The 52,853-nt window shown below is 69.3% G+C and carries 65 protein-coding genes and 1 tRNA gene (1 of these 66 only partly in view); 42 read left to right on the forward strand and 24 right to left on the reverse strand.

What is annotated here, in order from left to right; translation table 11 throughout:
• The 4 genes from L1280_RS11295 to L1280_RS11310 all read right to left on the reverse strand — a co-directional run.
• Window positions 1-1,404 carry the 5' portion of an ABC transporter ATP-binding protein gene (locus tag L1280_RS11295; RefSeq protein WP_253582397.1) on the reverse strand. Its footprint begins 390 nt before the window's first position, so 1,404 of the gene's 1,794 nt are visible here — the first part of the coding sequence; its start codon is at window positions 1,402-1,404; its stop codon lies off the left edge, out of view.
• A 68-nt stretch (window positions 1,405-1,472) separates the two neighbouring features.
• Window positions 1,473-2,396 (reverse strand): phosphotransferase, encoded by a 924-nt coding sequence (locus L1280_RS11300; protein ID WP_253582398.1) that lies wholly within the window; start codon window positions 2,394-2,396, stop codon window positions 1,473-1,475.
• A 63-nt stretch (window positions 2,397-2,459) separates the two neighbouring features.
• Window positions 2,460-2,930, reverse strand: a complete 471-nt coding sequence (locus L1280_RS11305) for a peroxiredoxin (RefSeq protein WP_253582399.1) — start codon at window positions 2,928-2,930, stop codon at window positions 2,460-2,462.
• A 61-nt stretch (window positions 2,931-2,991) separates the two neighbouring features.
• Window positions 2,992-4,155, reverse strand: coding sequence for a hypothetical protein (locus L1280_RS11310; RefSeq protein WP_253582400.1), 1,164 nt, complete (start codon window positions 4,153-4,155; stop codon window positions 2,992-2,994).
• Window positions 4,156-4,330: 175 nt separating this feature from the next.
• Here L1280_RS11310 and L1280_RS11315 point away from each other — a divergent pair, with 175 nt between their 5' ends.
• Window positions 4,331-5,425 carry an acyl-ACP desaturase gene (locus L1280_RS11315; protein ID WP_253582401.1) on the forward strand — a complete coding sequence of 365 codons (1,095 nt, stop codon included), beginning with the start codon at window positions 4,331-4,333 and terminating at the stop codon, window positions 5,423-5,425.
• Window positions 5,426-5,451: 26 nt separating this feature from the next.
• Window positions 5,452-6,612: a chromate efflux transporter gene (gene chrA / locus L1280_RS11320; RefSeq protein ID WP_253582402.1), complete on the forward strand. Its 1,161-nt coding sequence runs from the start codon at window positions 5,452-5,454 to the stop codon at window positions 6,610-6,612.
• Here chrA and L1280_RS11325 read toward each other — a convergent pair.
• Together L1280_RS11325 and L1280_RS11330 are read right to left on the reverse strand one after the other, a co-directional pair.
• A complete protein-coding gene (locus L1280_RS11325; protein ID WP_253582403.1) occupies window positions 6,609-6,908 on the reverse strand; it encodes a YkgJ family cysteine cluster protein in 300 nt (99 codons plus the stop codon). The genes chrA and L1280_RS11325 overlap by 4 nt on opposite strands.
• A 72-nt stretch (window positions 6,909-6,980) precedes the next feature.
• Window positions 6,981-8,093: a histidinol-phosphate transaminase gene (locus tag L1280_RS11330; protein WP_253582404.1), complete on the reverse strand. Its 1,113-nt coding sequence runs from the start codon at window positions 8,091-8,093 to the stop codon at window positions 6,981-6,983.
• A 70-nt stretch (window positions 8,094-8,163) separates the two neighbouring features.
• Between L1280_RS11330 and L1280_RS11335 the strand changes: the two genes are divergently transcribed.
• The 3 genes from L1280_RS11335 to L1280_RS11345 are packed head-to-tail and all read left to right on the forward strand — an operon-like array spanning window position 8,164 to window position 9,622.
• Complete coding sequence (locus L1280_RS11335; protein ID WP_253582405.1) at window positions 8,164-8,799, forward strand: TetR/AcrR family transcriptional regulator; 636 nt, start codon at window positions 8,164-8,166, stop codon at window positions 8,797-8,799.
• Complete coding sequence (locus L1280_RS11340; RefSeq protein ID WP_253582406.1) at window positions 8,796-9,107, forward strand: hypothetical protein; 312 nt, start codon at window positions 8,796-8,798, stop codon at window positions 9,105-9,107. Before L1280_RS11335 ends, L1280_RS11340 begins: the two co-directional genes overlap by 4 nt.
• 44 nt (window positions 9,108-9,151) lie before the next feature.
• Window positions 9,152-9,622 carry a hypothetical protein gene (locus tag L1280_RS11345; RefSeq protein ID WP_253582407.1) on the forward strand — a complete coding sequence of 157 codons (471 nt, stop codon included), beginning with the start codon at window positions 9,152-9,154 and terminating at the stop codon, window positions 9,620-9,622.
• Between the two features lie 61 nt (window positions 9,623-9,683).
• Here L1280_RS11345 and L1280_RS11350 read toward each other — a convergent pair whose 3' ends face one another.
• Complete coding sequence (locus L1280_RS11350) at window positions 9,684-10,361, reverse strand: SRPBCC family protein (protein ID WP_253582408.1); 678 nt, start codon at window positions 10,359-10,361, stop codon at window positions 9,684-9,686.
• A gap of 94 nt (window positions 10,362-10,455) precedes the next feature.
• Window positions 10,456-10,782, reverse strand: a complete 327-nt coding sequence (locus L1280_RS11355; RefSeq protein ID WP_253582409.1) for a hypothetical protein — start codon at window positions 10,780-10,782, stop codon at window positions 10,456-10,458.
• A gap of 121 nt (window positions 10,783-10,903) precedes the next feature.
• Here L1280_RS11355 and L1280_RS11360 point away from each other — a divergent pair, with 121 nt between their 5' ends.
• Window positions 10,904-11,800 (forward strand): DMT family transporter, encoded by an 897-nt coding sequence (locus tag L1280_RS11360; RefSeq protein ID WP_253582410.1) that lies wholly within the window; start codon window positions 10,904-10,906, stop codon window positions 11,798-11,800.
• On the forward strand, window positions 11,797-13,308 hold the full coding sequence (locus L1280_RS11365; RefSeq protein ID WP_253582411.1) for an ABC transporter permease subunit: 1,512 nt from the start codon (window positions 11,797-11,799) through the stop codon (window positions 13,306-13,308). The genes L1280_RS11360 and L1280_RS11365 overlap by 4 nt, the downstream gene beginning before the upstream one ends.
• A 3-nt stretch (window positions 13,309-13,311) precedes the next feature.
• Here L1280_RS11365 and L1280_RS11370 read toward each other — a convergent pair whose 3' ends face one another.
• On the reverse strand, window positions 13,312-13,836 hold the full coding sequence (locus tag L1280_RS11370) for a hypothetical protein (RefSeq protein WP_253582412.1): 525 nt from the start codon (window positions 13,834-13,836) through the stop codon (window positions 13,312-13,314).
• A 49-nt stretch (window positions 13,837-13,885) separates the two neighbouring features.
• Between L1280_RS11370 and L1280_RS11375 the strand changes: the two genes are divergently transcribed.
• The 3 genes from L1280_RS11375 to L1280_RS11385 all read left to right on the forward strand — a co-directional run bounded on the left by L1280_RS11375 (window position 13,886) and on the right by L1280_RS11385 (window position 16,071).
• On the forward strand, window positions 13,886-14,293 hold the full coding sequence (locus L1280_RS11375) for an NUDIX domain-containing protein (RefSeq protein ID WP_253582413.1): 408 nt from the start codon (window positions 13,886-13,888) through the stop codon (window positions 14,291-14,293).
• On the forward strand, window positions 14,290-15,021 hold the full coding sequence (gene tmpR / locus L1280_RS11380; RefSeq protein ID WP_253582414.1) for a bifunctional dihydropteridine reductase/dihydrofolate reductase TmpR: 732 nt from the start codon (window positions 14,290-14,292) through the stop codon (window positions 15,019-15,021). The genes L1280_RS11375 and tmpR overlap by 4 nt, the downstream gene beginning before the upstream one ends.
• 78 nt (window positions 15,022-15,099) lie before the next feature.
• Window positions 15,100-16,071 carry an alpha/beta fold hydrolase gene (locus L1280_RS11385; protein ID WP_253582415.1) on the forward strand — a complete coding sequence of 324 codons (972 nt, stop codon included), beginning with the start codon at window positions 15,100-15,102 and terminating at the stop codon, window positions 16,069-16,071.
• 57 nt (window positions 16,072-16,128) lie between these two features.
• Here L1280_RS11385 and L1280_RS11390 read toward each other — a convergent pair whose 3' ends face one another.
• The 5 genes from L1280_RS11390 to L1280_RS11410 all read right to left on the reverse strand — a co-directional run bounded on the left by L1280_RS11390 (window position 16,129) and on the right by L1280_RS11410 (window position 19,855).
• Entirely contained in the window at window positions 16,129-17,106 is a 978-nt protein-coding gene (locus L1280_RS11390) for an asparaginase domain-containing protein (protein WP_253582416.1), read from the reverse strand.
• Window positions 17,103-17,300 (reverse strand): hypothetical protein, encoded by a 198-nt coding sequence (locus tag L1280_RS11395; protein WP_253582417.1) that lies wholly within the window; start codon window positions 17,298-17,300, stop codon window positions 17,103-17,105. The genes L1280_RS11390 and L1280_RS11395 overlap by 4 nt, the downstream gene beginning before the upstream one ends.
• Before the next feature lie 10 nt (window positions 17,301-17,310).
• The gene (gene hemC / locus L1280_RS11400) at window positions 17,311-18,240 is read right to left on the reverse strand and encodes a hydroxymethylbilane synthase (RefSeq protein ID WP_253582418.1); all 930 of its coding nucleotides are present in this window, start codon (window positions 18,238-18,240) and stop codon (window positions 17,311-17,313) included.
• An 83-nt stretch (window positions 18,241-18,323) separates the two neighbouring features.
• Entirely contained in the window at window positions 18,324-18,851 is a 528-nt protein-coding gene (locus L1280_RS11405; RefSeq protein WP_253582419.1) for a DinB family protein, read from the reverse strand.
• Entirely contained in the window at window positions 18,848-19,855 is a 1,008-nt protein-coding gene (locus L1280_RS11410) for a tRNA-dihydrouridine synthase (RefSeq protein ID WP_253582420.1), read from the reverse strand. Before L1280_RS11410 ends, L1280_RS11405 begins: the two co-directional genes overlap by 4 nt.
• Before the next feature lie 163 nt (window positions 19,856-20,018).
• Between L1280_RS11410 and L1280_RS11415 the strand changes: the two genes are divergently transcribed.
• Window positions 20,019-20,525 carry a GNAT family N-acetyltransferase gene (locus L1280_RS11415; protein WP_253582421.1) on the forward strand — a complete coding sequence of 169 codons (507 nt, stop codon included), beginning with the start codon at window positions 20,019-20,021 and terminating at the stop codon, window positions 20,523-20,525.
• 199 nt (window positions 20,526-20,724) lie between these two features.
• Here the strand turns inward: L1280_RS11415 and L1280_RS11420 are convergent.
• The 3 genes from L1280_RS11420 to L1280_RS11430 form a co-directional block, all read right to left on the reverse strand.
• Window positions 20,725-20,800, reverse strand: a tRNA-Lys gene (locus tag L1280_RS11420).
• A gap of 15 nt (window positions 20,801-20,815) precedes the next feature.
• A complete protein-coding gene (locus tag L1280_RS11425; RefSeq protein ID WP_253582422.1) occupies window positions 20,816-22,000 on the reverse strand; it encodes a glutamate ligase domain-containing protein in 1,185 nt (394 codons plus the stop codon).
• 19 nt (window positions 22,001-22,019) lie between these two features.
• Window positions 22,020-22,724: a creatininase family protein gene (locus L1280_RS11430; protein WP_253582423.1), complete on the reverse strand. Its 705-nt coding sequence runs from the start codon at window positions 22,722-22,724 to the stop codon at window positions 22,020-22,022.
• Window positions 22,725-22,865: 141 nt separating this feature from the next.
• On the opposite strand from L1280_RS11430, the gene purE reads away from it, so the two are divergent.
• The 4 genes from purE to L1280_RS11450 are packed head-to-tail and all read left to right on the forward strand — an operon-like array spanning window position 22,866 to window position 25,657.
• Complete coding sequence (purE, locus tag L1280_RS11435) at window positions 22,866-23,417, forward strand: 5-(carboxyamino)imidazole ribonucleotide mutase (protein WP_253582424.1); 552 nt, start codon at window positions 22,866-22,868, stop codon at window positions 23,415-23,417.
• Window positions 23,414-24,526, forward strand: coding sequence for a 5-(carboxyamino)imidazole ribonucleotide synthase (gene purK, locus L1280_RS11440; protein ID WP_371922911.1), 1,113 nt, complete (start codon window positions 23,414-23,416; stop codon window positions 24,524-24,526). The genes purE and purK overlap by 4 nt, the downstream gene beginning before the upstream one ends.
• 58 nt (window positions 24,527-24,584) lie before the next feature.
• Window positions 24,585-25,091, forward strand: coding sequence for a hypothetical protein (locus tag L1280_RS11445; RefSeq protein WP_253582425.1), 507 nt, complete (start codon window positions 24,585-24,587; stop codon window positions 25,089-25,091).
• On the forward strand, window positions 25,088-25,657 hold the full coding sequence (locus L1280_RS11450) for a GNAT family N-acetyltransferase (RefSeq protein ID WP_253582603.1): 570 nt from the start codon (window positions 25,088-25,090) through the stop codon (window positions 25,655-25,657). The genes L1280_RS11445 and L1280_RS11450 overlap by 4 nt, the downstream gene beginning before the upstream one ends.
• A 6-nt stretch (window positions 25,658-25,663) precedes the next feature.
• Here the strand turns inward: L1280_RS11450 and argB are convergent, their stop codons facing one another.
• Window positions 25,664-26,413, reverse strand: coding sequence for an acetylglutamate kinase (gene argB / locus L1280_RS11455; RefSeq protein WP_253582426.1), 750 nt, complete (start codon window positions 26,411-26,413; stop codon window positions 25,664-25,666).
• A 45-nt stretch (window positions 26,414-26,458) separates the two neighbouring features.
• Here argB and L1280_RS11460 point away from each other — a divergent pair, with 45 nt between their 5' ends.
• From L1280_RS11460 to prmC, 10 genes are all read left to right on the forward strand, one after another.
• Window positions 26,459-27,061, forward strand: coding sequence for an NUDIX hydrolase (locus L1280_RS11460; protein ID WP_253582427.1), 603 nt, complete (start codon window positions 26,459-26,461; stop codon window positions 27,059-27,061).
• The gene (locus L1280_RS11465) at window positions 27,058-27,663 is read left to right on the forward strand and encodes a YigZ family protein (RefSeq protein ID WP_253582428.1); all 606 of its coding nucleotides are present in this window, start codon (window positions 27,058-27,060) and stop codon (window positions 27,661-27,663) included. Before L1280_RS11460 ends, L1280_RS11465 begins: the two co-directional genes overlap by 4 nt.
• A 30-nt stretch (window positions 27,664-27,693) precedes the next feature.
• On the forward strand, window positions 27,694-28,182 hold the full coding sequence (gene ispF / locus L1280_RS11470) for a 2-C-methyl-D-erythritol 2,4-cyclodiphosphate synthase (protein ID WP_253582429.1): 489 nt from the start codon (window positions 27,694-27,696) through the stop codon (window positions 28,180-28,182).
• Window positions 28,175-28,636 carry a tRNA (cytidine(34)-2'-O)-methyltransferase gene (locus tag L1280_RS11475; RefSeq protein ID WP_253582430.1) on the forward strand — a complete coding sequence of 154 codons (462 nt, stop codon included), beginning with the start codon at window positions 28,175-28,177 and terminating at the stop codon, window positions 28,634-28,636. Before ispF ends, L1280_RS11475 begins: the two co-directional genes overlap by 8 nt.
• A gap of 102 nt (window positions 28,637-28,738) precedes the next feature.
• On the forward strand, window positions 28,739-28,960 hold the full coding sequence (locus tag L1280_RS11480) for a hypothetical protein (protein ID WP_253582431.1): 222 nt from the start codon (window positions 28,739-28,741) through the stop codon (window positions 28,958-28,960).
• Complete coding sequence (locus tag L1280_RS11485) at window positions 28,957-29,571, forward strand: DUF2087 domain-containing protein (protein ID WP_253582432.1); 615 nt, start codon at window positions 28,957-28,959, stop codon at window positions 29,569-29,571. The genes L1280_RS11480 and L1280_RS11485 overlap by 4 nt, the downstream gene beginning before the upstream one ends.
• Before the next feature lie 5 nt (window positions 29,572-29,576).
• Complete coding sequence (locus tag L1280_RS11490; protein ID WP_253582433.1) at window positions 29,577-30,812, forward strand: aminopeptidase; 1,236 nt, start codon at window positions 29,577-29,579, stop codon at window positions 30,810-30,812.
• A gap of 30 nt (window positions 30,813-30,842) precedes the next feature.
• Entirely contained in the window at window positions 30,843-31,439 is a 597-nt protein-coding gene (locus L1280_RS11495) for a peptidylprolyl isomerase (RefSeq protein ID WP_253582434.1), read from the forward strand.
• A 202-nt stretch (window positions 31,440-31,641) separates the two neighbouring features.
• Entirely contained in the window at window positions 31,642-32,232 is a 591-nt protein-coding gene (locus L1280_RS11500) for a protein jag (protein ID WP_253582435.1), read from the forward strand.
• A gap of 17 nt (window positions 32,233-32,249) precedes the next feature.
• Window positions 32,250-33,125 carry a peptide chain release factor N(5)-glutamine methyltransferase gene (gene prmC, locus L1280_RS11505; RefSeq protein ID WP_253582436.1) on the forward strand — a complete coding sequence of 292 codons (876 nt, stop codon included), beginning with the start codon at window positions 32,250-32,252 and terminating at the stop codon, window positions 33,123-33,125.
• Here the strand turns inward: prmC and ribH are convergent.
• Window positions 33,091-33,564, reverse strand: a complete 474-nt coding sequence (gene ribH, locus L1280_RS11510; protein WP_253582437.1) for a 6,7-dimethyl-8-ribityllumazine synthase — start codon at window positions 33,562-33,564, stop codon at window positions 33,091-33,093. The two genes, prmC and ribH, sit on opposite strands and share 35 nt — an antisense overlap.
• Before the next feature lie 265 nt (window positions 33,565-33,829).
• On the opposite strand from ribH, the gene purC reads away from it, so the two are divergent.
• From purC to purL, 6 genes are read left to right on the forward strand one after another with little or no spacing between them, the layout of a single operon-like run.
• Entirely contained in the window at window positions 33,830-34,540 is a 711-nt protein-coding gene (purC, locus tag L1280_RS11515) for a phosphoribosylaminoimidazolesuccinocarboxamide synthase (RefSeq protein WP_253582438.1), read from the forward strand.
• Between the two features lie 28 nt (window positions 34,541-34,568).
• The gene (purS, locus tag L1280_RS11520) at window positions 34,569-34,820 is read left to right on the forward strand and encodes a phosphoribosylformylglycinamidine synthase subunit PurS (RefSeq protein WP_253582439.1); all 252 of its coding nucleotides are present in this window, start codon (window positions 34,569-34,571) and stop codon (window positions 34,818-34,820) included.
• A complete protein-coding gene (locus L1280_RS11525) occupies window positions 34,817-35,188 on the forward strand; it encodes a cupin domain-containing protein (protein WP_253582440.1) in 372 nt (123 codons plus the stop codon). Before purS ends, L1280_RS11525 begins: the two co-directional genes overlap by 4 nt.
• Complete coding sequence (purQ, locus tag L1280_RS11530; protein ID WP_253582441.1) at window positions 35,185-35,853, forward strand: phosphoribosylformylglycinamidine synthase subunit PurQ; 669 nt, start codon at window positions 35,185-35,187, stop codon at window positions 35,851-35,853. Before L1280_RS11525 ends, purQ begins: the two co-directional genes overlap by 4 nt.
• A complete protein-coding gene (locus tag L1280_RS11535; RefSeq protein WP_253582442.1) occupies window positions 35,850-36,566 on the forward strand; it encodes an MOSC domain-containing protein in 717 nt (238 codons plus the stop codon). Before purQ ends, L1280_RS11535 begins: the two co-directional genes overlap by 4 nt.
• Before the next feature lie 9 nt (window positions 36,567-36,575).
• Entirely contained in the window at window positions 36,576-38,816 is a 2,241-nt protein-coding gene (gene purL, locus L1280_RS11540; protein WP_253582443.1) for a phosphoribosylformylglycinamidine synthase subunit PurL, read from the forward strand.
• Between the two features lie 146 nt (window positions 38,817-38,962).
• On the opposite strand, the gene L1280_RS11545 is transcribed toward purL, so the two are convergent.
• Window positions 38,963-39,319, reverse strand: a complete 357-nt coding sequence (locus tag L1280_RS11545; protein WP_253582444.1) for an endonuclease domain-containing protein — start codon at window positions 39,317-39,319, stop codon at window positions 38,963-38,965.
• Window positions 39,320-39,422: 103 nt separating this feature from the next.
• On the opposite strand from L1280_RS11545, the gene purF reads away from it, so the two are divergent.
• On the forward strand, window positions 39,423-40,856 hold the full coding sequence (purF, locus tag L1280_RS11550; protein ID WP_253582445.1) for an amidophosphoribosyltransferase: 1,434 nt from the start codon (window positions 39,423-39,425) through the stop codon (window positions 40,854-40,856).
• A 752-nt stretch (window positions 40,857-41,608) separates the two neighbouring features.
• Here purF and L1280_RS11555 read toward each other — a convergent pair.
• On the reverse strand, window positions 41,609-42,313 hold the full coding sequence (locus L1280_RS11555) for a hypothetical protein (protein WP_253582446.1): 705 nt from the start codon (window positions 42,311-42,313) through the stop codon (window positions 41,609-41,611).
• 85 nt (window positions 42,314-42,398) lie between these two features.
• On the opposite strand from L1280_RS11555, the gene L1280_RS11560 reads away from it, so the two are divergent.
• Complete coding sequence (locus L1280_RS11560; protein WP_253582447.1) at window positions 42,399-42,896, forward strand: hypothetical protein; 498 nt, start codon at window positions 42,399-42,401, stop codon at window positions 42,894-42,896.
• Window positions 42,897-42,936: 40 nt separating this feature from the next.
• The gene (locus L1280_RS11565) at window positions 42,937-43,137 is read left to right on the forward strand and encodes a YwbE family protein (RefSeq protein WP_253582448.1); all 201 of its coding nucleotides are present in this window, start codon (window positions 42,937-42,939) and stop codon (window positions 43,135-43,137) included.
• A gap of 50 nt (window positions 43,138-43,187) precedes the next feature.
• Here L1280_RS11565 and L1280_RS11570 read toward each other — a convergent pair whose 3' ends face one another.
• Window positions 43,188-43,970, reverse strand: coding sequence for an SDR family NAD(P)-dependent oxidoreductase (locus L1280_RS11570; protein WP_253582449.1), 783 nt, complete (start codon window positions 43,968-43,970; stop codon window positions 43,188-43,190).
• A gap of 225 nt (window positions 43,971-44,195) precedes the next feature.
• Here L1280_RS11570 and L1280_RS11575 point away from each other — a divergent pair, with 225 nt between their 5' ends.
• On the forward strand, window positions 44,196-45,113 hold the full coding sequence (locus L1280_RS11575) for a manganese catalase family protein (RefSeq protein WP_253582450.1): 918 nt from the start codon (window positions 44,196-44,198) through the stop codon (window positions 45,111-45,113).
• Window positions 45,114-45,343: 230 nt separating this feature from the next.
• Here the strand turns inward: L1280_RS11575 and L1280_RS11580 are convergent, their stop codons facing one another.
• Entirely contained in the window at window positions 45,344-46,279 is a 936-nt protein-coding gene (locus tag L1280_RS11580; protein WP_253582451.1) for an SMP-30/gluconolactonase/LRE family protein, read from the reverse strand.
• A gap of 114 nt (window positions 46,280-46,393) precedes the next feature.
• Between L1280_RS11580 and L1280_RS11585 the strand changes: the two genes are divergently transcribed.
• The 6 genes from L1280_RS11585 to L1280_RS11610 all read left to right on the forward strand — a co-directional run bounded on the left by L1280_RS11585 (window position 46,394) and on the right by L1280_RS11610 (window position 50,696).
• Window positions 46,394-47,227: a BTAD domain-containing putative transcriptional regulator gene (locus tag L1280_RS11585; RefSeq protein ID WP_253582452.1), complete on the forward strand. Its 834-nt coding sequence runs from the start codon at window positions 46,394-46,396 to the stop codon at window positions 47,225-47,227.
• A 118-nt stretch (window positions 47,228-47,345) separates the two neighbouring features.
• Complete coding sequence (locus L1280_RS11590; protein WP_253582453.1) at window positions 47,346-47,780, forward strand: CBS domain-containing protein; 435 nt, start codon at window positions 47,346-47,348, stop codon at window positions 47,778-47,780.
• Window positions 47,777-47,953: a hypothetical protein gene (locus L1280_RS11595; RefSeq protein ID WP_253582454.1), complete on the forward strand. Its 177-nt coding sequence runs from the start codon at window positions 47,777-47,779 to the stop codon at window positions 47,951-47,953. Before L1280_RS11590 ends, L1280_RS11595 begins: the two co-directional genes overlap by 4 nt.
• Before the next feature lies 1 nt (window position 47,954).
• On the forward strand, window positions 47,955-48,530 hold the full coding sequence (locus tag L1280_RS11600; RefSeq protein WP_253582455.1) for a cytochrome c oxidase subunit II: 576 nt from the start codon (window positions 47,955-47,957) through the stop codon (window positions 48,528-48,530).
• A gap of 4 nt (window positions 48,531-48,534) precedes the next feature.
• Complete coding sequence (locus L1280_RS11605; protein WP_253582456.1) at window positions 48,535-50,277, forward strand: cbb3-type cytochrome c oxidase subunit I; 1,743 nt, start codon at window positions 48,535-48,537, stop codon at window positions 50,275-50,277.
• Window positions 50,277-50,696 (forward strand): cytochrome c, encoded by a 420-nt coding sequence (locus L1280_RS11610; RefSeq protein WP_253582457.1) that lies wholly within the window; start codon window positions 50,277-50,279, stop codon window positions 50,694-50,696. Before L1280_RS11605 ends, L1280_RS11610 begins: the two co-directional genes overlap by 1 nt.
• A gap of 183 nt (window positions 50,697-50,879) precedes the next feature.
• Here the strand turns inward: L1280_RS11610 and L1280_RS11615 are convergent, their stop codons facing one another.
• Window positions 50,880-51,695, reverse strand: coding sequence for a DUF3800 domain-containing protein (locus tag L1280_RS11615; RefSeq protein ID WP_253582458.1), 816 nt, complete (start codon window positions 51,693-51,695; stop codon window positions 50,880-50,882).
• A gap of 111 nt (window positions 51,696-51,806) precedes the next feature.
• On the opposite strand from L1280_RS11615, the gene mutY reads away from it, so the two are divergent.
• Window positions 51,807-52,844 carry an A/G-specific adenine glycosylase gene (gene mutY / locus L1280_RS11620; RefSeq protein ID WP_253582459.1) on the forward strand — a complete coding sequence of 346 codons (1,038 nt, stop codon included), beginning with the start codon at window positions 51,807-51,809 and terminating at the stop codon, window positions 52,842-52,844.
• Window positions 52,845-52,853: the final 9 nt, after the last annotated feature.

Genomic DNA, 52,853 nt, shown 5'->3' on the forward strand with positions numbered 1-52,853 from the left:
CAGGCCGACCTCGTGCAGCGCGGCTTCCACCGCCTCGTCGGGCAGGGCGGGGTCAAAGAAGGTCAGGTTGTCGCGCACGCTGGCCTGGAACAGTTGCACGTCCTGGGTGACAACGGCGATGCGCGAGCGCAGGCTAGACAGCCGCACGTCGCGGGTGCCCACCCCGCCCAACCGTACCTGTCCCTCGCTGGGGTCGTAGAGGCGCGAGACCAGCCGGGTCAGCGTGGTCTTGCCGCTGCCGGTGCGGCCCAGCAGTCCCAGCGTCTGCCCGGCGGGGAGGTGGAAGGACACGTCTTGCAAGACGGCGGGAGCCGTAGGGTCCTCCGGGTCGTAGCGGAACGTCACGTCCTCGAAGCGCAGGTCCAGCGGGCCGTCCGGCAACTCGCGGTCCCCCTCCGGCAGCCCCGAGCGCAGCGCGAGCAGTTCGGAGATGCGGCCCAGGCTGGCCCCGGCCTTCTGGAGGTCCTGAAGCTGCTGGGTGAGCTGGTCGATGGGTTCTTCCACCATGCTCATGTACTGGTACATCAGGAAGGCGGTGCCCAGCGTGATCGCGCCCGCCGCGTAGAGGCCGATAGCGGACGCGAGGATGCCCACGTACCCCACCGCGAACAGCACCATGCTCAGCCACCACACCACGCTGCGGCGCTGCCACGAGTAGGTGGCCCGCCGGAAGAAGTCGCCCTGCACCCGCAGGAAGCCGCGCAGGTGGTGTCCGCCCGCCCCCAGCGAGCGCACGTCCTCCAGCCCGGCGAGGCGTTCTTCCACGAACCCGAAGAGCCGGGCGCTGCCCTCGCGCTCCAGCCGGGTGGGTTCCACACCCAGCTTGCGGACCCGGTTCATGGCGACGAGGGTGACCAGCACGAAGGCGGTCACGCCCAGCCCCACCCGCCAGTCGGTCAGGTAGAACATCACGACCGCGCCCGTCAGCAGCAGCGCCGCCCCAAACACCCGCACCGCGAACTGCGAGAAGAAGTTGCTCAGGGCGGTCACGTCCCCGTCGATGCGCTCGATCATCTCGCCGGGGGTGCGTTCCTTGTGCTCGCGCATGTCCAGCGAGAGCATGTGCCGCAGCAGGTCCACCCGCAGCCGGTTGGTGGCGGTCCAGCCCACCCGCGCCCCCAGGTAGGTGGCCCCGGCGTTGAGCAGTTGCACCCCCACCGCCAGCGCGAGGTAAAAGCCCGCGAGCTGCACCAGCCGCCCCACGTCGGCCCCCGCCCCCAGCCGCACCGTGTCCACGAAGCGGGCGAGCAGTTGCGGCAGCGTGAGGCTCAGGCCCGTCGCGGAGAGCAGCAGTGCCGCGAGGCCCGCCACCTGCCATTTCAGCGGCCCCAGGTAGCCCCGCAGCACGGCGAGCGACCCGCCGCGTAAGGGGGAGGAAGGAGGAGAGGGGGGCACGTCCGGCATTCCCCCAGGCTAGTGCGGGCCGGGGGCCAGGGGCATCCGCCGTGTGGCGCAGTGGGAGGCTGGCCGTGTCAGGAGACGCCAAACAGGGCCGCGCCCACCTCGTCCCAGTCGTCGGCCTCCAGGAAACCCAGATCACCGAGAATGCCGGTCCACTCGCCGGGATAGTACAGCAGCGCCCGCGCCGTGGCCTCGCGCACATCCTCCGGCGTGAGGTTCAGCGCCGCGCTCCACGCCCGCCGCGCGGCAGGCCAGCGGCGAAACTGGTTGACGGCGGGAGAAATCAGGTCATGGGCAGGGGGACCTGTCCGCGCGTCGCTCCAGTCGATCAGGGCCGTCAGGGTGACGTGTCCGCCCCGCTCATCCGCCAGCAGGTTCAGGAAGTTGAGGTCGCCGTGCAGGAATGCGGGGGGACGCGCGAATCCGGGACCATTTCGCACCACGTCTTGCAAGAGGGCTTCGGCACGGCGGGCGAGGGCGGGCGGGGCCTGCAACTCGCGAGGCAGCTCCAGGCCCTGATCCAGCAGGAGCCCGGCCCAGTCAAAGTGCAGGTCGGTGGGGGACGCGAGGCCCTGCACAGCCCGCAGCAGTTCGGCCTGCCGCGCGGCCAGCCGCACCTGCTCAGGCTCGCCCAGCGCGGCCCAGACCTTCCGCAGGGGTTGGCCGGGGAGGCGGGCGGTTACCAGATAGTTCCACTCCCCCAGCGTGCCGCCTGCCACCAAGTCGGGGGTCTTCAGCGGGAGGAGGCCCCCCACGGCCCGTAGAGCCGCCGCCTCCCGCCGCGCGTCCCCAGCCCAGAAGGGCGGCACCAACTTGACGACCACGTCCCCGAGGCCGAACACCGCATTCTTGCCCAGCCGGAAGCGGGTGAAGTTGCCCGCCGGGAGCCCGTGACGCTCACGGATCTCCTCCAGCGCCGCCCGCCAGGGGTCCAGGGGCTGCGCGTGGAGAGCCACAAAGGCGTCATAGGTGAGCGGTTCGGGCAGGAGCAGCACCCCGTCAGGCTAGGACCGCAGGTTTTCCGCCGCATCCGCCGGGTGGCGCAGCGGGCAGGCGGCTCAGCCCAGTTCGCGGATGCGGGCGAGCACCACTTCCGGCCGCACCGTGTAGTCCCCGGTCGACGCCTCCACATGCTCGAAGCGCACCACGCCCTCCTTGTCAATCAGGAACACGGCCCGCCCCGTGACCCCACGCTCGTCGATCGCCACGCCGTACTGCCGGGCCACACCCAGGTTGAGGTCGGCCAGCAGCGGCACCTCGATGCCGTACTCGGCGGCCCAGGCCTTGTGGGTATACACGCTGTCGCGGTTGACGCCCAGCACGACCGCCCCCGCTTCCGCGAAGTCGTCCTGCCGCCCGGAATACTCGGGCAGTTGCATGGAGCACACCGGGCTGAAGTCGAGGGGATAGAAGACCAGCACGACATGCTGATGTCCCCGGTAGGAGCTGAGGGTCACGGAGTCGCCGGAGGTGGAGGGCAGCGTGAAGTCGGGTGCGGGCTGACCGACGAGGCTCTGGCGGGAGGTCATGCCCAAAGTGTAGGCGGGTGGGGTGGGCTGGGTTTGTTGCGCCGACCCCGCAAAGCCCCCCTCACAACCCCAACCGCTCCAGTTGCACCCGGTAGACCCCGCCCACAGCCTCCCGCCAAGCGAGCACCGCCGCGCCCACAGCGTTCACCGCCAGCGAGGGCGAGCGGGCGTCCCGCCGGGGGTCGCGGTTCAGCGGCCCGCGCACCTGCCAGTCCCGCCCAGTCCAGTGCGCGGCGAAGACCTGTCCCACCCCGCCCCCTTCCTCCACCCAGGCGACGAGGGGCCGCCCCGCCCGGTCCAGCGCCAACGCCGGGGCTGAGGCCGCGCGGGTGCCCAGCCGCCCGCCCAGGGCCTGCCAGCCCTGCCCGGTCCAGCGCGAGACATACAGGGCGTCCTCGCCGCCTGCGTCCTCCAGCCAGGCGACGACCGGGCGCTCCTGCACGTCCAGGGCCAACCGGGTGGAGGCCACGTAGGTGCGCGGGCGGCGGTTGAGGCTGGCTCCGAGGGCCTCCCAACGGGTGCCGGTCCAGCGTTTGACGAACACGTCGCTTGCCAGCACGTCGCCCTGAAGCCAGGCCACCGTCGCCCGCCCCGCGCGGTCCAGGGCCAGGGCCGGGGTACGGGCGAAGACCAGGCCATTGTTGAAGGGTTCGCTGCGGGTCCAGGTTCGCGCCGCCGGGTCCCAGGCTCGCACGGTCAGGCGGCTGCCATAGGGGGTCCGCAGCGTCTCGCCCCAGGCCAGCACGGGTTCGCCCTCCCACGCGGCGACCGCCCGCGTCCGGGCCGCATAGGGCAGGTCGTCGCCCAGGTAGCGGGTGCGCCAGTCGGTCCACCCCTCCTCCCGGTAGGCCCGGAAGACCACCACGTCGTTGTCGCCGTAGTTCTCGTTCCAGACCAGCACCGGGGTCCCAGCCCGGTCCAGCGCGAGGTTGAGGCTGGACACCGGGCGCGGCTGATCGTAGTTCAGGACGCCGCCCAGTGCCTCCCAGGTGGCTCCCTGCTCCCGCCAGACCCGCAGGTGCCGCCCGGTGAAGGTGCCCCGCCCGCTGCTGAAGCGCCCGGCGTCGGTCATCACCGCGAGGACCAGCCGCCCGTCGGGAGCCGCCGCCAGCGCGAGCTCGCGCACCGGACCGGATGCGGCCAGGGCGGGGGGTGGGGCCAGGGTGGGCACCGGGGCGGAGGCACCGCCCAGGAGCGTGGCGAGGACGGTCAGGGTCAGGACCATTGCTGCCTCCATTCCGCGCCGGGCGGGAGCCGCATGGGGACAAGGCTCAAGTTAAACCGCGTCCCAGTTCACGGCTCCGTCAGGTGGGGGACCGTAGCCTATCAGGGTAACGTCCCCCTCCCCTACCCCTCCGGCGGACTGCCGCACGCACGCCGCCTCACAAGGAGTTTTCCCGATGGCCGACATCCTGCCCCCCAACATGCTCAACGAGCGCCCCCGCACCCCGGCCGGGCTGCTCAGCAACGCCGAGAAGGACCGCCTGATCGAGCGCGGCTTCCTGGGCCTCTACCGCTGGTACACCGCCCGCAGCCAGGAGACGCGCAACTGGAACCCCGACCGCTCCTTCGAGTGGCTCAAGCTGCGTCAGGACCTGCCGCCGGAGATCGTCAAGGTCATCCAGGGCTTTTTCGCCGTCGAGCAGTACGCGCCCGACTTCACCTCCAGCCTCGTGAACCTCGTGCGACGCTCGCATGGGCGCAGCCACTTCCAACTGCGCTGGGGCAGCGAGGAGGAAAAGCACGCCGACGCCTGGGAGAACGCCGTGCTGTTCAGCGGCCAGCGGTCGCCTCAGTGGATCGAGGAATACAAGGAGCGCCTGCGGTCGCAGACCTGGGAACTCCCCTTCCCCGACGCCATCCACAACCTCGTGTACACCGTGTTTCAGGAGCGGGCCACCCAGCTCAACTACCTGAACATGATGAAAATCGCTCAGGGCAAGAGCGAGAAGCCGCAGTACGCGGGCTTTTCCGATCCCGTGCTCGCCAAGGTCGCGCAGACCATCGCGGTGGACGAGGCGGCGCACTACAACTTCTTCCTCGAAGGCGTGCGGATGTACCTCTACTACTACCCCGAGCGCACGCTGGACGCGATCAAGAACGTGATTGGGGGATTCTCCATGCCCGCCTCGGCTCTCGTGCCCGACTGGCAGGACTTCGCGGAAACGGTCTACCGCGCCGGGATCTACGGCCCGCGTGACTTCCAGCGCGACGTGATGCAGGTGGCCTTCCGCAACCTCGGCATCGAGAGCCGCAAGGCGCTGGAAGAGGGCATCAAGAAGACCCGCGAGGTCCCCGACTTCGAGGGCGGCAACCATAAGACCACCGCCATCTTCGACACCTTCGACTACGGGGCCGTCGAGGGCGACGTGCGCCGCCTGCACGTCAAGATTCAGGATTACGAGAAGGAGATCGGCTTCGACCGCTTCGACCCCACCGAGTTCGTGGAGAACCCGGAAGTGCCCAGGAAGGAAGGGCAAGCGGCCGACGACTGAGCCCCCCGCCCTAAGCTGACCTCCAGATGCGAACGCTGGAGGTCTTTCTCGTCTTTCTGCGGCTGGGGCTGACCAGTTTCGGGGGGCCAGTCGCGCACCTGGGCTACTTCCGGGGCGAGTTCGTGGAGCGGCGGGGGTGGCTGGGCGAGCGGGCCTACGCCGATCTCGTGGCGCTCGCGCAGTTTCTGCCGGGTCCGGCGAGCAGTCAGGTCGGGATGGCGCTGGGGCTGCTGCGGGCGGGCGGATGGGGCCTGCTGGCTGCGTGGGTGGGCTTCACCCTGCCGAGTGCGCTGCTGATGGTGGCCTTTGCACTGGGCGTGGCCCGCTTCGGGGGTGGGGCGGAGGCCGGGTGGCTGACCGGGCTGAAGGTCGCGGCGGTGGCGGTCGTCGCGCAGGCGGTCGCGGGGATGTGGGGGACTCTGGTGGGGAATGACCGGGTGCGGGCGGCACTCGCGCTGGGGGTCGCGGCCCTGCTGGTGGTATGGCCTGCGGCCGGAATGCAGGTCGCGGCCCTGGTGGTCTGTGCGCTGGTGGGCTGGCGGTTCCTGCCCGGCGCGGCGGCAGAAGCGGCGTTGCCCCCGGTGCCCGTCTCGCGGCGGGTGGGGGCGGGGCTGTTCACGCTGTGCGGGGGCCTGTTGTTGGCTGTGCCCCTGATGGCCGCGCTTGGGCCTGGGTGGGCGCTCTTCGCCACGACCTTCCAGGCCGGGGCGCTGGTGTTCGGGGGCGGGCACGTGGTCCTGCCGCTGCTGGAGGCGGGGTTCGTGCCGGGATACGTCACGCCGTCCACCTTCCTCGCCGGGTACGGGGCGGCGAACGCGGTGCCGGGGCCGCTCTTTACCTTCGCCACCTACCTGGGCGCGGCGCAGTCGGCCCTGCCCGCGTGGGCGGGGGCGCTGATCTCTACTTGCGGCATCTTCCTGGCCGGGGGCCTGCTGATGGCCGGGGCGCTGCCCTTCTGGGCGGCCCTCTCTGCCCGGCCCGCCGCCCGCTCCGCGCTGGCGGGGCTGAATGCGGGGGTCGTGGGCCTGCTGCTCGCCGCCCTGTATCACCCTGTCTTCACGGCGGGCATCCGGGAGCCGCGTCACCTCGCGCTGGCGCTGCTCGCCTACGCCGCCCTCACCGCCGGGCGCTGGCCCGCGTGGGCGGTGGTGGGGGCGTGCCCGGCCTTGGGAGCGGTGCTGTTCTAGAGCCGGGCTTCGTCCTCCAACCCGTAAATCTCCAGGAATCGCCGCATTCGCGCCTCCAGCGTGGGCAGCGGCGCGACCTCTCCACACACCCAGTCGGGCTGGTAGCTCCGGCACACGGCGGGCCGAGCGGCATACACCGCGCACAGGCAATCCGACCGCAGGTGAACGCACGGCACCCCCAGCGGCTTGCGCAGGGCGTGGATATCCGGGGCCGAGCAGCACGCCCCACAAGCCGTGCACTCGCGGACGAGCGGCGAGCGCGGCGCGAAATCGGGGGGTGAGGTGAAAGCATCCATACGGGAAGGGCGGTCCCGCCGAGGCTAGCGCGTGCGCCCCGGCCCCAGCGTGACCGCCCTCGCGGACGGGCCTTACTTGTCCGAGTGAACGTAGGCCCGCGCCGCCGCGAGCAGGGCGTCGTTCTCTTGGGGCGTGCCCACCGCCACCCGCAGGCAGCCTGCCAGTCCCGGCAGCGAGTCCTGACGGCGCACCACGATGCCATGAGAAAGGAGGTGGCGGTAGGCGGCCTCCGCGTCGGGCGTCCGCAGCAGGTAGAAGTTGGCGTCGCTGGGGAGGGGCTCCCAGACCGGGTGCCCGCGCAGGCCCGCAAAGACCCGCTCACGCTCGCGGCGGACCTCGGCGGCGCGTTCGGCCACGTAGCCGGGATTCTCCAGGGCGACTTCCAGCGCGGCCTCGGCCAGCACGCCGACGTTGAAGGCGGGCACGAGCTTGCGCAGTTCGGTCGCCAGCGCCGGGCTGGTCAGCGCGTACCCCAGCCGAATGCCCGCCAGCCCCCAGCCCTTGCTGAAGGTCCGCAGGCTGAGGCGGTTGCTGCCTTCCCGAACGAGGGCGCGGTGGTCGGTGCCACTGTACTCGCCGTACGCCTCGTCCAGCACCACGATCCAGTCCTTCCCCGCCGCCTCCACGACCTCGCGCACGGCCTCGGCGCGGTCCACGTGACCGGTCGGGGCGTGCGGCTGGGTGATGTACAGCACGCCGGGAGGCTGGGTCCGCAGCGCCTCCATCAGCCCGGCCACCGGCAGCGAGAAGTCGGGGTTCAGCGGCACCTGCACCAGCCGGGCGCCCAGCATCTGCGCCTCCAGGGTGTAGACGGCGAAGGTGGGGCTGACCGTCAGCACCGTCTGCCCGATGCCCGCGAGTTCGGTGAGCAGCTTGATCAGCACGTTGCTGCCGGGGGTCAAGACCACGCCCGCCTCGTCCCACCCGGTCAGCGCGGCGAGACGGGCGCGAATCCCCTCCGCCCCGAGGTCCGGATAGCGGTTCCAGGGGCGGGCGAGCATCCGGGCGGTGGCCTCGGCCTTCAGCTCGGCCGGGAAGTCGTAGGCGCTCTCGTTCTGGTCGAGCTTGATGGGCACGTCGAGTGGGGTAAAGGGGTAGGCGGGCACCGTCCGCACGGCGGGGCGCACCCCCGCCGGGGCCGCCTGCTCGGCTGCCTGACTGGGAAGGGAGGGAGTGGAGGTCATGCCGTCCGTTCTAGCACCCTGCCTCCCCGAAAGGCCGTGCTACCCTGCCCGCACGCCGCCGCGTCCCCCCATGACGGACCCCTCTGCCCCCTCCCCCGCCGCCTCCGGCCCGACCTCCAAGTCGCGCCGCGAGCAGATTCACGAGGTTGCCAGCCGCCTGTTTTCCGAGCGGGGCTACCACGGGGCCAGCATGCGCGACCTCGCCGCCGAGCTGGGGATGCAGGGGGGCAGCCTCTACGCGCACATCAGCGGCAAAGAAGCTCTGCTGATCGAGATCGTGGAGCAGGCCGCCCGGCAGTTTGAGGCGGCCCTGCTGGACCTGGGGACCGACCCCCGCCCCGCCGACGAGCGGCTGCGGGAAGCGATGGCCCGGCACCTCACGGTGGTCGCGGGCAACCTGGAAAGCGCGACCGTCTTCTTCCATGAGTGGAAACACCTCTCGCCGGACGCCTACGCGCGGGTCACGGCGTGGCGCGACACCACCGAGGCCTTTTACCGGGGGCTGGTGGCTCAGGGCATGCGCGAGGGGGTCTTCCGCGCGGACCTCGACGTGAAGATGACCGCCAACCTGATTCTCTCGGCGGTGAACTGGGCCTACACGTGGTACCGCCCCGGTGGGCGGCTGAGCCCGCGCGAGGTGGCCGACCGCTACGCTGGGCTGCTGCTGGACGGTCTGCGCCCACCCCCGAAGGAGGCCACCCCATGAGCCACCCCACCGTCACCGTCCGCATCCGCGACGCGCTGCGGTACGCGCAGGGCCGCGCGGAGAAATTGGGCCGCACCCAGCAGCTTGAACTGGGCGAGAACCTGTTTATCCGCATCGGCCCCGGCGGGCGCAAATTCCTGCTGTTCTGCCTGGAGGGGGAACCCGACCAGAGCACCGCCCGCGCTGTCGCGGAGGCGCTGGGATTGCGCGAGCCCCAGTACGGCTGGCACCAGGGCGCGACCCTGCGCTCGCTGACGGTGGTGGAGGCGGGGGCGCCGGACCGGACAGAGCCTTCAGCGGAGCTTTAGGTGCGTCTGAGCCTCCGCGCTGCCCTGGGGCTTACGCTCCGGCCATGCAACCCATGAACAAGGCGGCCCTGGCCCTCGTCCTTCCCCTCGCGCTGGCCTCCTGCGGCGTGTTGGGCGTGCCGCGCGGCGACGTGACGGGCGAGATTCGCGGCACCCAGCCCCAGACTGGCAATGTCCGCATCGCGCTCGTCGGTCTGACGGGCACGGGCTACGAGAACAACGCGGTCGACCAGCTCGACATCGGCACCTTCAACCCCCAGAAGCGGGTGTATTCCATCTCGCTGCCCGACACGGCCAAGGCGGGCGTGTACGAGGTCTTGGCCTACGTGGACCTCAACAACAACAAGAAGTTCGACGCGAACGAGCCCCGCACCCAGCGGGCCACGCGCGGCCTGATCTACGCGACCTCGGACGCCTCGCTCTTCGGCTTCACGGTCAAGAAGGGCTGGAACCGCTTTGACGGCACCACCGTCTCGCAGACCCGGCCCTTTGGCAACTACGACCTGAACTGGTAAGTGCACCGCAAGGAGAAGGGCGGCCCCCACACCGGGAAGCCGCCCTTCTTTATCCCGAAGCTCAGTTGACCGGGTTCGCGCCCTCGAAGGTCTGCTTGAAGTTCTGGAGGTCGTCGGCGATCTGCTGGCTGGGCTCCTCGCCGAACAGCTTGGCGACGGCTGCGCCCAGCGCTCCGGCAGGCGGACGGTAGGACAGCGCCACGTGGATGCGGGTCCCGCCATTGGGCAGGTTCTCAAACTGCACGCTGCCCGCGTTGTCCACGGTCGCGCCGGGGAGGCTGTGCCAGCCGATGCGCTCGCCGGGCTTGTCGTTGACGATCTCGGCTTCCCACTCGACATGGGTGCCCAGCGGCGCCTTGGCGACCCAGCGGCTGCGGCGCTCGTCAAGGACGGTGACGCTTTCCAGGTGGCTCATGATGCGGGGCAGGTTCTCGAGCTGGCGCCAGTAGGCGTAGACCTGATCGGCGGGGCGGTCGATCACCACGCTGTGCTCCACGAAGATGGGCTTGGCCGCACTCGCGTTTCCGCTGAGGCCCGCCGCGTTCATCACGGGGTCGTTGCCCGTCGCGCCGCGGTAGGCGAGGTAGCCGCCCGCACCCGCCATCAGCAGGCCCATCAGGCCCTTTTTCCGCAGGCCCAGAATCATCAGGGCCGCGCCCGCCGCGCTGCTGATCAGGCGGCCCTGGTCCATGCTCTTGCTGCCTTCCTTGCTGCCGCTGTTGTCCATGTTCGCACTCATCGTTCTTCCTCCGTGCGGGCAGTCTAGGCCCGGCCCCCTTGAGCCTGGGTTAATCCATGCCCAACTCACATTTAAGGTGTCGCCTGGAAGCGGATCAACGTTCGTCGTTGCGGTCGTCCCCGCTCTGCCCGATCACGTCGGCGCCGTCCGCGTCCTCGTCGCGGGGGGTCAGGCCGGGCTGGAGCATCCCGCTGTTGTCGTTCTGGCGGGTGGGGTCGGGGGTGGCGGCCAGGCCGCCCGAGAGGCTGCCCTGCGCGTACTGGTCGGCCACGTCCTCGGCGGCCTCGCGGTCGGCGCCGGTCTGGGGACCGCCAGCCACACTGGGGTCGAGGTTGGTGTTCGTGTCGGGCGCACTGTCCGCGCCCATATAAGACGCGCCGTGGGTGCCGGTATCCGTCTTGCCATTGTTGCGGTCGTCCATGCAGGGACCTCCTGGGGTCAGACTTCTTCCGCCCATGCTCCCGGCTGGGCGTCGGGGGGCGGATGTGCCCGCCTTGACGGGCCGCTCACGCTCGGGCCGGGGCCGCGCTAGGCTGGCCGTCATGACGACGCGGGTGCCCCGGATGGGCCGTCTCGACCCCCTCTCTGTGGGTGCCCTGCTGGTCACCATCGTGTTCTGGGCCTCAGCCTTCGCAGGCATCCGGGCCGGGCTGAAAGCCTTCTCGCCGGGGCACCTCACCCTCTACCGCTTTCTGGTGGCGGCGGCCGCGCTGATCATGTACGCCCTCGCCGCGCGGCTTCCGCTGCCGTCGCGGGCGGACCTGGGGCCACTCTTCGGCCTCAGCCTGCTGGGCATCACCCTCTACCACGTCTGCCTGAACTACGGCGAGGTCAGCGTGCCCGCCGGGACCGCCAGCCTGATCATCGCGGCGGGGCCGGTCATCACGGCGCTGCTGGCGACGCGCTTTTCGGGCGAGCGCCTGAACGCGCTGGGCTGGCTGGGCACCCTGATCAGCCTGGGCGGCGTAGCCCTGCTGGTGCTGGGGCAGGGCGAGGAGGTGGGCTTCGCGCGGGGGGCGGGGTTGATTCTGGCGGCGGCCCTCTTCACCAGCCTGTATTTCGTGTTTCAGAAACCGCTGCTGGCGCGGATGGGACCGCTGCCCTTCACCGTCTGGAGCCTGATCGCGGGGACGCTGCCGCTGCTGGTCTTTCTGCCAGGCTTCGGCGGGGAACTCGCGCGGGCACCGCTGGAGGCGCACCTGGCCGTGATCTACATCGGCCTCTTTCCGGCGGCACTGGCGTACCTGACGTGGACCTTCGCGCTGTCGCGGGTGGGGGCGAGCGCGGCGACCTCCTTCCTGTACGTCTCGCCCGTGTTCGCCGTGCTGATCGCGTGGCTGTGGCTGGGGGAGGTCCCGACCCTGCTGACGCTGCTGGGGGGCGCGGTGGCGATTGCGGGCGTGGTGCTGGTGAACACGCGCGGGAGGCCCGGAGCATGAGCCGCCCGGAGCAGATCGGCGCGGTGGAGATTGGGACGGGCGACGGCCAGACCGCCATCCGCTTGACGAACGTGACGGTGCGGCTGGGCGGCCAGACCGTCTTGGAGGACGTGACGCTGGAGGTGCCCCACGGCGAGTTTCTGGCGGTGATCGGGCCGTCGGGGAGCGGCAAGAGCACGCTGCTGCGGGTGCTGGCGGGGCTGCTGCGGGCCGGGTCGGGCCGGGTGGAGGTCGCCACGCCGCCCGCGCTGATGTTTCAGGATGACCGCCTGCTGCCCTGGCGCACGGCGCTGCGCAACGTGGCCCTGCCCCACGACCTCGGGGCGGGCGGGGGGCTGGAGGCGGGGGAAGCACTGAAGCTCGTCGGGCTGGAGGGGTACGCGGGCTATTACCCGGCGCAGCTCTCGGGCGGGATGCGGGCGCGGGTGGCGCTGGCGCGGGCGCTGGCGCAGAGCAGCGACGTGCTGCTGCTGGACGAACCCTTCGCCGCGCTGGACGCCCTGGTGCGCGAGCGTTTCAACGCCGAGCTGCGCCACCTCCACGACAAGACCGGGCGGACCACGGTGCTGGTGACCCACTCCATTCGCGAGGCGGTGTGGCTGGCCGACCGGGTGGTCGTGTTGCGGGACGGCCGGGTGGTGGACGAACTCGACACGCGGGGCGAGGGCCGGGTGACCGCCTACACCGACGGCCTGGAGGCGCGGCTGCGCAACCTGCTGGGCACGGGTGACTCCACCCGGCTGCGGACGGACCCCCCGGTGCGGCTGAACCTCGGGGCGCTGGCTCCGGTCGCGGCCATCGTGGTCGGGCTGGCCGTATGGGAGCTGGCGGCGCGGGCGCTGGGCCAGCCGCTGCTGCTGCCCTCGCCGGGACAGGTGTGGGCGGAACTGGCGGCCACGCCGGGGGAATTCCTGTCGTTTGCGGGCGCGACCGCCGGAGTCACGCTGCTGGGGGCCTTGCTGGGGTCACTGGCCGGGGCCTTGATCGGTTATCCGCTGGGCAAGTCGCGCACGCTCGAACGGCTGCTCAGCCCCTTCGTGGTCGCGGCGCAGAGCACGCCCATCGCGGTGCTGGCCCCGCTGCTGATCACGTGGTTCGGGTTCGGGCGCTTTCCGGCGGTGCTCGTGAGTGCGCTCAGTGCCCTGTACCCGGTGATGGTCGCCACCATCGTGGGCGTGCGCGAGGTCAGGCGCACCGACCACGAGCTGTTCTCCACCCTGCGGGCGTCGGGCTGGCAGCGGCTGACGCGGCTGGAGTTGCCCTCGGCCCTGCCCGTCATGCTGGGGGGGCTGCGGCTGGCGCTCTCGCTGGCGCTGATCGGTGCGGTGGTGTGGGAGTTCGTGAGCAACCAACCGGGGCTGGGCTTCGCGGTCAACCAGGCCCGCGCCTACTACGACACGCCCCGGCAGTTCGCGGCCATCGCCCTACTGGTGGCGCTGGGGGTGGCCCTGTACCTCGCGGTCGCGGCGCTGGAACGCCGGGTGCTGCGGCACCGGCGGGCCAAATAAGGGTCAGGGGCCGGGGGGAGGACGCTCGTCGGGATTGTCCACACCGATCTGACGCTCCCCCGTTGGGAGGACCCAGACCCGCTCCAGCCCCTGCCACAGCGCCGCGAGGACGGCCAGGGCTGCGGCCACACCGAGCGACCACAGCAGCAGTTCAGTCAACATTTCCAACGCTTGAGGCCGCAACAACGCGGCCCCCAGCATCAAACCCAGCACGGGCAGGACGAGGCCCAACCCGGTGACGCCCCAGCGGGCGGGGGGGCGCAGGACACGGACGGCGGGCACCTCTGCAAGCCGAGGCAGGAGGGCCAGCGCACCGACCAGCAGGTAGCCTATGGGGGCATCTGTGTTCCCCTGTCCGGGCCACCGGTTCCACAGGGCAGTCACCGCCACCCCGGCCAGAAGGTACACCCCCGTCAGCCCGAGCAGCAGCCTGCCCAGCGGGAGGTCGGACTGGCGGGCCAACCAGCCGGACAGCAGGATGGCGAGCACCACCAGTCCAGCCACCATGAGCCACGCCAGCGCCGTCATGGCCTCACTCTAGCCCCGACCCCCGCCGCCACACCGTACCCTGCTCCCCATGGACAGACCCGTCGTGTGCGTGGGGGCGCTGGTGTGGGGACCGGGAGAGCGCGTGCTGCTGGTGGAAACGACCAAATGGCGCGGCCTGTGGGGCGTGCCCGGCGGCAAGGTGGACTGGGGCGAGACGCTGGAGGCGGCGGTGATCCGCGAGTTCCGGGAGGAGACGGGCCTGGACCTCACCGACCTGCGCTACGCCCAGACCCAGGAGGCCGTCCTCAGCCCCGAGTTCCACAAGCCCGCCCACATGCTGCTGGTGGACTTCTTCGCCCGCACGGCGTCGCTGACGGTCACCCCCAACGAGGAGATCGTGGACTGGTCATGGGCCACGCTGGAGGAAGCCCTGACCCTGCCGCTGAACACCTACACCCGGACGCTGGTGGAGTTGGCCCGCCGGGAAGCGCGATGAGTGAGGCCGCAAAAAAGGGGACGGCCCTCGTTACCGGGGCCGCGCGGGGCATCGGGCGGGCGCTGGCGGTCGCGCTGGCCGGAGAAGGGTACGCGGTCGCCGTCCACTACCGGGGCAGCCAGGCGGACGCCGGGGAGACGGCCCGGCTGTGCGAGGAAAAAGGGGTGCCCGCGACCACCCTCCAGGCCGACCTCACCGACCCGGCGCAGGCGCGGGCGCTGGTGGCGGCGGCGCACGGGGCCTTCGCGGGCCGGGGCCTCGCCGTGCTCGTGAACAACGTGGGCAACTATGTCCACAAGCCGCTGCTGGAAACCACCGACGCCGAGTGGGCCGACATGCTGGGCAGCAACCTGACGGCCACGTTTGCCACCTGCCAGGCGGCCGCACCGCTGATGCGCGAATCGGGCTTCGGGCGCATCGTGAACCTGGGGTATGCGGGCGCCCGGCACCTCGTCGCGCGGCCGGGCATCGTGCCCTACGCGGTGGCCAAGGCGGGGGTGCTGCACCTCTCGCACGCGCTGGGCAAGGTGCTGGCGGGCACAGGCGTCAGCGTGAATGTCGTCTCGCCGGGGGTGATCGAAACCTCGGTCAGCCAGCCCCTGCGCGAGATTCCCGCCGGGCGGGTGGGCACGGTGGAGGAACTGGTGGACGCCGCGCTGTACTTCGTGCGGGCCAGCGATTACGTGACCGGGCAGGAGCTGGAGGTGGCGGGGGGCTGGAACCTGTGAGGGCGTGGAGGTCCCTGGATCAGCCCCACTTGGCCGGGGGCTAACCTCCCTCCCAGAGACGGCCTTTTAAGGTGGTGCATGAAGAAGACGCTCCTCACCGCCGCTGCCGCCCTGCCCGCCGCCTGGCTGGGGTGGACCCTCTTCAGCCGCCTGCGGGTGCCCCATGATCTCCCGCTCCCGCCCGCCGTGGAGGCCGAGCGGCGCACCCTGGAGGGCCGGGCCGGGCGGCTCAACATGTATGTGGCGGGGTCGGGGGCACCCCTGCTGCTGATCCACGGGGTGAACGCGGCGGCGAGCGCCTACGAGGTGCGGCCCCTCTTCGAGCATTACCGCGCCACACGCCGGGTGTACGCGCTGGACCTGCCCGGCTTCGGCTTCTCCGAGCGCTCGGACCGCGAGTACACCCCGCGCCTGATGACAGACGCCATTCACGCCGCGCTGGACGAGATCGCCCGCGAGAGCGGCGAGCCGGTGGACGCCCTGGCCCTCTCGCTGGGCGGCGAGTTCCTGGCCCGCGCCGCCGCCGAGCGCCCGGACCGTTTCCGTTCGGTGGCGCTCGTCACGCCGACGGGCTTCGGCAAGACCGAGCAGTTCTACGGGCCGCTGGGCAGCACGCGGGGTCGTCCCGGCCTCAAGCGGGCCTACGAGCACCCGCTGCTGGGGCAGGCTTTCTACGACGCGCTGGCGAGTGCCCCCAGCCTCCGCTTCTTCCTGAAACAGACCTTCGGCTCCTACGCGGCGGTCGACGAGGGCCTGCTGCGCTACGACTACCCCACCTCGCACGTGCCCGGCGCCCGGCACGCGCCCTTCTCCTTTATCAGCGGCCTGCTGTTCAGCGCGGATATCGACCGGGTGTACGAAGTGCTCTCCATGCCCGTGTGGTTGGCCTACGGCACGAACGACCGCTTCACCGACTTCGGCGACCTGACCAATGTGGAGCGCCGGAGCAACTGGAGCTTCAGCCGTTTCGACACGGGCGCCCTGGTCTACTTCGAACAGCCGGAGCGCTTTTTCGCCGCCTACGACACGTTTCTGGCGGGGCGGGGGTAAAGACAACCAACCTCCTCTGCGTGGAGGGAGTCTCTCTGAACGTCGGGGTGAGGGGCTCTAAAACGCCCCCTCCCTAAACACCTCCCGAATCTCCTCCAGCCCCTGCCCCAGACTCAGCAGCAGCAGGAGCAGCAACCGGGCCTTGTGCGCGTTCAGGAAGCTGGCGGGAATGGCCCCGGCCGCCACCAGGGTCGCGCCGCCGCCGGGGTAGCCGTAGACGGGCAGGATCGGCCCCGCGTGGGTGCGGGTGGCGATCACGACGGGCTGCCCAGCCCCAGCACTCGCGGCGACGAGGGGCAGCAGTTCGGCGGGCAGGTTGCCGGTGCCCAGCGCCGCGATCACCAGCCCGTCGGCGCGGGCGGCGGCCCCTTCGTAGCCTTCGCCCTGCCAGCCCGCGTAGGCATAGAGGATTTCCACGCGGGCGTCCACCCGCGCGGGCGCGTACACCGGCCGCGCTTCCGGCCGGGCGAAGAAGCGCAGGTGGGCCGTCTCCCCCGTCCGGTCGATGCGCCCGATGGGGCCAGGGTAGCCCCCGAAAGCGTCCACCGCGCTGGTGTGGACCTTCGTGACCGTCCGGGCATCGAAGAGATCGCCGCCGAAGACCACCAGCGGCCCGCGCCCGCGCGACTCCGGATGCAGGGCGACGTGGGCCGCGTCCAGCAGGTTGCCGGGACCGTCCCAGGACACTTCCTCGGCGTGACGCATCGAACCCGTCAGCAGGACCGGCACATCGGTCGCCAGGGCGAGGTGCAGGAAGAAGGCCGTTTCCTCCAGCGTGTCGGTGCCGTGGGTGACCACGATGCCGTCCGCGTCCGGGGCCAGCCGCTCGATCAGCCGGGCCAGCTCCAGCATGTGCGCCGGCGTGACGTGCGGGCTGGGAAGGCGGAAGGGCTGATGGGCCGTGACCGTCACCCCCGGCAGCCCCGGCACCGCGGGCGCCTCCTGCGGGGTCAGGCCCGGCCCGCCCGGATCGGGGCGGCTGGCGATGGTGCCGCCGGTGTGGATGACCGCGAGGCGGCGCCCCGCCAAGCTCACTTGCGGCCCCGCACCCGGTCGGAGACGAGAACCCACCCGGCGGCGACCACGAAGATCACCAGCGTGAGGGGCAGCTCGGCGCGGGCCGCCGCTTCGAAGTCCAGGCCCGCGCGGGTGCGTTGCCACACGCCGATACCGAACCAGACCGCCGCCGCGAGCAGGGCGACGGTCAGGACGCGGGGCCACACCTTCAAGGGCCGGGCCTCAGGGCCGGGCGGCGTCGATCAGGGCCGCCGCCCCCTGCGCGAGCATGTCGGCGGCGAGTTCGGCGCCCAGGTCGGCGCACTCGGCGGGGTCGCCGGAGCTGGTCGCGCGGATCACCTTCGAGCCGTCCACCGCGCCCACCCAGCCTTCCAGGGTCAGCACGCCGCCCTTGACGGTCGCGTGGGCGCCCACCGGGGCCATGCAGCCTGCCCCCAGCCCGGCCAGGAACTCGCGCTCGGCGGTCACCCGGTCGTCGGTGAGGTGGTCGTGAATCGCGTAGGCCACCTCGATGGTGAGGTCGTCGTCGGCGCGGGTTTCCAGCGCCAGGGCGCCCTGCCCCGGCGCGGGCAGCAGCAGGTCGGGTTCCACGAACTCGTCGATACGGTGGCGCATCTCGGTGCGGATCAGGCCCGCCGCCGCGAGGATGATCGCGTCGTAGTCGGGGGTCCCCAGCGCCGCGAGGCGGGTGTCGATGTTCCCGCGCAGGTCAATCACTTGAAGGTCGGGGCGGTAGGCCCGCAAGAAGGCCTTGCGGCGGATGCTGCTGGTGCCCACGCGGGCGCCTTCGGGCAGGTCCGCGAGGCGCTTCATGCCCTCCTTGCCGATCAAGACGTCGCGGGCGTCCACCCGCTTGGGAATGGAGGACACCTCCAGACCCTCCGGCTGTTCGGTGGGCAGGTCCTTGAGGGAATGCACCGCGATGTCGATGCGGCTGCCCAGCAGGGCCTCCTCGATCTCCTTGACCCAGAAGCCCCGGTTGCCCTTCTGGGCCATCGCTTCCAGGCTGCCGCGGTTGCGGTCCCCCTGGGTGCTGATGGTCTGGATGCGGAAGTCCGTCTCCGGCCACTCCTCCTTCAAGCGGGCCACCACCCACCGCGTCTGCGCGAGCGCGAGCGTGCTGCCGCGCGTGCCTACCGTCACCGTCCGCATAACCTGGGCAGTATAAGGGCAAGCCCCCCTCCCGGCCGGGACAGGGGTCGCAGTTGGGCTGGGAAGTCCGCCCTGCGCCGGGGTCAGCTCTGGGCCAGGGCAGGCTGGGGCCGCATAAACCGCAGGAAATCCAGCCACGGCGGGGTGTGGCCCAGCATCCGGACCAGCAGGGCGATCTGCGCGGTGTGCCGGACCTCGTGGGTCATGACGTGCCACAGCAGCCCGTCCAGACTGACCGTCTCGCTCTGGGGGTCGTCCTGAATCAGCTTGACGCGGCGCTCCAGGTCGGGGTCACCCTCCAGAAAGGCGCGGCTGCGCTCCTGCACCTCGCTCCCGTACTGGAGAATCCAGCCCAGCGCGTACCCCTCGGCCTGGGGGCGCACCCAATCGTGGGGGTAGCGGGCAGCGACCCCCTGACCGCCCCGCGCCACATCGTGAATCCAGTGGTCCTCCACGTCCACGACGTGCAGCACCAGGTCCTTGATGCACTGAAACCGGTCCCCGCCCTCGATGAGCGGGCGGTTCAGTTCGGCCTCGGGGAGTGCCCGCAGAAAGTTCCACAGCTCCTCGCGTGCGCCGGACAGGTAGGTGTAGTACTCGCGGACATTCATGGGCGCCTCCCAGCATACGCGCCGACCCCTACGGGCGCGGGCGGCGATGAGGCCCCGTCCAGCAGGGGCGCCAGCGCCGCCGCCACGTCCGCCACCGTGTCCACCTGCACGAGAGCGTCGCGCAGTTCGGGATAGTCGGGGAGGTAGCGGGGCAAGACCTTGCGCAGCGGTCGCACGCTGGCGAGCCGGGAGCGGTCGAGGCCGTAGAAGGCGACGTGCAGCTCCGCGTGCCGCAGGGCGGTGCGGGCACGCTCGGCAGCGGGCGGGAAGGCGTCGTCGCCCGTCGCCAGTGCCCGGAAGAGCCAGGGATTGCCCACCGCCCCACGTCCGATCATCACGGCGGCCACCCCCGCTTCCCGCCGCCGGGCGCGGGCCTGCGCGGCCGTCCCAATATCCCCGCTGCCCACCACCGGCACCGGGACCGCCGCCGCCACTCGCGCGATGGCCTCCCAGTCGGCCTCGCCGGTATACCGCTGGGCGCTGGTGCGGCCATGCACGGTGATCAGCGAGGCCCCCGCCGCCGCGAGGCCCTGCGCGATTTCCACGCTGCGGTTCTCATCCCAGCCCAGGCGAATCTTGGCGCTCACGTCGAGCCGGGTGGCCCCGCGCATCGCGGTGATCAACGTGTACGCCACCTCCGGCGTCTGGAGCAGGCAGGCCCCGCCGCGCCCGCGCACCTTGGGGACCGGGCAGCCCATGTTCAGGTCGATGGCAGCGGGGGTAAACCACGCCTCGGCACGGCGCACGGCTTCGGCCAGGATGTCCGGCTCGGCGCCGAAAAGTTGCACCACCCTGTTCTGCTCGCCGGGGTAGGGGCGGCCCAGGGTGAGCTTCTCGGACTCGCCGCCCAGCACCAGGCCGCGCGAGCTGATCATCTCGCTGACGGTCCACAGCGCTCCCTGCTCGGCGGCGAGCTGGCGCAGGGGCGCGTCGCTGTATCCGGCCATCGGCGCGAGGACGGCGCCGGGGGCCTGGAGTCGCCGGGCATAGAAACCGGGGGTCATCCCGGCAGGGTAGCGCACCCACTGCCCCCAGCGGGTGAAGCGAGGCTCAAGCAGGATCTGGAGGGCATTTCACGCTTCCAGCCGGGCAGGGGGGCGTATGCTGCGGGCCGTCCGGTTTCCCTGTTTCACTCTGGTCCCGCCCACCGGACGGGAGGCATGCACCTTGAAGGCGACCCCCCTGGCCCTCCAGCACGCGCCCCTGCTGCACACGCTCTATGCGGCAGCCCCCGGCTATTTCGCTCTGCTCGGCACCCGCGTGCCCACCCCCGCCGAGGTCACGCGCGACGTGGAAATTGCCCTGCTCGACCCCCGGCGCCGCCTCGACCTGCTGCACGACGACGCGGGCGAGTGCGTGGGCAGCCTGGATTACAAACTGCACTACCCCGAAGACGGCGACCTGACCATCAACCTGCTGTTGATCCGCGAAGACTGCCAGTCGCGGGGCCTGGGTGGGCAGGCTGTGCGCGACCTGGAGGCCAGGCTGCCCCCCGGTACGGGCCGCATCCTGGCGAGCGTGCTGGGCGACAACCCACGCGGCGCCCGCTTCTGGGAGCGGCAGGGCTACACCTTCGCGCTGGATGCCCGCCCCGTCATGACCTGGTATGCCAAAGCCCTGGCCGTCCCGGCCCCGCAGCCCGGACGCCGGAGGCTGAGCCTGGCGGGGGACTGACAGCGGTGGCCGGACCAGTTGATGGTTTGGCGCTCAATTGGTCTGGCCCGAGTGGAGCGAGCATCCGTTATGGAGAGCGATCGGAGGGGAGGCGAAGGGCCAAACAGCGCCCCTTCAACCCAACGGAGCACCGCGATGAGAGCACAATTTGCCCTGTGCGATATAGAAAAAAGCCCCGCGCATGGCGGGGCCTCTGGTCTGGTGGGTCGTGTAGGAATCGAACCTACAACCCGCTGATTAAGAGTCAGCTGCTCTGCCAATTGAGCTAACGACCCAGAGCGGAAAGGAGTCTAGCGGCCCGCCCCGCTCCTGTCAAGCAGGCCCCGCACCGCTCCCGCCAGGTACAGGCTTCCCGCCACCAGCAGCGTGCCGCCGGGGGGCGTCCGTGCCAGGGCCAGGGCCAGAGCCTCTTCCACGTCACGTACGGCCGCGCCGCCGTAGCGGGCGCCCAGTTCCTCCGGCGGGGTGGCGGGGTCGCCGGGGGACGTGAAGACGCGCCCTGGGGCCAGCCCCAGCAGCGGCTCCAGCGTGGCCGCCGTGTCCTTGCGGGCGAGGCCGCCAAAGAGCAGCACGTCCGCGCCCCCCGGCAGGCTGGCGGCGAGGGCCAGGGCCGCGTGGGGGTTGTGCGCCCCATCCACCCAGACGGTTTTGCCCTCCGCCTCGAAGCGTTCCAGCCGAGCGGGCAAGGTCGCGTTCAGGGCAGCCTCCACACCCTCCGGGTGGCCCAGCGTTCGCAGGGTGGCGGCGGCCAGCGCTGCGTTGGCCTGCTGGTGCGGCCCCGACAGGCGCGGAGGGTAGGGCACAGCGAACAGGTCGGGGTGGGTGTCCGGGGTGAAGAGGGGGGCGCCGACCTCCCCAGCGACCTCGCGCACGACCGCCAGCGCCTCGCCCGTCGCGGTGGTCAGCAGGGGCACGCCGGGCCGGGCCGCTCCCGCCTTGTCGCGGGCGATGTCCGCCAGGGTCGGCCCCAGGGTCGCCACATGGTCGAGCGCCACGTTGGTCAGCGCCACCGCCCGCACGTCCGTCAGCGCCGCCGTCGCGTCGGAGGCCCCGCCCACTCCAGCTTCCATCACGGCGATCTCTACCCCTTCCTGGGCGAAGACCTGACAGGCCAGTGCTAGGGTGAGGTCGAAGAAGGCCGCGTCCGGCGCCTGTTCCTTGGCCCATTCGATAAAGGTGGCGGTGCGCTCGGGGGCCAGTTCCGCCCCCCCCACCCGGATGCGTTCCTCGTAGCGCTGGAGGTGGGGGCTGGTGAAGCGGCCCACGCGGACCCCGGCGGCCAGCAGCCCGGCTTCCAGCATCGCGCAGGTGCTGCCCTTGCCATTGGTGCCGATGACCCGCACGCTTTCGAAGGCGGCGTCGGGGCGCCCCAGCAGGTCGAGCAGCGCCCGCGCTCCCCCCGGTCCCCGTTCGCGGCCCGCGCGGGTGCGGCCGTAGAGCCACGGGTAGTCGGGCCAGTTGGAATCGGGCGTCATGGGGGGAGGGTAGCGCCCGTCAGGACGCCCAGCCACCCTCCAGCAGTTCCCGCGTCTCCCGCACCGCCTCCCGCCAGATCGCCTCCATCTCGGCGTCGGGCCGCTGGGGCAGACCGCCGAAGTTGCCGTCGCCCAGCAACGCCCGCACCCCCGCCGGGGGAAGCTGCCGCATCCGGGCGAGGTCCACCAGCGGCTTGCGCTCGCCGGGGCCGCTGGCTTCCTCCAGCCGGGTCCAGGGGAAATTCTCCATCCAGCTCGCGTGGCTGGCGAGGGGGTCGGTGGCCTGCACCGCCGCCCAGGTGCGCGGGGCATTCCACCAGTTGTGCCACTGCACCCGCGCGTCGGGGTGCCGCGCCAGCCACTCGCCCAGCCACCCCTGGCCGGGGCTGTTGCCGCCGTGCCCGTTCACGATCAGCAGGCGCCGGAAGCCCTGCGCGTACAGCCCGGAGAGCAGGTCGTCCAGCACGGCGAGGTAGGTTCCCACCCGCAGGCTGACCGTGCCGGGATACGCCGTGAAGGTCGGCGTGATGCCGTAGGGCAGGACGGGGAAGACCGGAATGCCGAGGGGGTCGGCGGCCTCCACGCTCACCCGCTCGGCGAGCAGGCTGTCGGTGGCGAGGCTGAGGCGGGCGTGCTGCTCGGTGCAGCCCAGCGGGAGCACGGCGCGGTCGTCGCGGCGAAGGTAGGCTTCCACGCCCTCCCAGTTCAGGTCCTGTACGCGCATGGGGCAGGATAGGGCCTGCCCAGAAGCCTGCGTTCTGGGCCGAACGGAGTGAGAAGCCAGGAGGGAGGCGGCACGGGGTGGAGTGGCCGCCCAGAACACGCGGCGACGAAGCGGAGTGCCGCCTCCGGCCCAGCGGGTAGGATGCGGGCCGTGACGGATCTTCCGGCGACAGGCGAGACGGGACAGCGGCCCCGCGTGGGCGTGGTGATGGGGTCGCGCAGCGACTTCGGGACGATGGAGGGGGCGCTGGAGCTGCTCGCCCGGCTGGGGGTCACCTACGAGGTCCGGGTCCTCTCGGCGCACCGCACACCGGGACTGCTGGCCTCGTATGCGGCGCGGGCCGAGCGGCTGAACCTCGCCTGCATCATCGCGGGGGCGGGGGGCGCGGCGCACCTGCCGGGGATGCTGGCGGCCTTCACGCGGGTGCCCGTGCTGGGGGTGCCGGTCCAGAGCCGCGCCATGTCGGGCCAGGACAGCCTCCTGAGCATCGTGCAGATGCCCGCCGGAATCCCGGTCGCCACCTTCGCCATCGGGGAGGCGGGGGCGAAAAACGCGGCCCTCTTCGCCGCTGGGCTGCTCGCCACCACCGACCCCGAGGTGCGGGCACGGCTGGACGCCTTCCGCGCGGCCCAGACGCAGGCGGTGCTGGACGAGCCCTTCTTCGACGGCCACCCGCAGGCGGGGGCACAGTGAGCGCTCCGTCCCGCACCCTCGGCATCCTGGGCGGCGGGCAGCTCGCGCAGATGCTGGCCCTGGCCGCGTTGCCCCTCGGCGTGCGCTGCGTGGTGCTGGAACCCGACCCCCAGGCCCCCGCCCGCCTGTGCGCCGAGCACCTGCTGGCCCCCTACACCGACCCCACCGGGCTGGAGCGGCTGGCCGCCTGCGACGCGGTGACGCTGGAGTTCGAGAACGTGCCGGTGGAGGCTCTGGCCGCGCTGGAAGGCCGCGTTCCCGTGCGGCCCGGCGGTGCCCTGCTGGCCCGCTCCAAGCACCGTGCCCGCGAGAAGGAGGCACTGCGGGCGGCGGGAGTGCCCACCGCGCCCTTCGTGGAGGTGCGGGGGGAGGCGGACCTCGCCGGGGCGCTCCCCCAGGTCGGTGGGCGTGGCCTGCTCAAGACCTCTGAACTCGGCTACGACGGCAAGGGGCAGCGCCGGGTGGGAAGCGAGGAGGAGCTGCGGGCAGCGTGGGCCGAGCTGGGGAGCGTGCCCTGCGTGCTGGAGGGGCTGGTCCCCTTCGAGCGGGAGGTCAGCCTCGCCGTGGCCCGCAACGCGGCGGGCGCGGTGGCCTTCGGGCCGCTGGTGGAGAACGTGCACCGGGACGGCATCCTGCGGACCAGCGTGTGGCCCGCCGCCGTGCCCACCGGGACGGAGGCACAGGCCCGCGCCCTGGCCGGGGCGGTCGCCCAATCCTGGGGCCTCGAAGGGCTGCTGACCCTGGAGTTCTTCGCGCTGCCGGGCGGCGAGCTGCTCGCCAACGAGGTCGCCCCCCGCGTTCACAACTCCGGGCATCTCACCCAGGACGGGGGCGGGGTCAGCCAGTTCGGGGCGCAGGTGCGGGCGGTGCTGGGCCTGCCGCTGAGCGACTGGGCGCCCCTCTACCCCACCGCGATGGTGAATGTGGTGGGTACGTCAGACGGGCGAGAACCCGACTGGGCGGCCATTGACGCGCTGCCGGGCACCCGGATTCACCTCTACCACAAGGCCACGCGGCCGGGGCGCAAGGTGGGGCACGTGAACCTCGTCGCGCCGGACATGGACACGCTGCGCGACCGGCTGGGGCGGCTGGAGGCGCTGATTCCCTGAAGGGGGAGCACCCCCAAGTCTGCCCCGCCGCGCCGGTGGGCGGGCTTAGACTGGCCGCATGAGACGACTGCTGGCCCTGGCCGCGCTGCTGCTTCCCACCGTTCACGCCGCGCCGAGCGTGCGGGCGCCCAACCTGGCGGTGCTCAACCAGGGCCAGATCCTGTGTTACGACGCCATCGTGGAGATTGACCGCAAGGAGGACGCGGCCAAGGTGGGGCGGGCCGAGGAGCAGATCGCGGCGGCCCTCAAGGGGCTGGGGCTGCGGGCGCAGGAGTTCGACGCGGCCGAGCGCTGCCACCGGGTGCTGAGCTTTACCTTCGAGATGGACAACGTCGGGGCGCCCATGCTGTACAAGGCGTCGCTGGAACTTCAGAGCCTGATGGCCTACGACGGCGACGTGAACACCAACATCGTCACCGTCTGGGAAGCAGAGCACTGGGGCGCCGACCGCGGCGAGATCACCCCCGCCCGCGTGTCGAGCATCTTCAGCGAGGTGCTGACCGAGGAGTTGCAGACCTTCAAGGACGACTACCGCAGCCTCGCATCGGCCGGGAAGCGCACCTGATCCCGCTCCTCCCCACCGAACTCCGCACCCCCCGGCTGCTCCTGCGCCCGCCGCACCCTGGCGACGCCGCCGCCCTGCACGCGGCGGTGCAGGCTTCGCTGCCCGAGCTGCGGCGCTGGATGGTCTGGGCGCAAGACCCCCTTGACCTCGCCGGGACGGTGGAGAACCTGACCCGCGCGGCCGCCGCCTACGCGGCGGGCGAGAACCTGCGGCTGCATGTCTGGAGCGCGGACGGACGTGATTTCATCGGCAGCAGCGGCTACCACGCGCTGGACTGGCGCGTCCCCAAGGGCGAGATCGGGTACTGGATCGCCACCGGGCACGCCGGGCAGGGCTACGCGACCGAGGTGGCCGGGGCCTTGACCGACTTCGCCCTGCGCCCCCAGGGGGAGGGGGGCCTGGGCTTTCGCCGCCTGGAAATTCGCACGGATGCCCGCAACGGGCGCAGCGCCCGCATTCCCCGCGCCCTGGGGTACACGCTGGACGCGACGCTGAAGAATGACGCCGTGGCGGCGGATGATCCCAGTCAACTGCGGGACACGCTGGTCTTCAGCCGGGTGCGCTGAGGCCGCTCAGGGCGTGAGCCGCGTTCCCGCCTCGCCCCGTGCCGCCGCCGCGAGCACTCCCTCCCGCATTCCGCTGGCGATCACAGCGAAGGGCGCCCCGGCGTCCAGCGCGTCCAGCGCCGCCCGCACCTTGGGAATCATGCCGCCCGCGATCCAGCCGTCCGCGATGCCCGCCTCCGCCCCCGCGCGGGTGAGGTGGGGTACGAGGCTCTCCGGGTCGGGGTAGGCGCGGTAGATACCGTCCACGTCGGTCAGGAAGACGATGCCCTCCCCCAGCGCCCCGGCCACCGCCCCCGCCGCCGTGTCCGCGTTGACGTTCAGCGCTTCCCCGTCCGGCCCGACCGCGACGCAGCCCACCACCGGGGTGAGTCCGGCGCCGATCAGGGTCCGCAGCAGCGCCCCATTTACCCCGGTCACCCGGCCCACCCGTCCCAGCGCGGGGTCGAGCACCTCGGCCTGCAGCAACTCGCTGTCGCGACCCATCAGCCCCACGGCGGCCCCGACCTCCTGACTGAGCTGTTTATTGAGCTGACACAGCGCCATCTCCACCACGTCCATCGCCTCCGGCGAGGTCACCCGCAGCCCCCCCCGGAATTCTGAGGAAATGCCGCGTGCTCCCAGTTCGCGCTCGATGACCGGGCCGCCGCCGTGCACGACCACAACGGGGACCTCGGTGCGGAGAGCGGCGATCTCGCCCGCCACGGCGCGGCGCAGCGCCTCACTCTTCATGGCGTTGCCGCCGTACTTGACGATCACGGGAGGCAGTGTAGCGGCGCGCGGCCTCTGCGCTAGCCTGCCCCCATGACCCCCCCACCGCCGCCGGAACACCCCAACTGGGCCGCGCTCGTGCCCGGCGGGGTGCAGCCCTGGAAGACGCTCTCCTCGCGGGTGCTCGTGGACGGCTTCCGCGTGGTGCTCGAAGACCGGGTGCAGACTCCCTCGGGGGCGGAGGTGCGCTACCAGTACCGCCCGAGGGGTCCCCGCGCCGTCTTCGTGCTGCCGGTGACCGAGGCGGGCGAGGCCGTGCTGATCCGGCAGTTCCGCTACCCGCTGGGGGCCACCGTCTGGGAGGTCGTGGCCGGGGGCGTCGAGCGCGGCGAGGACCTGCTGGAGGCCGCCCGGCGCGAACTGGCCGAGGAAGTGGGCGGCGTGGCGGGGGAATGGATGCCCCTCCCCGCCTTCTACCCGCAACCCAGCATCAGCGGGGTGGTCTTTTACTCGCTGCTGGCGCTGGGCGTGCGGCTGGGCGACACCGCCCACGAGGACAGCGAGGTCATCGAGCGGGTGACCCTGCCCCTCCCCGAGGTCTACCGGATGCTGGAGGCGGGCGAGATTCACGACGGTCCCAGCAGCCTGACCCTGTGGCACGCGCGGCGCCCTCTGGAGGAGCGCGGCCTGCTGTGACCGAGCTGCCCGCGCCCTTCACCACCCTTGCGGGACCGCACCGCCACGACGCGGTGACCCTGAACAGCGAGTTCCTGGCCTTCGCGGAGCGTGCGGACACCCCGGAGGAGGCCCTCGCACACCTCGCCGCCCTGCGGGAGCGCTACCCCGGTGCCACCCACCACTGCTGGGCCTACCGCATTGGCCCTGCCTACCGTTTCAGCGACGACGGCGAGCCGGGCGGGACGGCGGGCGCCCCCATCCTGCGGGCCATCGAGGGGCAGGGAGTGGACCACGTGATGGTCGCCGTCGTGCGCTTCTACGGCGGCGTCAAGCTGGGCACGGGCGGGCTGGTCCGCGCCTACGGGGGCACCGCCGCCGAGTGCCTCCGCACCGCGCCCCGGCTGGAGGTGCGGCCCCGGCAAAAGCTGACCGCGCGGGTCCCCTTCGAGCACCTCAGCGTGCTGTACCACCTGCTGGGGACCTTCGACACCGCGCGGGGCGAGGAGACGTACACGGCGTCCGGCGTCGAACTGACCGTGGAGGTGTACCCGGAGGAAGCGGGCGCCTTTGCGGCGGCGCTGCGGGACGGGACCCGGGGAGCCGGAGAGGTGGAGGGCTGACGACTGACTGCTCCCCGCTATCCTCCCCCCATGACCTCCCCCCTTCCCTACCGCATCGGCTACGGCGAGGACGCGCACCGACTGGAAGAAGGCCGCCCCCTGGTCCTCGGCGGCGTGCCCATTCCGCACGCCGAACGCGGCGCAGTCGCCCACTCGGACGGCGACGCCGTGCTGCACGCGGTCGCGGACGCCCTGCTCTCGGGCCTCGCGCTGGGGGATATCGGGCACTACTACCCGGACACCGCCGCCGAGCACGCGGGACTGGACTCGCGGGTGATCCTCCGGGACAGCCTCGCCCTGGTGCGGGAGTGGAAGTACCGCCCGGCAAATGTGGCCCTGGTCGTTACCCTCGACCGCCCCAAGCTGGGGCCGCTGCGGGCCGAGATCACCCGCACGGTGGCGGGGCTGCTGGAGTTGCCCGAAACGGAGGTCGGCGTGAGTTTCAAGACCTCCGAGGGGCTGGCCCCAGACCACGTGCAGGTGCGCGTGACCGCGCTGCTGGTGCGCGACCGTGAGTGATCCTCTCCTCCACGTCGTCCTGTACGAACCGGAAAAGGCCGGGAACGTCGGCAACGTGGCCCGCACCTGCGCCGTGCTGGGGGCCGAGCTGCACCTGATCCGGCCCTTCGGCTTCCACCTGCACGACCGCGAATTCCGCCGCGCGGTGATGGACTACCTGGAGGGCGTGACGCTCCACGAGCACGCGAACTGGACCGCGTATCAGGCCAGCCTGCCCCCTGACGCGCGGGTGTGGGCCTTTTCCACCCACGCCACCACGCTGCACACGCGGGCGGGCTTCCGGCGGGGCGATCACCTGCTGTTCGGCCCGGAGTCGCGCGGGCTGCCCGTCTGGCTGCGGGAGGGCCTGCCCACCCTGAAGCTTCCTCAGCCCGGCGGGGGCCGCAGCCTGAATCTGGCCGTGGCGGCGGGAATAGCGGCGTTCGAGGCCGGACGGCAGATCGAGGGCTGGTGAGGGAGCAGGTGCGCCCTCTGGCCCCGCACGGCGGGCGGTAGGCCATTCGAATCATTTCGACGTTCTTCGAACCATCTAAGATCTGTTTCGAAGGAGGTCGAAATGAGTCAGGAGCAGATGAACACGCAGTACCGCCACATCCTGGACGGCCTGCTCACGAATGCCGAGCGGGATGTCCGGCTGGCGCGGGCGGAGGGCGACCGCTCGGGCACGGCCAAGGCGCAGGCCCGGCTGGACACCCTGCGGGCCGCGCTGGAGATCTACGCCGCGTGTCACCTCGTCGCCCACGGGGAGCGGCCCTGGCCCCGCGAGGTGGCCCGGTGAGGGCGTCCGCGAACGATCAGGCCGCCCTCTTCCGCGCCCTGTCCCACCCGGCCCGCGTGACCCTGCTGCGGCTGGCCTGGGAGGAAGCCCTGTCCGGCGAGACGCTGGCCCGGCTGATGAACCTTGCGCCCGCGACCGTGAGCCACCACCTCGCGCAACTCACCGAGGCCGGGCTGATGACGGTGCGGCAGGACGGTCACCACCGCCTGTTCGGGACCCACCGCCCCGCCCTCGACCTCACGCTGAGTGCCCTGGTGCGCGGCGAGGCGGCCGCGCCTGCCCCCGAAGACCCCTACCGGGCGCGGGTGCTGCGGGCCTTCCTGCGGGACGGCAAGCTCGTCCGGATTCCCGCCCAACGCAAGAAACGCGACGTGATCCTGCACGAACTCGCCGCCCTCTTCGAGCCGGGGCGCACCTACAGCGAGCGTGAGGTCAGCGACGCGCTGGCGGAGTACCACCCCGACTTCTTCACCCTGCGCCGCGAACTCGTGGGGCTGGGGCTGCTCGCGCGGGAAAAGGGCGTGTACTGGCGGGTCACGGAAGGGACCACGCCGCGCACCCCGCAGATGGCCGACGACCTCACCCTCCGGCTGCCGGGGACCGTAGAGTGACCCCCATGACCCTCTCTTTCGACGACAAGCTCGCCCGCTATGCCGACCTCCTCGTGCGTACGGGCGTGAATCTGCCCCAGGGCGGCAAGCTGCTGGTGCAGGCCCCCATCGAGGCCGCGCCCCTCGTGCGGCTGGTGACGCGGGCGGCGTACCGGGCCGGGGCCGCAGACGTACGCGTGAACTACAACGACGCGCACCTCGGCCTGGCGCTGTTCGAGGACGGCAGCGACGAGGCCGTGGACTTCCTGCCCGACTGGCACGCGGCGCAGCGTGAGGCGATGGTCGCGGACGGCTACGCCTCCATCGGCATCGTGGGCGAGGACCCCTCGCTGCTCGCGGGGGTGGACCCCGGCCGCATCGCCCGGCGCTCCAAGCGGGTGGCGCAGGCGATGAAGGCCGTCTCGGAGGCCACCGGCGGCTTTCAGGTCAACTGGACCGTCGCCGCGATGAGCACCCCCGCCTGGGCCGCCCGCGTCTACCCCGAGCTGCCGGAGGCCGAGGCCGTCGCCCGGCTGTGGGACGACATCTTTGCCGTCACGCGGGCCGACCAGCCCGACCCGGTCGCCGCCTGGAACGCGCACCTCGCGCGGCTGGAGCGCCTGACCGCCCTCCTGAACGAGAAGCAGTACGCGGCGATTCACCTGCGTTCCGAACTGGGCACCGACCTCACCGTGGGGCTGGCGGAACACCACATCTGGCAGGGCGGCGCGGAGACGGCCAAAAACGGCGTGCGGGGCGTGCCCAACCTCCCCACCGACGAGGTGTTCACCGCCCCGCACCGCGAGCGGGTGGACGGGGTGGCGGTCGCTTCCAAGCCGCTCTCGGCCCGTGGGCAACTGATCGAGGGCATCCGGGTGCGCTTCGAGGGCGGAAAGGCGGTGGAAGTCAGCGCCGAGAAGGGCGAGGACACCCTGCGCGGCCTGATCGACACCGACGAGGGCGCGGCCCGGCTGGGGGAAATCGCCCTGGTCCCGGCGAGTGCGCCCGTGTCGCAGACGGGCACCCTCTTCCTGAACACCCTCTTCGACGAGAACGCGGCCTCGCACATCGCCCTGGGGCGCTGCTACCCCACCAACGTGCAGCACGGCGAGAACCCCGAAGCCCTGCTCGCGGCGGGCGGCAACGATTCGCTCATCCACGTGGACTGGATGATCGGCACCGCGCAGACCGACGTGGACGGTGTGACGGCGGACGGAGAGCGCGAGGCGCTGATGCGCGGGGGAGAGTGGGTGGTCGGCTGACCGCTGACCCCTAGAGCTACAATGCTCCCCATGACCAGCGACCAGAGCTACCAGGCCGAGGGCTTCTCCCCCACCTCCGAGCTGTCCAGCGAGCGCCGCACCAGCTTCTCGCAGATGCCCGAACTTGGCGACGGCATCGAGCCGGGCAAGGCCTACCGCGCCGTGCTGGAGACGAGCAAGGGCCGGATCGTCATCGACCTCTACTCCGACGACGCGCCCATGACCGTGAACTCGTTCGCGTACCTGATCCGGCACCACTACTACGACGGAATCAAGTTCCACCGTGTGATTGACGGCTTCATGGCCCAGGGCGGTGACCCCACCGGCACGGGCACGGGCGGCCCCGGCTACACCTTCGACGACGAGATCAACGGGCACCGCCACGACGCGGCGGGCGTGCTAAGCATGGCGAACGCGGGCACGCGGATGGGCCAGGGCACCAACGGCTCGCAGTTTTTCATCACCTTCACGGCCACCCCGCACCTCGACGGGCGGCACACCGTCTTCGGGCGCGTGGTGGAGGGGCTGGACGTGCTCGACCGCCTCACCCGCATCCAGCCTGGCATGCCCGGCACGCCCGACGTGATCGAGCGGGCCTACCTCGTGGAGAAGAACGCGGAAGGCTGAAAGGACTCCGATTGAATCGTTGACGTAGTGATTCAATCCGAGCGAAGCGAGAAGGAGAGGAACGGGTTCCGGGCGTGGAGGTTGTAAACCGGCGTCGTCCCGGTTTGCAAACGGAGCAGACGGAATCCGTCTGAGCGCGGCGGAGTCAGAGGGGGGTGGGGGCCAGCAGCCTGCCGCCCCCCTGCTCTGTAGACTGTTTCTCATGGACAACCGCACGAACCTCGACGACTACCTCGCCGGGCTGGGCATTTCGGGCGCGGACGAGACCGAGGCGCCGCCGCCCGCGCCGGAGGTCGCCGCTGGCCCCGTCCCGGCGCTGACCCCCGCCGACGAGGACCCCCGCGCGGTGCTGGAGCGCTTTCTGACCGGCCTCGCCGCCCGCATCGACCCCGGCCTCTCGGTCAGCGTGCGTGAGGGCGAGGGAGCCCTGGAGGTGGAGGTCGCGGGCGAGAATGCCGCCCGGCTCGCGGGCCGCGACGGGCGCACGCTGGGCGCCATTGAGGTGCTGGCCTACACCGTGCTCGCCAAGCAGGCGGGCCGCACCGACCTGCGGGTGCGGGTGGACGTGGGCGGCTTCCGCAAGCGGCAGGCCGACACGCTGACCCGACTGGCCGAACGCCTCGCCGTGCAGGTCGCCAAGAGCGGCGAGCCGCATGAACTCCAGCCCATGCCCGCCGCCGACCGCCGGGTGCTGCACATCGCCCTCAAGGAGCATCCCGACGTGACCACCGAGTCGGTGGGCGAGGGCTCGGCGCGGCGCCTCATCATCAAGCCGAGAAGCTACGGGGCGTGAGGCAGCTTCCCTAGCCCATGCCCCCCCTCCGCACCCTGCTCACCGAGGCCCGCGAGCGGCTACGGGCAGCGGGCGTCCCCTCTCCCGAGGCGGACGCCCGCGCCCTCGTGCTGCACGCGCTTGGGCTGACCGGGGCCGCGCTGCTGACCCGTGCGGGGGAGGCAGTGCCGGACGCTGACGCCGCGCGGGTGTGGGCACTGGTGCAGGAGCGGGCCGCGCGGGTGCCCCTCCAGCACCTGCTGGGCGAGGTGGAATGGGGCGGCGTGCGGCTGCGGACAGACGGGCGGGCGCTGGTGCCCCGGCCGGAAACCGAGTGGCTGCTGCACCTCGCGCTGGAGGCCCTGCGCGGCGTCCCCGCTCCCCGCGTGGTGGACGTGGGCACGGGAACGGGTGCCCTCGCGCTGGGGCTGAAGGCGGCCCGCCCCGACGCCAGTGTCACCGCGACCGACCTCAGCCCAGAGGCGCTGGCCCTGGCCCGCGAAAATGCCGCGCTGAACGGGCTGGACGTGGCTTTCGTGCAGGGAAGCCTGCTCGCGGGACGGCCCGGCCCCTTCGACCTCGTGCTCAGCAACCCACCCTACCTCCCCGACGGGGACCGCGCCGGGGCCGGCCCCGAGGTGAAGCATGATCCCGACCTCGCCCTGTACGCGGGAGCGGACGGACTGGACGTGGCGCGGCTCCTCGCGGCGCAGGCGGCGTCAGTCCTCACGCCGGGGGGCGTCCTCCTCCTCGAACTCGACCCCCGCAATGCCCCCACGCTGGCCGGGGAACTGCGGGCGCAGGGGTGGGAGGCCGAGGTACTCCCTGACCTCACCGGGCGCGAGCGCTTCGTGCGGGCCACTCTCCCGCCGCCCGGAGTCAGCCCCGCTCGGGAATCTGGCGCAGCAGGTTGACGGTCTCGATCATGGCGAGGACGGCCTCGCCGCCCTTGTTCCCCGCCTTCGTCCCAGCCCGCTCGATCGCCTGCTCGGTGGTGTCGGTGGTGAGCACGCCGAAGGCGATGGGCACGCCCGTGTGCAGCATCGAGTTCAGGATGCCGTTTGTGGCCGCGCCCGCCACGAAGTCGTAGTGGTCGGTCGCCCCCTTGATGATGGCTCCCAGGCAGATCACCGCGTCGTATCGCCCGCTCTCGGCCAGGCGCCGGGCGACGAGCGGCACCTCGAAGGAGCCGGGCACGAGGTAATGGTCAAGGTCGGCGCTGTCCCCGCCGTGCTGCACGAAGGCGGTCTGTGCCCCTTCCACCAGCCGGTCCACGATGAAGTGGTTCCAGCGCGTGCTGACGACGGCGAACTTGAGTCCGGTGGCGATCAATGTGGCCTCGGTGCGGTTCATGGGGGCATTGTGCCGCGTCCGCGCGGCAGGGACGCCTGACCCATGCGGTTTAACACGGTGTTAAGGTGGAGCACGGCAGCCCCCCGGCTGCGTTCCCTCTTCCTTCTCCTTCCACCCGCGTCCCGCGAGACGCCCCGTGTCCTCCCCCGGCGCGGTAAGCCCGCCCGAGAGGCGGCGATGGAGGCCCCATGATCAGCCATACCCAGCCCACGAGCGTTCTCCCGACGGCCGGGAGTTGCTCGCGTCTCCTTTGTGGAGTCCCGGCATGAAGCTTGAGCAGCGTTACGAGGGTAAGGCCAAGCGCGTTTATGCGACCGCCAACCCGCACGAGTACGTCGTGGAGTACAAGGACGACGCCACCGCCTTCAACGGCGTGAAAAAGGCGCAGATCATGGGCAAGGGCGAGATCAACAACGCGATCACCGCGCACCTCTACCCCCTGCTGGAAGGGGCCGGGATTCCGACTCACTTTCTGGAGCGGCTCTCGGAGCGCGAGCAGCGGGTGCGGGCGGTCGAGATCATCCCCGTCGAGGTGATCGTGCGGAACGTGGCTGCCGGGAGCTTCTGCAAGCGGCTAGGGCTGGAGGAAGGCACGCAGCTCTCGCGCCCCGTCGTCGAATACTGCTACAAGTCCGACGCACTGGGCGACCCCCTGATCAACACGGACACGGCGGTGGCGCTGGGCTGGGCGACCGAGGAGGAGCTGCGGCGCCTGCGCGAGCTGAGCCTGAAGGTCCGTGACTTTCTGGTGCCCTACTTCGAGGCACGCGGCATCCGCCTGATCGACTTCAAGCTGGAATTTGGCCGCGCCCACGACGGTCAGGTCGTGCTGGCCGACGAGATCAGCCCCGACACCTGCCGCTTCTGGGACGCGGCGACCGGAGAAAAGCTCGACAAGGACCGCTTCCGCCGCGACCTCGGCGGCGTCGAGGACGCCTACGCCGAGATGCTGCGCCGCGTGACAGCCCCCGCCTGACCGCCCCTTCACCCCCCACGGAGTCCCCATGCCCCAGTACCACGCCAAAGTCTTCGTCACCCTCAAGCCGTCCATCCTCGACCCGCAGGGCCGCACCGTCGAGCGGGCGCTGTCGCACCTCGACCACACCAACGTCTCCGGCGTGCGCGTGGGCAAGCTGATCGAACTGACCCTGACGGGCGAGCGCCCCGAGGTCGAAGCGCAGCTCGCGGGCATCACGCGGGACGTGCTGAGCAACCCCATCATGGAGGATGCCCGCTGGGAGCTGGAGGAGGCATGACCACGCCCCGGAAGGTCAATCTGGAGCAGAAGTTCGGCCTCTTTGCCGAACACTGGTCGCCCAAGGTCGTCGGTGAACTCAACGGCCAGCAGGTCAAGCTCGCCAAACTCAGCGGCGAGTTCGTGTGGCACGCCCATGAGCAGGAGGACGAGCTGTTTTTCGTCATGCGCGGCAAGCTGCGCCTGCGCTTCCGTGACGGCGAGGCCGTGCTGGGCGAGGGCGAATTCATCGTCGTGCCGCGCGGCGTGGAGCATCAGCCGGTCGCGGAGACGGAAGAAGTCTGGGTCGTGCTGTTCGAGCCTGCCTCGACCGTGAACACCGGCACGGCGGGCGGCGAGCGCACTGTGACCGAGCTGGAGCACCTATGAGGACTGCCGTCATTCAATTCCCCGGCTCCAACTGCGACGCCGACGCCCTGCACGCGGCCCGCCTGACCCTCGACCCGGAAGCGCAGTTCGTCTGGCACACCGAAGCCGGGCTGCCGGAGGGCACCGAGCTGGTGTTCCTGCCGGGCGGCTTTTCCTACGGCGACCACCTCCGCTCCGGTGCAATAGCCGCCCGCAGCCCGATCATGGCGGCGGTCAAGGCGCACGCCGAGCGCGGCGGCTACGTGCTGGGCGTGTGCAACGGCTTTCAGGTGCTCACGGAAGCGGGGCTGCTGCCCGGAGCGCTCTCGCGCAACCGTGACCTGCACTTCCACTGCGCCCCGGTGCACCTGCGGGTGGAGAACGCGCACACGGCCTTCACGGAGGCGTACCCGTCCGGCCAGGTCATCGAAATCCCGATCGCACACGGCGAGGGCAACTACTACGCCGACCCCGAGACGGTCGCCCGGCTGGAGGCCGAGGGCCGCGTCGTCTTCCGCTACGTGGACAACCCCAACGGCTCGCTGAACGACATCGCCGGAATCGTGAACGAGGGCGGCAACGTGCTGGGCATGATGCCCCACCCCGAGCGGGCGGTGGAGGCGCTGCTGGGAAGCGAGGACGGGCGGAGGATTTTCGAGTCGTTGGGAGCGTGCGTAAAGCAATGACGACAACGGTCGGCCAGGTTGTAGAACTCTTTCGCTACCCCATCAAATCCATTGGTGGAGAACGCCTGACCTCTGCCGAAATCAATAGGAGGGGACTGGTAGGCGACCGCTTTTGGGCAGTGGAAGACGAGGAAGGCAAATTCGGTTCAGGCAAAACCACGCGGCGTTTTCGTCGAATGGAAGGCTTGCTGGAGTTCCGTGCCTTTCTGCGGGATGGACCGGACGTGCCCATGCTGGCGCTTCCGGACGGCGCTGAAGTGCTCGCCACGTCTCCGGAAGCGACCGCTGCTCTTCGTGAACGGACGGGCCAACAGGTTGCTGTGACAGCGGAGCGCGAAGTCTCCCACTTTGACGAGGGTGCCCTGCACCTTCTGACAACCTCGGCCCTGGGCAGGCTCGCCCAGGTTCATGGTGCCCCCGTGGATGTGCGCCGCCTGCGCAACAACATCACGCTGGACACCTCCCCTGCCCAGGGCCATCTGGAAGAGGAATGGGTGGGGAGGCATCTCGCTCTAGGGGAAGAGTTGATCGTGGAGATCGCCTATCTGATGCCCCGCTGCGTCATGGTCAACATGGCCCAGCATGATCTCCCCGAAGACAACCGCGTCCTGAAATCCATCTCTGAAATCAATCCTGACGTGTGCCTGGGAGCATTCGCACAGGTCGTCCAACCGGGCATCGTTCGGCTGGGTGACACGGCCCGACTGGTTTAAGGAGTTTCAATGACCCAGACCCAATCCCTCCGCCCTCAGGCCGCCACCTTCGGCCTGACCGAGGGCGAATACGACCTCCTTGTGTCGGGCATCGGGCGCGAGCCGAACGCGCTGGAAGCCGCCATCGTGGGCGCGATGTGGTCCGAGCACTGCGGGTACAAGAACTCGCGGCCCCTCTTTTCGGCCTTTCCCACGACCGGGCCGCAGGTGCTGCAAGGCCCCGGCGAGAACGCGGGCGTGGTGGACATCGGGGAGGGGTGGGGCGTGGCCTTCAAGATGGAGAGCCACAACCATCCCTCGGCCGTGGAACCCGTGCAGGGCGCGGCGACGGGCGTGGGCGGCATCCTGCGCGACATCTTCGCGATGGGGGCGCGGCCCTTTGCCGTGCTGGACTCGCTCCGGTTCGGCAACCCCGACAGCCCCCGCACCCGCTTTCTGGTGAACGGCGTGGTGGAGGGCATCTCCCACTACGGCAACGCGATCGGCGTGCCCACGGTGGGCGGCGAGGTGACCTTTCACCCGTCGTATCAGGAGAACCCGCTGGTCAACGTGATGGCCCTGGGCCTGCTGCGCCACGAGGACCTCGCCAAGGGGACGATGGGCGAGGTCGGCAACCAGATCGTGTACGTCGGGTCCAAGACCGGGCGCGACGGGCTGGGCGGCGCGGTGTTCTCGTCGGCGGACCTCAGTGCGGCCTCGCAAGCCGACCGCCCCGCCGTGCAGGTGGGCGACCCCTTCATGGAAAAACTGCTGCTGGAGGCCACCCTGGAGGCGATTCAGGCCGGGCTGGTGGCGGGCGTGCAGGACATGGGCGCGGCGGGGCTGGTGTCCAGTACGTGCGAGATGGCGTACCGTGCGGGCCTCGGCATCACGATGGACCTCGACCTCGTGCCCACCCGCGAGGAGGGCATGGTGCCGATGGAGCTGTGCCTCTCCGAGTCGCAGGAGCGCATGATCCTGGTCCCCGTGCCGGGCCGGGAACAGAAACTCCTCGACCTCCTTGCCAAGTGGGAACTGGACGTGGTGACCATCGGCGAGGTGGAGGCCCACGACCGCTACCGCCTGACCTGGCGCGGCGAGGTGGTCTGCGACCTGCCCGTCGCCCTGCTGAACGAGGCGCCCAAGTACACCCGCGAGGGCGTGGAGCTGGAAGAAATCCGGGCCAAACGCGAGCGCGACCTGAGCGGCGTGCCGGTGCCCGGCGACCTGGGAGCGGTGCTGGTGGACCTGCTCTCGCACCCCACGATCGCCTCCAAGCGGCCCATCTTCGAGCGCTACGACCATCAGGTCATGACGAACACGGTGGTCGTGCCGGGGGCCGCCGACGCCGCCGTGCTGCGGGTCAAGGGGAGCGGCATGGGCGTGGCCGCGACCTCCGACTGCAATCCGCGCTTCGTGTACCTCGACCCCTACATCGGGGCCGCCGCCGCCGTTGCGGAGGCCGCCCGCAACCTCGCGTGTGTGGGGGCGACGCCGCTGGCGATCACGGATAACCTCAACTTCGGCAATCCGCACGAGCCGGGCGTGTACTTCCAGCTTCAGCAGGCGGTGCAGGGCATTGCGGACGCGTGCCGGGCGCTGAATACGCCGGTCACGGGCGGCAACGTGAGCCTCTACAACCAGTACACCGAAGGGGAGCACAAGGTCGCCATCCACCCCACGCCGACGATCGGCATGGTGGGTGTGCTCCCCGACGTGACGGTGCGGGCCACGCTGGACCTGAAGCCGGGGCCGCACGTCCTCTACCTGCTGGGCGAACACGCGAGCACCATCGGGGCCTCGCAGTACCTCGAAACCGTGCATGGGCTGGAGGCGGGGCGGGTGCCGGAGCTCGACCTAGGGCTGGAAGCGAAGGTCATCGCCGGGACGCTGGCCCTGATTCGCGCGGACCTGACGACCACCGCGCACGACTGCTCGGAAGGTGGGCTGGCGGTGGCCCTTGCGGAGATGGCGATTGCGGGTATGCAGGGCCTGAAAGTCACGCTGGACGCGCCGGAGGGTATACGCCCCGACGCCCTGCTGTTCGGGGAGGCGCACAGCCGGGTGATCGTGGCGGTCCCAGTGGGCCACGAGCAGGAGGCTCAGGATGTGCTGGAGGGCCTGGGCGTGCCCTTCACGGCGCTGGGCGAGAGCCTGCCGGGGAGTGACCGGGTGACCATTGCGGTGAGTGGGGCGAACGTACAGTTGAGCGTGAACCTTGAGACGCTGAGGACGGCGCATGAAGCGCCGCTGCGGGAGATATTGGGATGAGGATTGGCGCGGTGGGGTTGCCCGGCCTGTTTCCCCCCTCCCAACCTCCCCCACAAGGGGGGAGGAGTGGAAAGACGGCCCTTGCTCCCTCCCCCCTTGTGGGGGAGGGCTGGGGAGGGGGGGCCACCCGGAGCCGCCTCAGCCCATCACCCGCCTTCCTTCAGGACTGCCTGAATTCGTTCCAGCACGCCGTCCAAATTTCCCCTAACCTCGTTGTTCCAGAACCGCATTATTCGGAACCCATCGGCTTGCAGGGCTGCGTCCCGCACCCGGTCGCTCTCGCTGTTCAAGTGCTGACTGCCGTCCAATTCGATGATCAGACGAGCGGGATAGCACACGAAGTCCACCACATACCGGCCGATAGGCTCCTGTCTCCGGAAGCTCACGCCAAGCTGGGCACTGCGGAGTCTGCTCCACAACAGGCGCTCTTCTGGCGTCAGGGTGCGGCGCAGGGTGCGGGCCACTTCCGTGCTGACGCTGCTCCGAGGCGGACGGTAGGCCATACGGAAATGTACACACCTCCATCTTTTCGCTCCTCCCCCCTCGTGGGGGAGGCCGGGAGGGGGGGTACGCGGCTGGCCGCCGCCCCCTCAGAGGACCCCACCCATGATCTTTGACCCCACCACCGACAAGCCGCAGGACGAGTGCGGCGTCTTCGGGCTGTACTCGACCACCCCCAACGACCTCGCGTGGCTGACCTACCTGGGCCTCTTCGCCCTGCAACACCGGGGGCAGGAGGCGGCGGGAATGTGCGTCAGCGACGGCGACAAGTTCCACGTGGACAAGGATCTCGGGCTGGTCACGCAGGTCTTCGACGAGCGGCGGCTCGACGGCCTGCGCCTGCCCAACGCCCGCGTGAGCATCGGGCACGTGCGCTACTCGACCACCGGGTCGAACCTGCGCTTCAACGCGCAGCCGCTGACCACCCGCACGAACAAGGGCATTCTGGGCCTGGCGCACAACGGCAACTTCGTGAACGCCCGCGAGGTCCGCAGCGGGATGCTGATGGAAGGGGCGCTGTTCCAGACCACCAACGACAGTGAGGTCATGCTCAACCTGATCGCCCGCGAGTCGCACATGGATTTGGTGGAGGCGACCGCCAGCGCGATGAAGGAACTGAAGGGCGGCTACGCCTGCGTGCTGATGAGCCGCACCCAGCTCCTCGGCTTCCGCGACCCGCACGGGGTCCGGCCGCTGGTGATCGGGCAGCGCGACAGTGCCAATGGGGAGGGGGGCGCCTGGGTGCTGGCCTCCGAGCCGTGTGCCCTGTACGCCGTCGGTGCCCGTCTGATCCGCGACGTGCAGCCCGGCGAGCTGGTGTGGTTTGACCGCGACGGCCTGCACTCGCTGATGGTGGAACCGAAGCGGCCCACCCCCTGTTCCTTCGAGTGGATCTACTTCGCCCGCAGCGACGGCGAACTCGACGGGGTGGACATCCACGAGAGCCGCCTGCGGATGGGCGCCCAACTGGCCCGCGAGAAGCCCATCGAGGCCGACATCGTGGTCCCCGTGCCCGACTCCGGCATCGGCGCGGCGATCGGGTACGCCCGCGAGAGCGGCATTCCCTTCGACTACGGCCTGTACAAGAACCCCTACGCGGGCCGCACCTTTATCGCCCCCACCCAGGAGGCGCGGGAGCTGAAGGTCAAGATGAAGCTCTCGCCCACCAGCGCAGTGCGGGGCCGCCGGGTCGTGTTGGTGGACGACTCCATCGTGCGCGGCACCACCAGCCGCCAGATCGTGAATCTGCTGCGTGAAGCGGGGGCCACCGAGGTTCACTTCCGGGTGTCCAGCCCGCCCATCACGCACCCGTGCTTCTACGGCATCGACACCGCCGCCCGCAAGGAACTTGTCGCCAGCACCCACAGCGTCGAGGAAATCCGCGAGCTGATCGGCGCGGACACCCTCGCCTTTATCAGCGAGCGTGGGCTGCGGGAGGCCATCGGCGGCTCCGGCCTGTGCGGGGCGTGCTTTACCGGGGAGTACCCGGCGGGAACGCCACTGCTGAACGACGTGGACAAGCTGGCGCTGGAGGTCTGAGGCAAAGCGGTAACGGCCAAGCTTTTAGACTGCCCTTCAGACGAGGGGCAGTATTTTTTCAACCACTCGTCCTCCGCCAGAAGCCACGCCAACCGCGCCATCCCAAAGCCACCCACGTCACCACCCTGCGCCTAGACGAGGACATGGAGCAGCGGCTCATGCAGGTCGCCGCGCTGAAGAAGGTGCTGTATCAGATGCTGTTCAAGCGGCTCGTGGGCGAGCGGCTGTACGAGGAGGAGAAGCGGTTGGGATTAGTATAACGAGGGCAAACGCCTAAACATTAACACAAAATGCCTTGTATTTAATTTAGGCAATTTTCGCTTAGTAATCTATCGAATTTTTGTATTTTTCATTGGTCACGTGAAAATTATCTAGAATCGATATAAGATAAAGCCGTCTCTAGAAGTTTCAAGTAATAGCGCGATTCCACGCCGTTGTACTTTTTAACTACGGCAATCAAATTTTCTCTGCACACAGAGCTTTCCAAGAAGGACTCCACAGTCTTAAGGTTCTCATTCAAATCTTCCATACTTAAAAACTTTATAAATAAATTAGCATCTACAGGCATCCTAGAAAGCCATACATTATTATACCTAGCTTGGCATAATCCAGTAGTAGGATTAAAGCCAGTCATTAGTAGAAGGTACTCAAATGCCCTTACATGCATAGGCCTGAACCAACTTTCTACTATAATGATTGCAAGAGATATTTTTTGTGTTTCGCTCATACATTCATAGTCCACAACTTCAAATCTATTCAGCGTCTTGCTCATGTGACTGTAGAAGTTCACGTAGTTTCTCCTCGCGCATCTCTCTATCTAAAACGACCTGAGTTAACAGGCCTGCCACAACTCCAAAAATTACCCCCTGCACGATTACACCGACAAAAATCGTCTCCACCATAGATTTTAAATATCCCCACCAATCTTGCTCTTCCGCAAAAGTTATATTATCCATGTATCCCTTCGCAAGAAAAAATATTGACAAACCATAAAATAACCACGATACTAGACTTATAACTCCTTTTTTCTTCTTAAATCCAGTTGAATAAACATCATAATCCAAAATTGAACGCGCTATGGACTCAAACCTGACGATAGCTATTATCGTAATAGCAATGTAGAATTCAGAGGATTTCAGAACAGATGCGCAGGCCCAGCCGACAATAAAAGGTATTACGTAAGCAGAAGTTATGAATGAAGCACCAGCACCAATCCAGATGTGCCTAGTTATAGCCTTCACTTCCTCCTCAGACTTGGCTATATCGTATGTCATCTGATTAGTACCATAATAACGAGCCAATGATGGATTTAAAGATTCAAGTGCGAAAGGAAAATAGACGGGTGTATAGTAATATTTCCTTAAACGCCGCACATACTCTAGGGCAAAATATAGTAATATTGGGAGCGATATGAATAATGGTCTTACAAGAGATGGCTGAGTAAAGAATTCTAACATTACATCGCTCTCCCAAAGGCTAGATCAGCTACTATTCTTTGCGAAGCCAGAATAGCTCAAGAAACAGTTACTTGAAGCACAGCATATGACTTCATCTCCCGACCTCTGCCACGCCCTCGCCCGAGTCCACCCTCCCCCCGACGCCCGCCTCTCCTGCATCTGGGCCGCCGACTCCCGGCCCGACGGGTGGGAGAACGTGCCGCCCAGCGTGCGGGCGTGGTGGCTGTCCCTCTCTACGGAGTTGCTGAGCGGCTCGGGCTGGGGCCGCGTGGTGCTGGTGCAGGACGTGGGGTATCGGTGGTTCCGAATGCAGTGCAGCGTGCAGGAGGCCACGCCCGAGCGGGTGCTGGCAGCGGTAGAGGGGGATCATGGGGCACCGTCGTCGGCCGGGTCGTTCACGCTGGCGTGGGGGGCGAGCGTGGAGCGCGGGCGCGTGAGCTGCCGGGGCGCGGCGTTCAGTGTGGGGGATCAGCTCGGCGTATGCCTGTACGCGGTGCCGGACGATCTGGAGTGGCTGAGGGCATGGGGTTCTTCCTTCGAGACGGAAGCCGCCCGGCGAACCTTCGAGGCGAACGAGTGGTAAGTGAGTGGGGCGGGCACCCACTCTCCCCTATCCTCCCCCCATGCCCCCTTCCCGTTCCCAGATTCAACCCGGCCTCACCGTGGACATCGTGCAGAAGCAGGACCAGCCCACGGGCAAGCTCACGCGCGGCGTGGTCGCGACGCTGCTCACCAACTCGCCCACCCACCCGCACGGCATCAAGGTGCGGCTGACCTCCGGGCAGGTGGGACGGGTACAGGCGGTCGTCGCGGCTGGGGAATAGACGCGGGAGCCGCAGGCCACCCGCCCCCGGCTCCCGGCCTGGCCTCCCCGTCAGCGCAGCAGCGACGCCCCGCCGTCCACGTAGATCTCGACGCCCGAGACGTGGCGGCTGAGGTCCGACGCGAGGAACAGGCAGGTGTCCGCCACGTCCACCGGTTCGCCCTCGCCCTCGTTCAGCGCGGGGCTGCCTTCGGGGAGTTCGACCTCGATGCCCAGTTTCTCGGTGCCCTTGTGCTCGGTGCGCTCCTCGATGTTGGTGTGGATCAGACCCGGACACACCGCGTTGCAGCGGATGTTCTCGCGGCCGAGTTCCAGCGCAATCATCTTGGTCAAGGCGACCTGCCCGGCCTTGGAGGTGCTGTAGGCACTCGCGCCGGGGCTGGAAAAGGTGCGGTTGCCGTTCACGCTGCTCGTCACGATGATGCTGCCGCCGCCCGCCCGCTTGAGGTGCGGCACCGCGAAGTGGACCGTGAGGTAGGTGCCACGCAGGTTGATGGCGATGGTCCGGTCCCATTCCTCGGGTTGCAGCTCGTCGATGGGCGCCCACACCCCGTTGATCCCGGCGTTGGCGAAGACGATATCGAGCCGCCCGAACTCGCGCACCCCCGCTTCCACGGCCTCCCGCACCGAGTCGGCGTCCGACACGTCGCAGTGGACGTAGAGGGCCTGCCCGCCCGCGCCCATGATCTCGTCCAGAACCTCCCGGCCTTCCTCATCCTGCATGTCGGCCAGGACCACTTTGGCACCCTCCTGCGCGAACCGCCGCGCCGTACCCGCCCCGATGCCGCTCGCCGCGCCCGTGATAAAGGCCACCTTGCCGTCCAACATGCCCATATCCAACCTCCTGTCGTCGGCGGCACAGTATCCCCGCGCCGGGACCGCGCCGCTGATAGCTGGGTTAAGGCGGATTGCCCGAGCCTCCCCCTGGCGAAACATCCCTCCTTGTGCTGGCCTTTACATGGTGGGGTGGCTCACGCCTGCGGCAGAGCTCGCCCCGTGAGATAGGTGGGTCAGCCCAGCGTGTCCGCCCCTGTGCCCTACGGCCCCAGGAGGGTTCCCATGTTCCTACGCATCGACAAGTTGCAGTTCGATCTCCCGCTTCCCAAGGAAGCCAACCCCAACGGCGCCGCCGCCGTGCAGGAGTTGATGGGCGGACGATTCGGCGAGATGTCCACCCTGATGAACTACATGACCCAATCGTTCAACTTCCGGGGCAAGGACACGCTGCGGCCCTACTACGAGCTGATCGCCAACATCGCCGCCGAGGAACTGGGGCACATCGAACTCGTGGCCGCCACCATCAACAGTCTGCTCGCCGGGCCGGACGTGAAGGCGCAGGAGGCCCCGGTGGACCCCACCACCCACCCCTTTTCCTACGCGCAGGACGTGCGCTATGCCAAGCACTTCATCGCGGCGGGGCCGGGGGCGATGATCGCGGACTCGCATGGTAAGGCCTGGACGGGCGACTACGTGTACTCCAGCGGCAACCTGATGCTGGACCTGACCCACAACTTCTTCCTGGAGGGCGCGGCGCGGCACAACAAGCTGCGCGTCTACGAGATGGTGGACGACCCCACCGCCAAGGCGCTCGTGGGCTACCTGCTCGTGCGCGGGGGCGTGCACCAGATCGCCTACGCCAAGGCACTGGAGTCGCTGACGGGCGTGAACATGGAAAAGATGCTCCCCATGCCCAACATCCCTACGGCCCTAATTCCCGAGTCCAAGCGGATCATCGACCAGGGCATCCACCGCAAGCTCTACCGCTTCAGCGACACCGACTTCACCCAGCTCAGCACCATCTGGCAGGGCACCCACCCGGAAGACGGTTCGGAGGTCTTCGTGGACCAGTACACCTCCATCGAGGGCGGCCCCAATGTGGACGGCGGGCACGACTCGGGGGCCTTCTCGCCCGAGTGGGACATGGGCGAAATCATGGAAATCGCCCAGAAGCTGCACGACAAGGCCCGGCTGCGCTGAGGCGGGGATGCGAAGGGAGGGACGGGGCCAGGGTGTCTCGTCCTTTTTTGTTGGGTAGAAAACCCCCTCACCCCCTCGCTGCGCGAGACCTCTCTGTCAGGGGGAGAGGGGTCATGAAGCCCGCACGAACGCGGGATGGGAGAGAGAGCCGTTCCAGGTGCGATCTTTTAGCTCCTCCCCCTTCCGGGAGAGGCTGGGAGGGGGGTGGCGGGTGCACCTCGCCTTCACACTCAGCCACCAATCTTCATCCCCCGCACCCGCGTCGGCACGTGGTACAGCCCCGTGCTCGCCGTCATATAGAGGTCCGTCCCCTCCGGTCCCCCGAAGCAGAGGTTGGCGACCGTCTCGGGCACGGCGATGCGGCCGAGTTCCTCCCCCTGGGGCGACAGCACATGCACGCCGTCCCCCGCGCTGCTCCACACCCGCCCGGCCTCGTCCACCCGCAGGCCGTCGGTCTTGCCGGGGCGAACAGTGGCCCAGATGCGGTCGTGGGTCGCCTCGCCGTCCGGGGTGACCCGGTAGGCGTGGATGTGGCCTTCGTCCTTGCCCGTGTCGGCCAGCAGCAGCAGGTCGGGCGAAGCGAAGGCGAGGCCGTTGGGCATCTTTCGGTCGCGGATGGGCGCAGTCAGGGTGCCGTCCGGCACGAGGCGGTAGACGAAATTGCCGGGCTGCTCCTTTTCGCCGCCGTAGCCCTCCTCGGGCTTGTCGATGCCGTAGGTGGGGTCGGTGAACCAGAGGCTGCCGTCCGGGTGCAGGGTCACGTCGTTGGGGCTGCTGAGCTTCCGGCCCTCGAAACGGTCGGCGAGGACGGTCCACTCCCCGCCGGGCTCCTGCCGGAGCAGCGCCCGCTGGCCGTGCGAGCAGGCGACGAGTCGGCCCTGGGTGTCCAGACAGTGCCCGTTCTGGTGATCGCTGGGGTGCAATTCCTCCTCCAGCCTGCCCGCGTCCGTCCAGCGCCAGGTGCGGTTCTGGCGCACGTCGCTGAAGACCACGGCGCGGCGCGAGGGCACATAGGTCGGCCCCTCTGCCCAGGTAAAGCCCCCGGCCAGCCGGGACACCGTGGCGCCCTCGGGAAAGAGACGGGCAAAGTCCGGGTGGGTCGCGTGCAGGGTCATGGCGCCATGCTGCGCGGGGTGGGCGGGCCAGGCCAAGCCGGGTGTCTTCACATTGGACGGGATGATACAGTCGTGCCGTTGTCCTGCTCCCTCCAGTCTGTCGCCCCACCGGGACACCTGCCTTGCTTCCAGGGTACATCCTGTTCGTGAAGGGAGTCACGAGAGATGACGAGCCCACGTTCTGTTCCCCCTGCCCTGCATCTGCGTACGCTCGGTGACGCCTTGGTCACCGTGAATGGACAGCCGCTGACCTGGCCCGCCCGCAGCGCCGAAGAACTGCTGTGGTACCTGCACGCCCACCCCGACGGGGCTTACCGCCCGGAGGTGCTGGCCGACCTGTGGGGGTTAGATGACAGCCCGGCTGCCGCCAACCGCTTCCGGGTGGCGCTGCACCGCCTGCGGACGGCCCTGGGACGGTCCGACGCGGTGGCCGAGGTGCGCGGGCGCTACCTGTTGCACCCCGAACTGCTGGCCGCCAGCGACACGGCGATTCTGCAAGGCGGCATGGAAGCCGCCGCCCACGCCAAGGACGATGCGGAGCGCGAGGAGGCGCTGCGCCGGGCGTTGTCGTGCGTGGACGGCGAGTACCTGCCGCAGATCCGCGCCGAGTGGGTTGAGGAAGCGCGGCTGTACTGGCGCTCCTTGCGGGTGCGGGCTTACGTGGCGCTCTCCACCCTGCACTGCCTGCGCCGCGAGTGCCCGCTCGCGGTGCAGGCGCTGGGGCAGGCGGTGGGGTCTGACCCCTACATCGGGGAAGACCACCACCAGCGGCTGATGACCTGCCTGGCCCAGACGCGCGGGCGTTTCGAGGCGGTCGAGCACTACCGCCGCTACCGCCGCTTCCTGCGCGACGAGGTGGGCGACACCCCCATGCCCGACACCGTGCTGCTGGCCGAGCGCCTCAAGGCCGGGGAACTGCTGTGCGTGGGTGCCGAGCAGGAAGAGCAGCAGCGCCGCGCTCCGCTGCTGACGGCGCTGCGGGGGCCGGAAGTCCACTGAAGACCGCCAGCGAGCACGGCCTCCCGCCCCCAGCGGGGGGCTTTTTCACAGGCAACCCCGCCCGGTAATGACCCCGTAATGCCCCGGCGAGAGCCTCCGCAGTGAAGGAGGTCTTCCCTTGCTTGTTTCCGAATTGATGGCCCATCCCCCCGTTTGCGCCGCGCCGGACCTGAGTGTGCCGGACGCGGCCCACCTTCTTCGCCAGCATGGGATTCGCCGCCTGCCCGTGGTGGACGGCGGGGCGCTGGTCGGCATCGTGACCGACCGCGACCTGCGCGAGACCCTGCCCGGCCGCGTGACCACCCTGAGCATGTGGGAGGCGACCACCCAACTGGCCGGGATTCGCGTCTCCGACGTGATGCGCCGCAGCGTGATCACGACCACCCCAGACGCGGACGCCCGCGACGTGGCCCGCACCCTGCTGGAGCGCCGCATCGGCGGGATGCCGGTGGTGGGGGAACGCGGCGAGGTGGTCGGCATGGTCACCGTGACCGACCTGCTGCGCGACTACGCCGGGCAGACCCCGGCCCGCCCCCAGGAGCAGACCGCATGACGAACCCCCCCACGCCCCCCGACCGCACCCCACTGGCGCAAGACGCCGCCCACGACGACCACCCTCGGCCCGGCGTCGTTCCCATCGGCACGCTGATGGTGATTGGAGTGCTGCTGCTCACCCTGATCTGGCTGTGGATGCTGGTGCTCGGCATTCAGCAGGGACGGGGCTGAGATGGCCCGCACCCCTGCGCCCGCGCCCCGGCTGGAGCACCATTCGCTGGAGCGCTACGAGAACATCTGGTTCGGCATCGCCGTTGTGATGGCGGTGCTGCTGTTCGTCTCGGCCATCGCCAGCTTCATCAGCGGCACCTACACCGCCATCGAGGGCACCGGCGGCGGCCACCACATCACCGGGGTGGACAATGGCCGCCTCGATCCTCGCAACCTCGCCGCCACGCCCTTTGCCGAGCCGGGCCTGCGCGAGAACCCCGACGGCACGCTGGAGGCCTTTGTGGTCGCCCGCGCCTTCGCCTTCCAGCCTGCCGCGCTGCGGGTGCCCGCCGGGCGCCCGGTGACCATCCACCTCACCTCGGCCGACGTGATGCACGGGTATCAGATCGAGGGCACCAACATCAACGCGACGGCGATTCCGGGGCAGGTGGCGAGCTTCACCACGACCTTCCGGCGCCCCGGCACCCTCAGCCTGGTCTGCAACGAATACTGCGGCACCGGCCACCACAACATGATCAATACCGTCGTGGTGGAGGCCCCCGAAACCCAGGCCCGCGCCCAGGACCAAACGGAGTAACCCTGTGACGATCTCTCCCCCACGGGCCACGCCGCTGGTCCATCCCATCCGCGAGGTCCCGGCCGTCAGCGACGCGGCCTACCTCGCTTCCCTCAAGAAGGTCACCCAGTACTACATCGTGACCGCCTTTCTGGCCCTCTTCATCGGCGTGCTGATCGGGCCGCTGCAGGCCCTGAACTACGGCGGCATCAACGTCTACGACCTGCCGATCATCCGCAACCTGCTGGGGTCCTACTACCAGGGCCTCTCGCTGCACGGGGTGCTGAACGCGCTGGTGTTCACCCAGTTCTTCATCTCGGGCTGGATGCTGTACCTCCCGGTGCGCGACCTCGGCATGCGCATCAACATGAAGTTCGCGTGGTTCACGTACATCGTGATGACCCTGGGGCTCCTGATGGCCGCCGTGCCGCTGCTCCTTAACCGCGCGACGCTGCTGTACACCTTCTACCCGCCCATGCAGGGCGACGCCCTCTTCTACATCGGCGCGGCGATCATGGTGGGCTCCAGCCTGTTCGTGGTCGGGCAGGTCGTGACCATGTGGCTGCGCTGGAAGCGCGAGAACCCCGGCAAGGTCACGCCCCTCGTCGCGTTCATGAGCGTGGCGACCTGGATGATGTGGGCGGTGGCCTCGCTGGGCATCGTGATCGAAGTGGTCGCGCTGCTGATCCCCTGGTCGCTGGGGCTGGTGGGCGGCGTTGATCCCCTCATCTCCAAGACGCTCTTCTGGTGGACCGGGCACGCCATCGTGTATTTCTGGGTGCTTCCGGCCTACATCTCGTGGTACGCCTTCTTGCCCCGGCACGCGGGCGGGCGCCTCGTGTCCGAGCCGCTGACCCGGCTGGTGTTCGTGATCTTCCTGCTCAACAGCGTGCCGGTGGGCATTCACCACCAGTACGCCGACCCCAACATCTCCAACCTCTGGAAGAACATCCACATGTTCCTGACCTTCCTGATCGCGGTGCCCAGTCTGCTGACCGCCTTCAGCGTGGGGGCGGCGCTGGAAGACGCAGCCCGCGCCCGAGGTGGCCGGGGCCTGTTCGGCTGGATCGGCAAGCTGCCCTGGGGCAACGCGATGTTCAGCGCCCAGGTGCTGGCGATGATCTCCTTTATCGCGGGGGGCGCGGGCGGCGTCGTGAACGCCAGCTCGACCTTCTCGGGCGTGGTGCACAACACCGCCTGGATTCCGGGGCATTTCCACATCACGGTGGGCACCGCCACCACCCTCAGCTTCATGGGCATCGCCCTGTGGCTGATTCCGCACCTGACGGGCAAGCGGCTGCCGTCCATGAAGATCGCCTCGGCGGCGGTGTGGACGTGGTTTGTCGGCATGATGGTCTTCGCGCTCGGCATGCACTGGCAGGGGCTGTACGGGGTGCCCCGGCGCTCGCAGATCAGCGCGGCGGCGGCCGACACCTTCGGGGACCTGCCCATCGCCCTGCCCACCCTGCTGACCGCGATCAGCGGCGTGATTCTGCTGGTCAGCGCGGTCCTGTACTTCTACGTGCTGTTCCGAATGCTGCTGTCCAAGCGGGTGGACAACGGTGAAACCGCTGCGCCTATCCCCTACTCCGAGGCGATCAGCCCGGCCGGGGAGAGCCTCGCTGCGGCGGGCAAGCTGGTCAAGGCCACCGAGCCGCTGATGGCGCTGTGGGCGGTGTCGCTGGTGCTGGTGATCCTGATGTACGGCCCGGTGCTGGCGCGGATGTTCGCCAACATGCAACTCGTTCCCGGATGGAGGCTCTACTGATGTCGGGTGAAGGGTTTAGCCGCCGGGAGATCACGGCCGTGGTGGTGTTCGCGGCCCTCGCCGCCGCCATCGGCCTCGGGTCTTACCGCGCCGGGGTGAACGTGGCGCACGAGACGGGCGGGGGCGCCATCGTCACCGCCGCTGCGGGCGAGACCACCGTCAACGGACAGGCCCTGTATGCCAGCAGTTGCGCGGGCTGCCACGGGGGCCAGGCGCAGGGTGGGGTCGGTCCCAACCTCGCCGAGAGCGCCGCGTGGTCGGAACCCGACTTTGGCGCCGCCGTCCTGCACGGTCAGGCGCCTGGAGGCCGCACCCTCGCGCCCGTCATGCCCCGCTTCGCGGAAACGGGCCTGAACGGAGAGGAGGCCACCCCGGAGCGCATCGAGGCCATTCACACCTACGTGAAGAGTTTGCAGTAGCGGTTAAGGGGAAAAAGGACGGCGGGCGTTCCTGTGGGGGCGCCCGCTCCGGTGGGGGTGAGAGCCCAATAAGGTCACACAGAGGAAATGTTACTTTACACCTATTGATTACAGGGCTACTATCTGGCTAGGGATGGGAGCTCCCGTCCGGCGTGGGTCAGCGGCTTGCCGCTGGCTCGCGTTTCATTTAGCTGGGATCAGCATCCCCGGGTACTCATGCAGGAACTTTGCGTGATTCGTGTAAGAGAGAGTAAGCCACCGAGGATGTGCATCGGCGGGAAACACGTTACACCCATAACGGTTGTGCATCTTCGATGCAACAATTTGATATGCCGGGTTATGGGGGTCGTCGTTAATCAACGCTCTTGCTACAGGATACAGCATCATATCGGCCAATTGTAGTCCAACACCATTTTCACGCTTCCCTTCGAAAGTAAGCACGGGTTCAATGAACTTATTTAGCTCGGCCTTATGCGCATACCGTGTGCCTAGAAGCATTGATCTCACGAAGGCGGCACTGATTTCTTTGTCCTCACGCCTTCCTCTAGACTCCACAATTATTTTGCCCTTAGCATTGGCAGCCTTTAATACGTGCATAAACCTTTCTAACAGCATATCCATTGCCCATTCATATGGATCGTACGGAGTTTTATACCTCTTTAAATGCTTTGGCTTATCAATAAATATGCTTATAAAAGTTAAGTCCGCCGTCTCAATAAATTTATTGAATTTTCTGTAAAATTCCTGCATTTTTTCCGGTTGGAAAAGAACCCTAAATTCACCCTTCTTCTTACGAAGCTCTACAGAGTGAAGAACTATATCGGGACTATCAAAAATAGCCTGCTTAACTACATATAATTGTTCTGTTACCTCCGAAAGCAAACCGTCATCGATAATGACGCCTCCTAATCCAAAAACCGGGAATTGCGAGTTGATTTTGGTGAGGGAATGATCTCCCGTTTCATCTAGGTACAAAGTGTAGGTACGGGAGAGACTCATTACTGCACCATTGTAGGGGTGATAGGGCCAAGCACAAACCGCAATCCTTTGCTGAGAGGTAATGGGAACCCTACTGCGGTTTCTCTCTGCACACGTCGCTATCCTCCCCCGGTGACGCCCGCTCCCGCCGACTTCCCCGCCCTGCGCCCCGCGCTCCTGACGTGGTTTGACGCGCGGGGCCGCGACCTGCCGTGGCGGGTGGGGCTGGAGGGCAGGCGCGACCCCTACCGGGTGTGGGTCTCGGAGGTGCTGCTTCAGCAGACGCAGGTGGTGCGGGGCCGGGTGTATTTCGAGCGCTTTCTGGAGGCCTTCCCGACCGTAGAGGCCCTGGCCGCCGCGCCCATCGAGGCCGTGCTGAAGGCCTGGGAGGGCTGCGGCTACTACGCCCGCGCCCGCAACCTGCACCGGGCAGCAGGAATCGTGGCGCGGGAAGGCTGGCCGCAGAGTTACGAGGGCTGGCGGGCGCTGCCGGGGGTGGGGCCGTACACGGCGGCGGCGATCAGCAGCCTCGCGCTGGGGGAAGCGCGGGCGGTGAACGACGGCAACGTGCGGCGGGTGCTCGCGCGGCTGTGGGGCGAGCGCCAGCCCACCGAGCCCTGGGTGCAGGCCCGCGCCGACGAGCTGCTGGACCCCGCCCGCCCCGGCGCCTGGAACGAGGCGGTGATGGACCTCGGCGCGACGGTCTGCATTCCGAAGGCGCCGCGCTGCCTGGAATGCCCGCTGGCGGGGTGGTGCGTGGCGCGGGCGTCGGGCGACCCGGCGGGCTTTCCGGCTCCCAAAGTGCGGGCGGCGGTGCGCGAGGTGCGGGCGGTGGCCCTCCTGATCGGGGACAGCGAGCGGGCCGTGCTGGAGCGGCGCGGGGGCTCGCTGCTGGGGGGACTGATGGGCCTGCCCACCGAGGAGGTGCGCGGGGACGAGGAGGAAGCCGACGCGCTGGCCCGCCTGAGCGCCCGTCTCGGCGCGGCCGTCACGGGCGAACTGGGCGAGGTCACCCACACCATGACCCACCGCCGGGTGCGGCTGACCGTCTACGCGGGGGCGGGCGGCCCGGCCCCGGTTCCAGTCGCGGCCGAGGCGCTCTCGCGGCTGGACCACAAGGCGCTGGAACTCTGGCGGCGGCGGGCCGAGTCGCTGTTCGCACCGGGCTGAGACCAACTT

It is taken from the genome of Deinococcus sp. HSC-46F16 (genome assembly GCF_024171495.1).
GTDB lineage: Bacteria > Deinococcota > Deinococci > Deinococcales > Deinococcaceae > Deinococcus.

Coding starts and splice junctions, on each gene's coding strand:
- L1280_RS11565 (WP_253582448.1), top strand. CDS start 42,937: ATGCCCCCTTCCCGTTCCCAGATTCAACCCGGCCTCACCGTGGACATC.
- L1280_RS11525 (WP_253582440.1), top strand. CDS start 34,817: ATGACCACGCCCCGGAAGGTCAATCTGGAGCAGAAGTTCGGCCTCTTT.
- tmpR (WP_253582414.1), top strand. CDS start 14,290: ATGAGTGAGGCCGCAAAAAAGGGGACGGCCCTCGTTACCGGGGCCGCG.
- L1280_RS11370 (WP_253582412.1), bottom strand. CDS start 13,836: ATGACGGCGCTGGCGTGGCTCATGGTGGCTGGACTGGTGGTGCTCGCC.
- purF (WP_253582445.1), top strand. CDS start 39,423: ATGATCTTTGACCCCACCACCGACAAGCCGCAGGACGAGTGCGGCGTC.
- hemC (WP_253582418.1), bottom strand. CDS start 18,240: ATGCGGACGGTGACGGTAGGCACGCGCGGCAGCACGCTCGCGCTCGCG.
- ribH (WP_253582437.1), bottom strand. CDS start 33,564: ATGAACCGCACCGAGGCCACATTGATCGCCACCGGACTCAAGTTCGCC.
- L1280_RS11315 (WP_253582401.1), top strand. CDS start 4,331: ATGGCCGACATCCTGCCCCCCAACATGCTCAACGAGCGCCCCCGCACC.
- L1280_RS11305 (WP_253582399.1), bottom strand. CDS start 2,930: ATGACCTCCCGCCAGAGCCTCGTCGGTCAGCCCGCACCCGACTTCACG.
- purE (WP_253582424.1), top strand. CDS start 22,866: ATGCGGGCCGTGACGGATCTTCCGGCGACAGGCGAGACGGGACAGCGG.
- L1280_RS11480 (WP_253582431.1), top strand. CDS start 28,739: ATGAGTCAGGAGCAGATGAACACGCAGTACCGCCACATCCTGGACGGC.
- L1280_RS11495 (WP_253582434.1), top strand. CDS start 30,843: ATGACCAGCGACCAGAGCTACCAGGCCGAGGGCTTCTCCCCCACCTCC.
- L1280_RS11595 (WP_253582454.1), top strand. CDS start 47,777: ATGACGAACCCCCCCACGCCCCCCGACCGCACCCCACTGGCGCAAGAC.
- L1280_RS11430 (WP_253582423.1), bottom strand. CDS start 22,724: ATGCGCGTACAGGACCTGAACTGGGAGGGCGTGGAAGCCTACCTTCGC.
- L1280_RS11585 (WP_253582452.1), top strand. CDS start 46,394: ATGACGAGCCCACGTTCTGTTCCCCCTGCCCTGCATCTGCGTACGCTC.
- L1280_RS11610 (WP_253582457.1), top strand. CDS start 50,277: ATGTCGGGTGAAGGGTTTAGCCGCCGGGAGATCACGGCCGTGGTGGTG.
- L1280_RS11425 (WP_253582422.1), bottom strand. CDS start 22,000: ATGACGCCCGATTCCAACTGGCCCGACTACCCGTGGCTCTACGGCCGC.
- L1280_RS11350 (WP_253582408.1), bottom strand. CDS start 10,361: ATGAGTGCGAACATGGACAACAGCGGCAGCAAGGAAGGCAGCAAGAGC.
- ispF (WP_253582429.1), top strand. CDS start 27,694: ATGACCTCCCCCCTTCCCTACCGCATCGGCTACGGCGAGGACGCGCAC.
- L1280_RS11405 (WP_253582419.1), bottom strand. CDS start 18,851: ATGAATGTCCGCGAGTACTACACCTACCTGTCCGGCGCACGCGAGGAG.
- L1280_RS11545 (WP_253582444.1), bottom strand. CDS start 39,319: ATGGCCTACCGTCCGCCTCGGAGCAGCGTCAGCACGGAAGTGGCCCGC.
- L1280_RS11555 (WP_253582446.1), bottom strand. CDS start 42,313: ATGTTAGAATTCTTTACTCAGCCATCTCTTGTAAGACCATTATTCATA.
- purQ (WP_253582441.1), top strand. CDS start 35,185: ATGAGGACTGCCGTCATTCAATTCCCCGGCTCCAACTGCGACGCCGAC.
- L1280_RS11345 (WP_253582407.1), top strand. CDS start 9,152: ATGCAACCCATGAACAAGGCGGCCCTGGCCCTCGTCCTTCCCCTCGCG.
- purL (WP_253582443.1), top strand. CDS start 36,576: ATGACCCAGACCCAATCCCTCCGCCCTCAGGCCGCCACCTTCGGCCTG.
- L1280_RS11560 (WP_253582447.1), top strand. CDS start 42,399: ATGACTTCATCTCCCGACCTCTGCCACGCCCTCGCCCGAGTCCACCCT.
- L1280_RS11335 (WP_253582405.1), top strand. CDS start 8,164: ATGACGGACCCCTCTGCCCCCTCCCCCGCCGCCTCCGGCCCGACCTCC.
- L1280_RS11360 (WP_253582410.1), top strand. CDS start 10,904: ATGACGACGCGGGTGCCCCGGATGGGCCGTCTCGACCCCCTCTCTGTG.
- purC (WP_253582438.1), top strand. CDS start 33,830: ATGAAGCTTGAGCAGCGTTACGAGGGTAAGGCCAAGCGCGTTTATGCG.
- L1280_RS11355 (WP_253582409.1), bottom strand. CDS start 10,782: ATGGACGACCGCAACAATGGCAAGACGGATACCGGCACCCACGGCGCG.
- L1280_RS11500 (WP_253582435.1), top strand. CDS start 31,642: ATGGACAACCGCACGAACCTCGACGACTACCTCGCCGGGCTGGGCATT.
- L1280_RS11325 (WP_253582403.1), bottom strand. CDS start 6,908: ATGGATGCTTTCACCTCACCCCCCGATTTCGCGCCGCGCTCGCCGCTC.
- L1280_RS11385 (WP_253582415.1), top strand. CDS start 15,100: ATGAAGAAGACGCTCCTCACCGCCGCTGCCGCCCTGCCCGCCGCCTGG.
- L1280_RS11365 (WP_253582411.1), top strand. CDS start 11,797: ATGAGCCGCCCGGAGCAGATCGGCGCGGTGGAGATTGGGACGGGCGAC.
- L1280_RS11600 (WP_253582455.1), top strand. CDS start 47,955: ATGGCCCGCACCCCTGCGCCCGCGCCCCGGCTGGAGCACCATTCGCTG.
- purS (WP_253582439.1), top strand. CDS start 34,569: ATGCCCCAGTACCACGCCAAAGTCTTCGTCACCCTCAAGCCGTCCATC.
- L1280_RS11535 (WP_253582442.1), top strand. CDS start 35,850: ATGACGACAACGGTCGGCCAGGTTGTAGAACTCTTTCGCTACCCCATC.
- L1280_RS11375 (WP_253582413.1), top strand. CDS start 13,886: ATGGACAGACCCGTCGTGTGCGTGGGGGCGCTGGTGTGGGGACCGGGA.
- L1280_RS11330 (WP_253582404.1), bottom strand. CDS start 8,093: ATGACCTCCACTCCCTCCCTTCCCAGTCAGGCAGCCGAGCAGGCGGCC.
- L1280_RS11310 (WP_253582400.1), bottom strand. CDS start 4,155: ATGGTCCTGACCCTGACCGTCCTCGCCACGCTCCTGGGCGGTGCCTCC.
- L1280_RS11460 (WP_253582427.1), top strand. CDS start 26,459: ATGACCCCCCCACCGCCGCCGGAACACCCCAACTGGGCCGCGCTCGTG.
- L1280_RS11410 (WP_253582420.1), bottom strand. CDS start 19,855: ATGACCCCCGGTTTCTATGCCCGGCGACTCCAGGCCCCCGGCGCCGTC.
- prmC (WP_253582436.1), top strand. CDS start 32,250: ATGCCCCCCCTCCGCACCCTGCTCACCGAGGCCCGCGAGCGGCTACGG.
- chrA (WP_253582402.1), top strand. CDS start 5,452: ATGCGAACGCTGGAGGTCTTTCTCGTCTTTCTGCGGCTGGGGCTGACC.
- L1280_RS11490 (WP_253582433.1), top strand. CDS start 29,577: ATGACCCTCTCTTTCGACGACAAGCTCGCCCGCTATGCCGACCTCCTC.
- L1280_RS11570 (WP_253582449.1), bottom strand. CDS start 43,970: ATGGGCATGTTGGACGGCAAGGTGGCCTTTATCACGGGCGCGGCGAGC.
- L1280_RS11575 (WP_253582450.1), top strand. CDS start 44,196: ATGTTCCTACGCATCGACAAGTTGCAGTTCGATCTCCCGCTTCCCAAG.
- L1280_RS11340 (WP_253582406.1), top strand. CDS start 8,796: ATGAGCCACCCCACCGTCACCGTCCGCATCCGCGACGCGCTGCGGTAC.
- L1280_RS11615 (WP_253582458.1), bottom strand. CDS start 51,695: ATGAGTCTCTCCCGTACCTACACTTTGTACCTAGATGAAACGGGAGAT.
- L1280_RS11445 (WP_253582425.1), top strand. CDS start 24,585: ATGAGACGACTGCTGGCCCTGGCCGCGCTGCTGCTTCCCACCGTTCAC.